The sequence below is a fragment of the Streptomyces sp. SKN60 genome (genome assembly GCF_026236535.1).
Taxonomy (GTDB): Bacteria; Actinomycetota; Actinomycetes; order Streptomycetales; family Streptomycetaceae; genus Streptomyces.
The window spans coordinates 287,514-345,184 of the sequence record NZ_JAHTMW010000007.1 but is presented as its reverse complement, the minus strand read 5'-3'; the positions used below and the strand labels follow the sequence as shown (position 1 = coordinate 345,184).

Annotated in this window: 44 protein-coding genes and 1 pseudogene (2 of these 45 cut by a window edge); 18 read left to right on the top strand and 27 right to left on the bottom strand. The window is 72.9% G+C overall.

The window, feature by feature from the left end:
* Together KV205_RS14795 and KV205_RS14790 are read right to left on the bottom strand one after the other, a co-directional pair.
* Positions 1-156: the 5' portion of a glycoside hydrolase family 6 protein gene (locus KV205_RS14795; RefSeq protein ID WP_265864791.1), read on the bottom strand. The gene continues 867 nt to the left of window position 1, outside the view; the window shows 156 of its 1,023 coding nt (coding positions 1-156); its start codon is at positions 154-156; its stop codon lies off the left edge, out of view.
* Positions 157-238: 82 nt separating this feature from the next.
* Complete coding sequence (locus KV205_RS14790) at positions 239-1,237, bottom strand: DUF5937 family protein (RefSeq protein WP_265864790.1); 999 nt, start codon at positions 1,235-1,237, stop codon at positions 239-241.
* An 80-nt stretch (positions 1,238-1,317) separates the two neighbouring features.
* On the opposite strand from KV205_RS14790, the gene KV205_RS14785 reads away from it, so the two are divergent.
* The 4 genes from KV205_RS14785 to KV205_RS14770 all read left to right on the top strand — a co-directional run bounded on the left by KV205_RS14785 (position 1,318) and on the right by KV205_RS14770 (position 5,334).
* Positions 1,318-2,607 carry an MFS transporter gene (locus KV205_RS14785; protein WP_265864789.1) on the top strand — a complete coding sequence of 430 codons (1,290 nt, stop codon included), beginning with the start codon at positions 1,318-1,320 and terminating at the stop codon, positions 2,605-2,607.
* Between the two features lie 31 nt (positions 2,608-2,638).
* Complete coding sequence (locus tag KV205_RS14780) at positions 2,639-3,148, top strand: MarR family winged helix-turn-helix transcriptional regulator (protein ID WP_265864788.1); 510 nt, start codon at positions 2,639-2,641, stop codon at positions 3,146-3,148.
* A 69-nt stretch (positions 3,149-3,217) separates the two neighbouring features.
* Positions 3,218-3,550 carry a DUF3817 domain-containing protein gene (locus tag KV205_RS14775; protein ID WP_265864787.1) on the top strand — a complete coding sequence of 111 codons (333 nt, stop codon included), beginning with the start codon at positions 3,218-3,220 and terminating at the stop codon, positions 3,548-3,550.
* Positions 3,551-3,633: 83 nt separating this feature from the next.
* Positions 3,634-5,334, top strand: a complete 1,701-nt coding sequence (locus tag KV205_RS14770) for a methylmalonyl-CoA mutase (RefSeq protein WP_265864786.1) — start codon at positions 3,634-3,636, stop codon at positions 5,332-5,334.
* Positions 5,335-5,428: 94 nt separating this feature from the next.
* On the opposite strand, the gene KV205_RS14765 is transcribed toward KV205_RS14770, so the two are convergent.
* Positions 5,429-6,058 carry a TetR/AcrR family transcriptional regulator gene (locus tag KV205_RS14765; protein ID WP_265864785.1) on the bottom strand — a complete coding sequence of 210 codons (630 nt, stop codon included), beginning with the start codon at positions 6,056-6,058 and terminating at the stop codon, positions 5,429-5,431.
* A gap of 263 nt (positions 6,059-6,321) precedes the next feature.
* Between KV205_RS14765 and KV205_RS14760 the strand changes: the two genes are divergently transcribed.
* The 4 genes from KV205_RS14760 (at position 6,322) to KV205_RS14745 (ending at position 10,596) form a co-directional block, all read left to right on the top strand.
* Entirely contained in the window at positions 6,322-7,290 is a 969-nt protein-coding gene (locus KV205_RS14760; RefSeq protein ID WP_265864784.1) for a tetratricopeptide repeat protein, read from the top strand.
* A gap of 603 nt (positions 7,291-7,893) precedes the next feature.
* The gene (locus KV205_RS14755; RefSeq protein WP_265864783.1) at positions 7,894-8,559 is read left to right on the top strand and encodes a DUF6230 family protein; all 666 of its coding nucleotides are present in this window, start codon (positions 7,894-7,896) and stop codon (positions 8,557-8,559) included.
* Positions 8,560-8,690: 131 nt separating this feature from the next.
* Positions 8,691-9,305, top strand: coding sequence for a DUF6114 domain-containing protein (locus KV205_RS14750; protein WP_265864782.1), 615 nt, complete (start codon positions 8,691-8,693; stop codon positions 9,303-9,305).
* The gene (locus KV205_RS14745; protein ID WP_265864781.1) at positions 9,295-10,596 is read left to right on the top strand and encodes a hypothetical protein; all 1,302 of its coding nucleotides are present in this window, start codon (positions 9,295-9,297) and stop codon (positions 10,594-10,596) included. The genes KV205_RS14750 and KV205_RS14745 overlap by 11 nt, the downstream gene beginning before the upstream one ends.
* Positions 10,597-10,707: 111 nt before the next feature.
* Here the strand turns inward: KV205_RS14745 and pyk are convergent, their stop codons facing one another.
* From pyk to pta, 3 genes are all read right to left on the bottom strand, one after another.
* A complete protein-coding gene (pyk, locus tag KV205_RS14740; RefSeq protein WP_265864780.1) occupies positions 10,708-12,138 on the bottom strand; it encodes a pyruvate kinase in 1,431 nt (476 codons plus the stop codon).
* An 82-nt stretch (positions 12,139-12,220) separates the two neighbouring features.
* The gene (locus KV205_RS14735) at positions 12,221-13,444 is read right to left on the bottom strand and encodes an acetate kinase (protein ID WP_265864779.1); all 1,224 of its coding nucleotides are present in this window, start codon (positions 13,442-13,444) and stop codon (positions 12,221-12,223) included.
* The gene (gene pta / locus KV205_RS14730) at positions 13,441-15,528 is read right to left on the bottom strand and encodes a phosphate acetyltransferase (RefSeq protein ID WP_265864778.1); all 2,088 of its coding nucleotides are present in this window, start codon (positions 15,526-15,528) and stop codon (positions 13,441-13,443) included. The genes KV205_RS14735 and pta overlap by 4 nt, the downstream gene beginning before the upstream one ends.
* Before the next feature lie 280 nt (positions 15,529-15,808).
* Here pta and KV205_RS14725 point away from each other — a divergent pair, with 280 nt between their 5' ends.
* Positions 15,809-16,834, top strand: coding sequence for an ATP-dependent 6-phosphofructokinase (locus tag KV205_RS14725; protein ID WP_265864777.1), 1,026 nt, complete (start codon positions 15,809-15,811; stop codon positions 16,832-16,834).
* Between the two features lie 168 nt (positions 16,835-17,002).
* Positions 17,003-18,040, top strand: a complete 1,038-nt coding sequence (locus KV205_RS14720; protein WP_265864776.1) for an RICIN domain-containing protein — start codon at positions 17,003-17,005, stop codon at positions 18,038-18,040.
* On the opposite strand, the gene KV205_RS14715 is transcribed toward KV205_RS14720, so the two are convergent.
* From KV205_RS14715 to KV205_RS14700, 4 genes are all read right to left on the bottom strand, one after another.
* The gene (locus KV205_RS14715; protein WP_265864775.1) at positions 18,037-18,789 is read right to left on the bottom strand and encodes a tyrosine-protein phosphatase; all 753 of its coding nucleotides are present in this window, start codon (positions 18,787-18,789) and stop codon (positions 18,037-18,039) included. The two genes, KV205_RS14720 and KV205_RS14715, sit on opposite strands and share 4 nt — an antisense overlap.
* Before the next feature lie 4 nt (positions 18,790-18,793).
* Positions 18,794-19,408: a helix-turn-helix domain-containing protein gene (locus KV205_RS14710; protein ID WP_265864823.1), complete on the bottom strand. Its 615-nt coding sequence runs from the start codon at positions 19,406-19,408 to the stop codon at positions 18,794-18,796.
* Between the two features lie 258 nt (positions 19,409-19,666).
* On the bottom strand, positions 19,667-20,359 hold the full coding sequence (locus KV205_RS14705) for a response regulator (protein WP_265864774.1): 693 nt from the start codon (positions 20,357-20,359) through the stop codon (positions 19,667-19,669).
* Positions 20,356-22,029 carry an ATP-binding protein gene (locus KV205_RS14700; RefSeq protein WP_265864773.1) on the bottom strand — a complete coding sequence of 558 codons (1,674 nt, stop codon included), beginning with the start codon at positions 22,027-22,029 and terminating at the stop codon, positions 20,356-20,358. Before KV205_RS14700 ends, KV205_RS14705 begins: the two co-directional genes overlap by 4 nt.
* A 185-nt stretch (positions 22,030-22,214) precedes the next feature.
* Between KV205_RS14700 and KV205_RS14695 the strand changes: the two genes are divergently transcribed.
* Positions 22,215-23,567 carry a cation:dicarboxylate symporter family transporter gene (locus KV205_RS14695; RefSeq protein WP_265864772.1) on the top strand — a complete coding sequence of 451 codons (1,353 nt, stop codon included), beginning with the start codon at positions 22,215-22,217 and terminating at the stop codon, positions 23,565-23,567.
* 151 nt (positions 23,568-23,718) lie between these two features.
* On the opposite strand, the gene KV205_RS14690 is transcribed toward KV205_RS14695, so the two are convergent.
* The 3 genes from KV205_RS14690 to KV205_RS14680 form a co-directional block, all read right to left on the bottom strand.
* Positions 23,719-24,303, bottom strand: coding sequence for an SUKH-4 family immunity protein (locus tag KV205_RS14690; RefSeq protein ID WP_265864771.1), 585 nt, complete (start codon positions 24,301-24,303; stop codon positions 23,719-23,721).
* A gap of 87 nt (positions 24,304-24,390) precedes the next feature.
* Positions 24,391-25,293, bottom strand: coding sequence for an aldo/keto reductase (locus tag KV205_RS14685; protein ID WP_265864770.1), 903 nt, complete (start codon positions 25,291-25,293; stop codon positions 24,391-24,393).
* The gene (locus tag KV205_RS14680; protein ID WP_265864769.1) at positions 25,293-26,228 is read right to left on the bottom strand and encodes an NAD-dependent epimerase/dehydratase family protein; all 936 of its coding nucleotides are present in this window, start codon (positions 26,226-26,228) and stop codon (positions 25,293-25,295) included. The genes KV205_RS14685 and KV205_RS14680 overlap by 1 nt, the downstream gene beginning before the upstream one ends.
* Positions 26,229-26,267: 39 nt before the next feature.
* On the opposite strand from KV205_RS14680, the gene KV205_RS14675 reads away from it, so the two are divergent.
* Genes KV205_RS14675 through KV205_RS14665 form a run of 3 tightly spaced genes read left to right on the top strand, consistent with a single transcriptional unit; the run spans position 26,268 to position 28,393 of the window.
* Positions 26,268-26,795, top strand: coding sequence for an Lrp/AsnC family transcriptional regulator (locus KV205_RS14675; RefSeq protein ID WP_265864768.1), 528 nt, complete (start codon positions 26,268-26,270; stop codon positions 26,793-26,795).
* 54 nt (positions 26,796-26,849) lie between these two features.
* Complete coding sequence (locus tag KV205_RS14670) at positions 26,850-27,440, top strand: hypothetical protein (protein WP_265864767.1); 591 nt, start codon at positions 26,850-26,852, stop codon at positions 27,438-27,440.
* Positions 27,437-28,393 carry a nucleotidyl transferase AbiEii/AbiGii toxin family protein gene (locus tag KV205_RS14665; RefSeq protein WP_265864766.1) on the top strand — a complete coding sequence of 319 codons (957 nt, stop codon included), beginning with the start codon at positions 27,437-27,439 and terminating at the stop codon, positions 28,391-28,393. The genes KV205_RS14670 and KV205_RS14665 overlap by 4 nt, the downstream gene beginning before the upstream one ends.
* Here KV205_RS14665 and thrS read toward each other — a convergent pair.
* The gene (gene thrS, locus KV205_RS14660) at positions 28,390-29,652 is read right to left on the bottom strand and encodes a threonine--tRNA ligase (RefSeq protein ID WP_265864765.1); all 1,263 of its coding nucleotides are present in this window, start codon (positions 29,650-29,652) and stop codon (positions 28,390-28,392) included. The genes KV205_RS14665 and thrS overlap by 4 nt on opposite strands.
* 350 nt (positions 29,653-30,002) lie before the next feature.
* Here thrS and KV205_RS14655 point away from each other — a divergent pair, with 350 nt between their 5' ends.
* On the top strand, positions 30,003-32,243 hold the full coding sequence (locus KV205_RS14655) for a UvrD-helicase domain-containing protein (protein WP_265864764.1): 2,241 nt from the start codon (positions 30,003-30,005) through the stop codon (positions 32,241-32,243).
* Here the strand turns inward: KV205_RS14655 and glgB are convergent, their stop codons facing one another.
* The 5 genes from glgB to KV205_RS14630 all read right to left on the bottom strand — a co-directional run bounded on the left by glgB (position 32,244) and on the right by KV205_RS14630 (position 41,290).
* Positions 32,244-34,535 (bottom strand): 1,4-alpha-glucan branching enzyme, encoded by a 2,292-nt coding sequence (glgB, locus tag KV205_RS14650; protein ID WP_265864763.1) that lies wholly within the window; start codon positions 34,533-34,535, stop codon positions 32,244-32,246.
* 559 nt (positions 34,536-35,094) lie between these two features.
* Positions 35,095-36,444 (bottom strand): maltokinase, encoded by a 1,350-nt coding sequence (locus tag KV205_RS14645; protein WP_265864762.1) that lies wholly within the window; start codon positions 36,442-36,444, stop codon positions 35,095-35,097.
* Positions 36,445-36,656: 212 nt separating this feature from the next.
* The gene (gene treS, locus KV205_RS14640) at positions 36,657-38,351 is read right to left on the bottom strand and encodes a maltose alpha-D-glucosyltransferase (protein WP_265864761.1); all 1,695 of its coding nucleotides are present in this window, start codon (positions 38,349-38,351) and stop codon (positions 36,657-36,659) included.
* Positions 38,348-40,342: an alpha-1,4-glucan--maltose-1-phosphate maltosyltransferase gene (locus KV205_RS14635; RefSeq protein WP_265864760.1), complete on the bottom strand. Its 1,995-nt coding sequence runs from the start codon at positions 40,340-40,342 to the stop codon at positions 38,348-38,350. Before KV205_RS14635 ends, treS begins: the two co-directional genes overlap by 4 nt.
* A 297-nt stretch (positions 40,343-40,639) precedes the next feature.
* Entirely contained in the window at positions 40,640-41,290 is a 651-nt protein-coding gene (locus KV205_RS14630) for a dihydrofolate reductase family protein (RefSeq protein WP_265864759.1), read from the bottom strand.
* 210 nt (positions 41,291-41,500) lie between these two features.
* Between KV205_RS14630 and glgP the strand changes: the two genes are divergently transcribed.
* Positions 41,501-44,068, top strand: coding sequence for an alpha-glucan family phosphorylase (gene glgP / locus KV205_RS14625; protein WP_265864758.1), 2,568 nt, complete (start codon positions 41,501-41,503; stop codon positions 44,066-44,068).
* Between the two features lie 9 nt (positions 44,069-44,077).
* Here the strand turns inward: glgP and KV205_RS14620 are convergent, their stop codons facing one another.
* The 6 genes and pseudogenes from KV205_RS14620 to KV205_RS36420 form a co-directional block, all read right to left on the bottom strand.
* Positions 44,078-45,190 (bottom strand): sensor histidine kinase, encoded by a 1,113-nt coding sequence (locus tag KV205_RS14620; RefSeq protein WP_265864757.1) that lies wholly within the window; start codon positions 45,188-45,190, stop codon positions 44,078-44,080.
* 383 nt (positions 45,191-45,573) lie between these two features.
* Complete coding sequence (locus KV205_RS14615; protein WP_265864822.1) at positions 45,574-46,269, bottom strand: response regulator transcription factor; 696 nt, start codon at positions 46,267-46,269, stop codon at positions 45,574-45,576.
* 801 nt (positions 46,270-47,070) lie between these two features.
* Positions 47,071-47,418, bottom strand: a pseudogene (locus KV205_RS36430) (protein kinase); the annotation flags it as partial.
* The gene (locus KV205_RS36425; RefSeq protein WP_265864827.1) at positions 47,415-47,840 is read right to left on the bottom strand and encodes a hypothetical protein; all 426 of its coding nucleotides are present in this window, start codon (positions 47,838-47,840) and stop codon (positions 47,415-47,417) included. The pseudogene KV205_RS36430 and the gene KV205_RS36425, both read right to left, overlap by 4 nt.
* Positions 47,841-47,951: 111 nt before the next feature.
* Positions 47,952-49,979, bottom strand: coding sequence for a M4 family metallopeptidase (locus KV205_RS14600; RefSeq protein WP_265864756.1), 2,028 nt, complete (start codon positions 49,977-49,979; stop codon positions 47,952-47,954).
* A gap of 203 nt (positions 49,980-50,182) precedes the next feature.
* Positions 50,183-51,088, bottom strand: a complete 906-nt coding sequence (locus KV205_RS36420) for a TetR/AcrR family transcriptional regulator C-terminal domain-containing protein (protein ID WP_265864755.1) — start codon at positions 51,086-51,088, stop codon at positions 50,183-50,185.
* A 230-nt stretch (positions 51,089-51,318) separates the two neighbouring features.
* Between KV205_RS36420 and KV205_RS14590 the strand changes: the two genes are divergently transcribed.
* Complete coding sequence (locus tag KV205_RS14590; RefSeq protein WP_265864821.1) at positions 51,319-52,734, top strand: MFS transporter; 1,416 nt, start codon at positions 51,319-51,321, stop codon at positions 52,732-52,734.
* Between the two features lie 14 nt (positions 52,735-52,748).
* On the opposite strand, the gene KV205_RS14585 is transcribed toward KV205_RS14590, so the two are convergent.
* Positions 52,749-54,599, bottom strand: coding sequence for an ABC transporter ATP-binding protein (locus KV205_RS14585; RefSeq protein ID WP_265864754.1), 1,851 nt, complete (start codon positions 54,597-54,599; stop codon positions 52,749-52,751).
* Positions 54,596-56,398 (bottom strand): ABC transporter ATP-binding protein, encoded by a 1,803-nt coding sequence (locus KV205_RS14580; RefSeq protein WP_265864753.1) that lies wholly within the window; start codon positions 56,396-56,398, stop codon positions 54,596-54,598. The genes KV205_RS14585 and KV205_RS14580 overlap by 4 nt, the downstream gene beginning before the upstream one ends.
* A 112-nt stretch (positions 56,399-56,510) precedes the next feature.
* Here KV205_RS14580 and KV205_RS14575 point away from each other — a divergent pair, with 112 nt between their 5' ends.
* Positions 56,511-57,671, top strand: the 5' portion of a protein-coding gene (locus tag KV205_RS14575) for a hypothetical protein (protein ID WP_265864752.1). It continues 87 nt past the right edge of the window; only the first 1,161 of its 1,248 coding nucleotides appear in the window; the start codon lies at positions 56,511-56,513; the stop codon falls past the right edge of the window.

Sequence of the window (57,671 nt, the reverse complement as noted above, 5' to 3'; positions counted from 1 at the left end):
GAAGGGCGAGCCGCCGGTCGGCGGCGCCGCCTCGCCGCGCGCCGAGGGCGGCCCGACGGGGGAGTCCGGACCGTCGTCGCCCGTGCCGCAGCCGGTGAGCAGGAGGGCGGTGACGAGGGCGAGAGCGGCGGTGGTGACGTGACGGCGGCGGAGCATCCGGCCCCCAGGGTCGGGTCGGGTTACAGGACGACGAGACGTGACGTGTCGGGCCACATGTCGGGCCATCGTGACATACCGGTCAGTCTGTGTCGGGTTGCGACACCGCGAGCGCGATCCCGAGCGCCGTCCGCTCGTAGAGCACCTGATGCCCGTACCGCCGCGAGGTGAGCAGTCCCGCCGCCCGCAGCACCGACAGATGCGCCGACACCGAGGAGAGCGCGAGGCCGAGCCGGTGCGCGAGCGCCGAGGTGCCCGCCGGCTCGTCGAGCGCGCACAGCACGTCCGCCCGCGCCCGGCCGAGGAGCCGGGCCAGCGCCTCCGGGGTGCGCTCGCCCGGCTCCGTCCACAGGCCGCCGATCCCGCGCGCCGGGTAGGCGATGGTCGGCTGCCACGGAGGGTCGAAGCCGCTCACGACCTCCGGCCAGACGAACACCGACGGGAGCAGGACCAGGCCTTGGCCGTCCAGGGCGCGGACGTGCTTCCCGCGGTACTCCACGGTGAGCGTCGCCGTCTCCTCCGACCAGGCGAAGGCCGGGTGCAGCTCGCCGAGCAGCCGCTCCAGACCGCCGTCGGCCAGCCGCCGCGAGTGATACGCGACATCCGCTTCGAGCAGCGCCCGCAGCCGGGGCCACTCGGGCGCCACCAGGGCCTCCCAGGCCTGTTCGACGAGGTCCGCGAGCCAGCGCACGGCGTCGGCCGGATCGGCCAGCATCCGCCGCCCGGCCGGCGTGTCCGCCGCGCCCGGCGTCTCGGCGAGCGCCCGCGCGAGGTCGTCCGCGGCGACCGCCGGATCCGTTCCGCGCACGGCCGCGATCTCCTCCTCGAAGGTGGCGGCGGGCCCGATCGGCGGCGGATAGAGAAAGTCCGGGTTGTGCCCCCGCTCCGGCATCAGCAGATGCAGCGGCCCGAGGTCCACCCCACGCGCGGCCTCGGCGATCCGCCGCAACCACGGCAGGTGATACCCCTGCTGCCGCGGCCGCGCGAGCACCCGCACCGCGCCCTGCGTCTCCCACAGCGGCGAGATCGCGAACCGGATGCGCAGCGGATCGGCCTCGCCGAAGTGCAGGTGGTACGGCACGGGGCCTCCAGGGAGCCGCAGACTTTCGGCTGGGGCCGAAAGTCTAGGGCGGGACACCGACACACCCGCACGCTGCGGGCATGCCCACGAACGACCTCAAGCCGCCGGGGGAGCCCCCGGCGCCCGCCGGCACCCGCCCGTCCGTCGCCCCGCAGCCCGGCTACCGCGCCGTCTTCGCCGTCCGCGAGTTCCGTTACGTGTTCGCCGCGCACCTCTGCTCGCTGCTCGGCGTCGTCGTCAGCGAGCTCGCGCTCACCGTGCTCGTGTACGAGCTCACCCGCTCGCCGCTGCTCTCCTCGCTCACCTTCGCGCTCGGCTTCCTGCCGTACCTCTTCGGCGGCACCGTGCTCGCCGGGCTCGCCGACCGGGTCCCGCCGCGCCGGCTCCTCGTCGTCTGCGACGTGATCTGTGCCGCGTGCGTCGCGCTGATGACCGTGCCGCTCACGCCCGTCGCCGGGCTGCTCGCGCTGCGCTGCGCCGTCGCCGTCGTCGCGCCCGTGTTCCAGGGCACCCGGACGGCGACCCTCGCCGACATCCTGGGCGAGGGGGAGCTGTTCGTGCTCGGGCGGTCGCTGCTGCGGATCGTGTCGCAGAGCGCGCTGCTCACCGGCTTCGCCGTCGGCGGCGTGCTGCTCACCGCCGTGCCGCCGCGCGGCGCGCTGGGCATCACCGCCGGCACCTTCCTGGGCTCCGCGCTGCTGCTCCGGCTCGGCACCGCCCGCCGCCCGGCCCGCGGCGCCGGGGAGCGGGAGGGGCTGCGGGCCACCTGGGGCGTGCTGCGGGACCGCCGGGTGCGGGCGCTGATGCTGATGTTCTGGGTGCCGCCGATGTTCGCCGTGGTGCCCGAGGCGCTGGCCGCGCCGTTCGCGGACGCGGCCGGGGCGTCCACCGCCGCGCTCGGGCTGCTGATGTGCGCGCTGCCGGTCGGCACGGTGCTCGGCGAGCTGCTCGCCGGCTCGCTGCTCTCCGCCGCCGCCCGGGCCCGGATCGTGCTTCCGCTGGCCGCGACCGGGTTGCTGCCCTTCCTCCTGTACGCGGCCGGGCCGGGCGTCGGGCTCGCCGCGGCCGCGCTCTTCCTGGCCGGCGCCACCGGGGCGTACACCCTCGGTCTGGACGCCTGGTTCGTGGCGGCCGTCCCGGAGGAGCGGCGGGGCCGGGCGATGACCCTGATGAGCGCCGGGATGATGACCACCCAGGGTCTCGGCATGGCCGCGGCGGGGGTGGCCGCCGAGTTCGCCGCCGTGCACACCGTGGTCGCGGGCGCCGGGATCCTCGGCACCGGGTGCGTGGCTCTGCTCGTACGCGAGGTCCGGACGGTCCGGAACGGTCCTGAGGACGACGGGATCGACCGAAAGGCGAGACGGGGCTGACCGCCATATGACCAGTCGGTAAGGTCGACGCGTGCCGAAGCCGCTCAGTCTCCCCTTCGACCCCATCGCCCGCGCCGACGAACTCTGGCAGAAGCGCTGGGGCCCGGTCCCCTCGATGGCCGCGATCACCTCGATCATGCGCGCCCACCAGATCCTCCTGGCCGAGGTGGACGCCGTGGTCAAGCCGTACGGGCTGACCTTCGCCCGCTACGAGGCGCTGGTCCTGCTGACCTTCTCCAAGGCCGGCGAGCTGCCGATGTCGAAGATCGGCGAGCGGCTCATGGTCCACCCGACCTCGGTGACCAACACGGTCGACCGCCTGGTGAAGTCCGGCCTGGTCGCCAAGCGCCCCAACCCGAACGACGGGCGCGGCACGCTCGCCTCGATCACCGAGAAGGGCCGCGAGGTGGTCGAGTCCGCCACCCGCGACCTGATGGAGATGGACTTCGGTCTGGGCGCGTACGACGCCGAGGAGTGCGCCGAGATCTTCGCGATGCTGCGACCGCTGCGGGTCGCGGCGCACGACTTCGACGAGGGCTGACCGTAAGGCGGACCCGCTAACCCGGCCCCCGCGAAGATCGCCCCGGAACGGGTGGTTACGCTCGATGCCATGAAATCCAGCGTGCTGACCCGCTACCGCGTCATGGCGTACGTGACCGCCGTCATGCTGCTCATCCTCTGCGCGTGCATGGTCGCCAAGTACGGCTTCGGCGTCGGCGAGGACCTGACCTTCGCGGTCTCCCAGGCCCACGGCGTCCTGTACATCATCTACCTGATCTTCGCCTTCGACCTGGGCTCCAAGGCCAAGTGGCCGTTCGGCAAGCTGCTGTGGGTGCTGGTCTCCGGCACGATTCCGACGGCCGCCTTCTTCGTCGAGCGCAAGGTCGTCGCCGAGACGCTTCCGCTGGTCAGCGGCGCGCAGCCGGCTCCCGCCAAGGCCTGACCCAGGCCCCCGGCCGCACCCCCGCACGCATGTGCGGGGGTTTGCCATCGACATTTACTAGGACGTCCTAGTAAATTCGAAGCATGGACGCTGACGCCATCGAGGAAGGCCGCCGTCGCTGGCAGGCCCGTTACGACAAGGCCCGCAAGCGCGACGCCGACTTCACCACGCTCTCCGGGGACCCGGTCGAGCCGGTCTACGGCCCGCGCCCCGGGGACAGCTACGAGGGGTTCGAGCGCATCGGCTGGCCCGGTGAGTACCCCTTCACCCGCGGTCTGCACCCGACCGGCTACCGGGGCCGCACCTGGACCATCCGCCAGTTCGCCGGCTTCGGCAACGCCGAGCAGACGAACGAGCGCTACAAGATGATCCTGGCCGCCGGCGGCGGCGGGCTCTCGGTCGCCTTCGACATGCCCACCCTGATGGGCCGCGACTCCGACGACCCGCGCTCGCTCGGCGAGGTCGGGCACTGCGGTGTCGCCATCGACTCCGCCGCCGACATGGAGGTCCTCTTCAAGGACATCCCGCTCGGCGACGTCACCACCTCGATGACGATCTCCGGCCCCGCCGTCCCCGTCTTCTGCATGTACCTGGTCGCCGCCGAGCGCCAGGGCGTCGACCCGGCCGTCCTCAACGGCACGCTGCAGACGGACATCTTCAAGGAGTACATCGCGCAGAAGGAGTGGCTCTTCCCGCCCGAGCCGCACCTGCGCCTGATCGGCGACCTGATGGAGCACTGCGCGCAGGGCATCCCCGCGTACAAGCCGCTCTCGGTCTCCGGCTACCACATCCGCGAGGCCGGCGCGACGGCCGCGCAGGAGCTCGCGTACACCCTCGCCGACGGCTTCGGCTACGTGGAGCTCGGCCTCTCCCGCGGCCTCGACGTCGACGTCTTCGCGCCCGGCCTCTCCTTCTTCTTCGACGCGCACCTCGACTTCTTCGAGGAGATCGCCAAGTTCCGCGCCGCGCGCCGGATCTGGGCCCGCTGGATGAAGGAGGTCTACGGCGCCAAGACCGACAAGGCGCAGTGGCTCCGCTTCCACACCCAGACCGCCGGTGTCTCGCTCACCGCGCAGCAGCCGTACAACAACGTCGTGCGCACCGCGGTCGAGGCCCTCTCCGCGGTCCTCGGCGGCACCAACTCGCTGCACACCAACGCCCTCGACGAGACCCTCGCGCTCCCCAGCGAGCAGGCCGCCGAGATCGCGCTGCGCACCCAGCAGGTGCTGATGGAGGAGACCGGCGTCGCCAACGTGGCGGACCCGCTGGGCGGTTCCTGGTACGTGGAGCAGCTCACCGACCGCATCGAGGCCGACGCCGAGAAGATCTTCGAGCAGATCAAGGAGCGCGGTCTGCGCGCCCACCCGGACGGCAAGCACCCGATCGGGCCGATCACCTCCGGCATCCTGCGCGGCATCGAGGACGGCTGGTTCACCGGCGAGATCGCCGAGTCCGCCTTCCGCTACCAGCAGGCCCTGGAGAAGGGCGAGAAGCGGGTCGTCGGCGTCAACGTGCACCACGGCTCGGTCACCGGCGACCTGGAGATCCTGCGGGTCAGCCACGAGGTCGAGTGGGAGCAGGTCCGCGTCCTCGGCGACCGCAAGGGCAAGCGGGACGAGGCCAAGGTGCGCGCCGCCCTCGAAGCGATGCTGGCGGCGGCCCGCGACGGGAACAACATGATCCCGCCGATGCTCGACGCCGTACGGGCCGAGGCCACGCTCGGCGAGATCTGCGACGTGCTCCGCGAGGAGTGGGGCGTCTACACGGAGCCGGCCGGCTTCTAGGACCTCCGCCGTCAGGCACGAGGGGCGGTACGGGAGTTCCCGTACCGCCCCTTCGTCGTACGGCCCCGGCCGCCGGCGTCGCTTTTCGGCCGTCCTAGCGGGCCTCGTCCACCGCGCCCAGGCCGCCGATGAGCAGTGCGGACAGGCGCCGCACCCACGCCCGGTCGACCGGTTCGGCGCTCACCAGGGCGCGGTGGACCACGGCGCCGGCCACCACGTCGAAGATCAGGTCGTCGCCGGCCGCGATGGTCTCCGGGTCGCGCTCGGCGGGCAGCTCGCCGCGTTCCTGGGCGCGCTGGCGGCCCTCCAGGACCAGCCGCTTCTGGCGGTCCACGATGGAGTCGCGGATCCGCTCGCGGAGCGGTTCGTCGCGGGTGGACTCGGCGACCACCGCCATCAGGGCGGTCTTGGTCTCGGGGCGTTCGAGCAGCGCGGCGAACTGCAGGACGACGTTTTCGATGTCGGCGCGCAGGGAACCCAGATCAGGCAGTTCGAGTTCGTCGAACAGGACGGCGACGGCGTCCACGACGAGTTCGTTCTTGTTGGCCCAGCGCCGGTAGAGCGTGGTCTTGGCGACGCCGGCCCGGGTCGCGACATCGCCCATGGAGAGCTTGGACCAGCCCAGTTCCACGAGGGCCGCCCGGGTCGCCTCCAGGATGGCCGTGTCGGCCTCCACGGAGCGCGGGCGTCCGGTTCGGCTTCGGGAACGGGTGCGGCTACACATGGACGCGACCATACCCGTCAGTAGGTATTGCGCCAGGGGTGGGCGATGTGAGCCAGTTCACCACCGGCCCCGCCCCACACCGGCGGTCGCTGCCATTACGCTACGACCCGTAGCGAAAGGCTTGAACAGCCTCAGCGACAACCACCGCGCCGGGTGGGGACCCGGCGCACACCCGCACACACCGAACCGCATCGTCCCACCCCGGACGGCGCGGTTCAGCCATGGCTTTCCGGTTACGCGCGCGGAGGGGGGAGGATGTAGCCATGCAGCCCCGAAACATGTCCATGAGCGGCGTCGTCGACCTCGCCGCGGTGAAGGCGGCCGGCGAGGCCAAGGCGAAGGCCGAGGCGGCGCGCGCCGAGGCCGCGCGGCACGGCGGCACGGCCGCCGTCGCCCCCTCCGCCCTGGTGATCGACGTCGACGAGGCCGGCTTCGAGCGCGATGTGCTCCAGCGGTCCGCCGAGGTCCCGGTCGTCATCGACTTCTGGGCCGAGTGGTGCGAGCCCTGCAAGCAGCTCGGCCCCCTCCTGGAGCGCCTGGCCGTCGAGTACAACGGACGCTTCCTGCTCGCCAAGGTCGACGTCGACGCCAACCAGATGCTGATGCAGCAGTTCGGCATCCAGGGAATTCCGGCCGTTTTCGCGGTGGTCGCCGGTCAGGCGCTGCCGCTCTTCCAGGGTGCCGCCCCCGAGGCGCAGATCCGCCAGACCCTCGACCAGCTGGTCCAGGTCGCCGAGGAGCGCTTCGGCCTCACCGGCATCCAGGTCGACCCCGACGCGACCGGCGACGAGAGCGCCGCGCCCGCGCCGGCCGGCCCGTACGACGCGCTGCTCGAGGCGGCCATGTCCGCGCTCGACGCGGGCGACCTGGCCGGCGCCGTCCAGGCGTACAAGAACGTGCTCGCCGACGACCCCGGTCACCCGGAGGCCAAGCTGGGGCTCGCCCAGGCCGAACTGCTCTCCCGGGTGCAGGGCGTGGACCCGCAGCAGGTGCGCAAGAACGCGGCGGACAACCCGGCCGACGTGGCCGCGCAGATCGCCGCCGCCGACCTGGACCTGGTGGGCGGGCACGTGCAGGACGCCTTCGGGCGGCTCATCGACGCCGTGCGCCGCACGGCCGGTGAGGACCGGGACGCGGCGCGGCTGCGGCTCCTGGAGCTCTTCGAGGTGATCGGCGCCGACGACCCGCGGGTGACGGCGGCCCGGCAGGCCCTGGCGAGCGCCCTGTTCTGAGCCCTCGTCCGGCCCTCGCCCGCGCTCCACAACGGGACGATTTGGCGACACAGTGACATTCGGCGGCCGCGCTTTACCAAAACTTGGTAATCGCGGCCGCTGTTACTTGCAGTAAATCGAACCCGAAAATCTGTCCGGTTTTCTCCGTCCTCATCCTCCTTTGTCGTGTCACACGGAGGCACCCTGTGTGGCCGTCCGATGTCGGCCTGTCGTGTCGTGGTTATCAGGCCGTTACTAGCGAGTAACGAACCCCCTTGTGCGGGCGCCCGTAATGGACCACGATCGGCGACGCTCGGTCCGACACCGCACCAGCCCGGCTCCCCGCCGACTGCGCGCGGCGAAGGGTCCCCACCGAGCGGGCCGGCGGCGACGTCGCCGGCCGTGGACAGGGGGGTTCCTGCTCTGACCGGCAGGGCCTGTCCGATCCGGCCGCGCACCGCGCGGCCAGTGGTTGTCGCTCGGGGGTGATCGCCGGTGATTAGGACGCGCGTCGTGCCGCCTGAGCCCTCGGCGCTCTCCTTCCCGAGGACGTAGCACTTCTCCCATCCCAGGACGGGCCCCTGGGCCCATCCGGAGATGTACGTCCGAGAAGGAGGAATTCTCATGAAGTCCCAGGTTCGTGGCGGGACCAGATGGAAGCGGTTCGCCGTCGTCATGGTGCCGAGCGTGGCCGCGACGGCCGCGATCGGTGTCGGCCTGGCCCAGGGCGCGCTCGCCGCGTCGTTCAGCATCTCCGGCCAGGAGTTCAAGGTCAGCACCGACAGCCTCGTCGGCAATGACTTCGTGCAGTACGGCAGCGTGGACGCGGGCAAGGACCTCGAGGGCAAGGACTTCGCCGCTCCGGTGGCGGTCTCCGGCTTCTCCGAGGCCTGGATCACCAACATGTGCCAGTCCGTCGTGACGCCGAACATCCCGTTCGTCGGCGATGTGACGCTGCAGCTGAAGGCCGGCACCGGCGGCGCCAACGACGCCTCCAAGAAGGTCTACGCGAAGAACATCTACCTGGATGTCTCCTCGCTCAAGACCGACGCCGAGTTCGAGAACATCGACATCGGCGTGGCGGCGGGCAACCTCGCCAAGGCGCCGGGCAAGCCGGGCATCCAGCCGAACACCAAGGCCAACCCGTACGGCTTCGGCCAGCGCGCGGACGTGGCCCGGCTGTCCAACGTGCAGCAGACGGCGTGGGCGACCACCGCCGGCACCTTCAAGCTGCCCGACCTCGACCTGTCGCTGAAGCGCGGCAAGGGCGCCGGGGTCGAGTGCTTCTGAGGCAGACGTCCACCTCGGACTGAAGCCCGGGGGTGTGGGGCCGCCTCGCGCGGCCCCGCATCCGCACACCACGGGCACCTGCCCGCTCTTCCCTCTTTTCTCAGTACCACCGCTTTCAGGGAGCTGTTTCCATGAGCGCCGAGTCCACTGCTTCCAGCGGAGTCCCCCAGGAGAACCGGTTCCGTGTCTGGCGGCAGACCCGGCCCTTCTGGGCGGGCCTGTTCACGATGCTGGGCGGCGTCCCGATCGCGTACCTCCCGTACGGGGACATGCGCCTCGGCAACGTCACCCTCGCCATGGCGACGACCGCCGGAGCAGGTGCGCTGATCATCGGCGTGCTGCTGATCACCCTCGGGCTCACCATGTGGTTCCAGCCCGCCGTCCGGGTCTTCGCGGGCGTGGCGGCCATCGTGCTCGGACTCATCTCCATCCCCGTGTCGAACTTCGGCGGCCTGGTCGTCGGCTTCCTCCTCGCCCTCGTCGGCGGCGGCATGTCCGCGGCGTGGGCCCCGGCCCCGCCGGCGGAGGAGTCCGCGGAGGAGCCGGAGCGGGCCGAGCAGTCGGAGTGGGCCGAGCGGGCGGAGTCGGACGAGCGGACGGAGGCGGCGCCGGCCGCCCCGGGCGAGCACCACGAGCACGACGGCACGACCGGTACGACGCAGCCGCTGATCCCCCAGCAGGGTGCCGAGGCCCCGGTGGCCGAGACCACGACCGAAGCCAACGGCGGGAGTAACAGTGCGGGGTGACGAAACACAGTCGGCCGGGACGGAGAGAGGACCGCGCCACGCGGCCCCCCGCAAGTCCTTCCTGAACAAGCTCCACGCGCCGGTCGGCAAGGCGATGGCCCTCGCGGCCATGCCCACCGCGGTGATCGTGGGCATGGGCCTGGCACCCCGGCTCGCCCTCGCCGACGACAGCAAGGACATCCCCTTCGCGCCCGGCCCGTGCGTGACCCGCTCGGACGAGCCGACGGCCGACCCGTCCGCCACGCCGGACACGACGGAGAGCCCGAAGCCGACCGCGAGCGCCACCGCGACCGCGCAGCCGACCGAGGAGCCCGCCCCGGACACCTCGGCGAGCACGGAGCCCAAGCCGACGGCGACCTCCGACGCGACCGCGCAGCCGAACACGGGCACCACCCAGGCGCCCGCGCCCAAGACCACCACGGCGCCCGCGCCCACCCCGACGCCCACCAAGTCGGTCAACCCGCTCGACCCGCTGGGCCTCGGCGACGCGCTCAAGGACCTGTTCGACGGGCCCGACGCGACGACCGCACCCGCGCCCACTTCGACGGCCACCCCGACGAAGGCGCCCACCACGACCGCGGCCCCCACGAAGGCGCCCACCGCGCCGACCGGCACGACCGCGGACAAGCCCGCCGGGAAGACGGAGACGACCGACACGGTCGACAAGACCGTCGACAAGACGAAGGCCGCCATCCAGGACGCCGCCGACAAGGCCGGAGCCACCACCGAGGAGCTCGACGAATCGGCGAAGGGCCTCGAACCGACGACGGACGAGGACATACCCGACGGCGCCAAGCCGCGCTTCCCGTGCCCCGAGCCCGACCCGGAGGCGCTCGCCGCCGCGGAGCTGGAGACCGGCATGCCGCTGCTCCCGGACGCGCCGTGGCGCCTGGAGACCAGCACCCTGGAGCTGCGCGGTCTCAAGTACCACGGCATCGTCGAGGTGAAGACGGGCAGCGGTCAGATCAAGAAGGTCCTCAAGTTCACCGCGGACGAGGTGGACATCTGGAACCTGCACCAGCTGACCGAGCACTCCCAAGGCCTGACCGGACACGTCCGCTCCAACCCGGGCTCGAAGTCCACCATCCGCAACGGCACGGTGACCATGTACACGGAGGAGCTGAAGGGCAATCTCTTCGGCCTCATCCCGGTCACCTTCAGCCCGCAGTCCCCGCCGCCGCTCGACGTCCCGTGGGCCGTCTTCACCAACTGCACGGTGAAGCAGGCCGGCCAGTTCGGCGGCACGCTCAAGGTCCCGGGCCTGCGCAACACGATCGAGCCCAACGCGTAACAGAACCCACCGCGCAACAGAACCCGCAGACCCTTCCGGGAGCCGCACACGACGGAGCCCCCGCCCCTCCGAGGAGGGACGGGGGCTCCGTCATGAGCCGAGGCGGACGCGTTACGCGTTCGCGGCGCCGCCCAGGTGGTGCACCCGGACCATGTTGGTGGTGCCGGGGACGCCGGGGGGCGAGCCGGCGGTGATGATCATGGTGTCGCCGGCGTTGTAGCGCTGCAGCTTCAGGAGCTCGGCGTCGACCAGGTCCACCATGGCGTCGGTGTTGGTCACGAACGGCACCAGGAAGGACTCCACGCCCCAGCTCAGGGTGAGCTGGTTGCGGGTGCCCTCGTCGGTGGTGAAGGCCAGGATCGGCTGGGCCGCGCGGTAGCGGGAGAGCCGGCGGGCCGTGTCGCCGGACTGGGTGAAGGCGATCAGCGCCTTGCCGCCCAGGAAGTCGGCGATCTCGCAGGCCGCGCGGGCGACCGAACCGCCCTGGGTGCGCGGCTTCTTGCCCGGCACCAGCGGCTGCAGGCCCTTGGAGAGCAGCTCCTCCTCGGCCGCGGCGACGATCTTCGACATCGTCTTCACGGTCTCGATCGGGTAGGCGCCCACGCTCGACTCGGCGGAGAGCATGACCGCGTCCGCGCCGTCCAGGATCGCGTTGGCGACGTCGCTCGCCTCGGCGCGGGTCGGCCGCGAGTTGGTGATCATCGACTCCATCATCTGGGTGGCGACGATGACCGGCTTGGCGTTGCGGCGGCACATCTCGACGAGCCGCTTCTGCACCATCGGGACCCGCTCGAGGGGGTACTCGACGGCGAGGTCGCCACGGGCCACCATGACGGCGTCGAAGGCGGCGACGACCTCGGCCATGTTCTCGACGGCCTGCGGCTTCTCCACCTTGGCGATGACCGGGACCCGGCGGCCCTCCTCGTCCATCACCTTGTGGACGTCCTTGACGTCGGCGGCGTCGCGGACGAAGGACAGCGCGACCATGTCGCAGCCCATGCGCAGCGCGAAGCGGAGGTCCTCGACGTCCTTCTCGGACAGGGCCGGGACGTTGACCGCGGCGCCGGGCAGGTTGATGCCCTTGTGGTCGGAGATGACCCCGCCCTCGACGACGATGGTCTTCACCCGCGGGCCCTCGACCTCGACCACGCGCAGCTCGACGTTGCCGTCGTTGATCAGGACCTGGTCGCCCTTGGACACGTCGCCGGGCAGGCCCTTGTACGTGGTGCCGCAGATGGCCTTGTCGCCGGGGACGTCCTCGGTGGTGATGGTGAACTCGTCACCGCGCACCAGCTCGACGGGGCCCTCGGCGAAGGTCTCCAGACGGATCTTGGGGCCCTGGAGGTCGGCGAGCACGCCGACGGCGCGGCCGGTGTCGGCGGCGGCCCTGCGGAGGCGGTCGTACCGCTCCTGGTGCTCTGCCTGGGTCCCGTGGCTCATGTTGAATCGGGCCACGTTCATGCCGGCCTCGATGAGAGCCTTCAGCTGCTCATAGGAGTCGACGGCGGGGCCCAGCGTGCAGACGATTTTGGAACGGCGCATACGGCGGATCCTATCGGTTTGTTTCACTGCGGAATATTCCGTCTGGTGGAAAGTACAAATGGGCGCGGGGTCGCTCAGGCGTTCACTCGTTCGAGCCCGCCCCGTCCAGAACGAGCGCGTAGCTCTGCCGTGCGATCTCCAGCTCCTCGTCCGTCGGCACCACCGCGACCGCCACCCGCGCGTACACCGGCGAGATGATCCGGGCCTCGTCGGAACGTACGGAGTTGAGGTCCGCGTCCACCGCGAGCCCCAGCTCCTCCAGGCCCGCGATCGCAGCCTCCCGCACCGGCGCCGCGTTCTCGCCGACCCCCGCCGTGAACGCCACCGCGTCCACCCGGCCGAGCACCGCGTAATAGGCGCCGATGTACTTCTTCAGGCGGTGCACGTAGATGTCGAAGGCCAGCGCCGCCCGCTCGTCGCCCTCGTCGATCCGGCGCCGGATCTCCCGCATGTCGTTGTCGCCGCAGAGCCCGACGAGCCCCGACTTCTTGTTCAGCAGCACGTCGATCTCGTCCGCCGACATGCCCGCCACCCGCTTCAGATGGAACGTCACCGCCGGGTCGATGTCGCCCGAGCGGGTGCCCATGACCAGGCCCTCGAGCGGGGTCAGGCCCATCGAGGTGTCCACGCACCGGCCGCCGCGCACCGCCGAGGCGGAGGCCCCGTTGCCCAGGTGCAGCACGATCACGTTGACCTCCGCCGGCTCCTTGCCGAGGAGCTTCGCCGTCTCCCGGGAGACGTACGCGTGGGAGGTGCCGTGGAAGCCGTAGCGGCGGATCCGGTACGCGTCCGCGGTCTCCACGTCGATCGCGTACCGCGCCGCCGACTCCGGCATGGTGGTGTGGAAGGCGGTGTCGAAGACCGCGACCTGCGGCAGGTCCGGGCGCATCGCCATCGCCGTACGGATGCCGACCAGGTTCGCCGGATTGTGCAGCGGCGCCACCGGTACGAGGCGCTCGATCTCCGCGAGCACCTCGTCGTCGATGACGGTCGGCTCGGTGAACCGCAGCCCGCCGTGCACCACCCGGTGCCCGATCGCCGCCAGCTCGGGGGAGTCCATCCCCAGGCCGTCCGCCGCCAGCTCCTCGGCGACCGCCTTCAGGGCGGCCGCGTGGTCGGCGATGGGGCCGTTCTTCTCGCGCTTCTCGCCTCCCTGGAGCGGGGTGTGCACGATCCGCGAGGTCTCCTCGCCGATCCGCTCCACGAGTCCCTGGGCCAGCCGGCGGTCGTCGCGCATGTCGAGCAGCTGGTACTTCACCGACGAGGAACCGGAGTTGAGGACCAGTACGCGGGTGGGAGGGGTCATGCCGGGAGCTCCTGGGACTGGGGCTGGGACTGGATCGCCGTGATGGCGACGGTGTTGACGATGTCGCTGACGAGCGCGCCGCGCGAGAGGTCGTTCACGGGCTTGCGCAGACCCTGCAGCACCGGGCCGACGGCGACCGCGCCGGCCGAGCGCTGCACGGCCTTGTAGGTGTTGTTGCCGGTGTTGAGGTCCGGGAAGATCAGCACGGTGGCCTGGCCCGCCACCTCCGAGCCGGGCAGCTTGGTGGCCGCGACGGACGGCTCGACGGCCGCGTCGTACTGGATCGGCCCCTCGATCCGCAGCTCCGGCCGGCTCTCGCGGACCAGCTTGGTCGCCTCCCGCACCTTGTCGACGTCGGCGCCGGAGCCGGAGGTGCCGGTGGAGTACGACAGCATCGCGATCCGCGGCTCCACGCCGAAACGGGCGGCGGTGGCCGCCGACTGCACGGCGATGTCGGCCAGTTGCTCGGCGTTCGGGTCCGGGTTGACCGCGCAGTCGCCGTACACGAGGACCTTGTCGGCCAGGCACATGAAGAAGACCGACGACACGATCGAGGCTTCCGGCTTGGTCTTGATGATCTCGAAGGCCGGGCGGATCGTCGCGGCCGTCGAGTGCACCGAACCGGACACCATCCCGTCGGCCAGGCCCTCCTCGACCATCAGGGTGCCGAAGTAGTTCACGTCCGAGACGACGTCGTACGCGAGCTCCACCGTGACGCCCTTGTGGGCGCGCAGCTGCGCGTACTTCTCCGCGAAGGAGTCCCGCAGCTCCGAGGTCTGCGGGTCGATCAGCTGGCTGTCGCCGAGGTCCATGCCCAGGTCGGCGGCCTTCTTGCGGATCGTCTCGACGTCGCCGAGCAGGGTCAGGTCGCACACGTCGCGGCGCAGCAGCACGTCGGCGGCGCGCAGCACCCGCTCCTCGGTGCCCTCGGGAAGGACCACCCGGCGCCGGTCGGCCCGGGCCTGCTCCAGGAGATCGTGCTCGAACATCATCGGGGTGACCCGGCCGCTGCGGGCCACCGAGACCCGGCGCAGCAGGTCGGCGGTGTCGACGTGGCGCTCGAAGAGACCGAGCGCGGTCTCCGCCTTGCGGGGCGTCGCCGCGTTCAACTTGCCTTCGAGGGCGAAGAGTTCGGTGGCGGTGGGGAAGCTGGTGCCGGGCACCGAGATGACCGGGGTGCCGGGCGCGAGCCGGGCGGCCAGGGTGAGGATCGCGTCGCTGGGCCGCTCGTCGAGGGTGAGCAGCACGCCCGCGATCGGCGGGGTGCCGGCCGAGTGCGCGGCCAGCGCGCCGATCACCAGGTCGGCCCGGTCGCCGGGGGTGACGACGAGACAGCCCGGGGTCAGCGCCTTGAGGAAGTTCGGCAGCATCGCGCCGCCGAAGACGAAGTCGAGGGCGTCGCGGGCGAATCCCGCGTCGTCGCCGAGCACCACGGTGGCGCCGAGCGCGTGGGTGATCTGGGAGACCGTCGGCGCGGCGAGCGCCGGCTCGTCCGGGAGGACGTAGCAGGGCACGGGCAGCCGGGCGGTCAGCCGCTCCGCTATCGCCGCCCGGTCCTCGGCCGCCACCCGGTTGACCACCATCGCGAGCACGTCGCAGCCGAGCCCGTCGTACGCGCGGAAGGCGTTGCGCGCCTCGGCCCGCACCGACTCCGCGGGCTGGCCCTTGCCGCCGACCACCGGGATCACCGAGGCGCCGAACTCGTTGGCGAGCCGCGCGTTCAGGGCCAGCTCGTCGGGCAGCTGGGTGGCGGCGAAGTCGGTGCCGAGGACCAGGACGACCTCGTAGTCGCGGGCCACCGCGTGGAACCGGTCCACCAGCTGGGACACCAGCTCGTCGGTGCCCCGCTCGGCCTGCAGCGCGGACGCCTCGTGGTAGTCCATGCCGTACACGGTGGTGGGGTCCTGGGTCAGCCGGTAGCGGCTGCGCAGCAGGTCGAACAGCCGGTCCGGGCGGTGGTGCACCAGCGGCCGGAACACCCCCACCCGGTCCACCTGGCGGGTGAGGAGCTCCATGACTCCCAGCTCGACGACCTGGCGGCCGTCTCCGCGGTCGATCCCGGTCACGTACACGCTGCGCGTCACGCCGTGGTCTCCTGTCCGAATCCGAGCGGCTTACTTGTCAGCCTGGTGGATGTAAAAACCACCGATAGGGCGGCAATGCCCTCTTGACAATACCCCTGCGGCTCGATACGACGCCCGCTGGACGAAGGGCCCGGACCGCCGGGACCAAAGGCCCCACAAGGCCCCGGAGGGCCCGGCCGCGGCGGGTGCGCGGAGCAGCAGCGAGCGCCTTCGCACCGCCGACCGTGTGAGAATCGACAACGGCTCACCCGTACCACTACCGAGCAGGAGAGACAGCACGATGCGCATCGGAGTACTGACAGCGGGCGGCGACTGCCCCGGTCTGAACGCGGTGATCCGGTCCGTCGTGCACCGGGCCGTGACGCATTACGGCGACGAGGTCATCGGCTTCGAGGACGGCTACGCGGGCCTGCTCGACGGCCGCTACCGCACTCTCGACCTCAACGCCGTCAGCGGCATCCTCGCCCGCGGCGGCACCATCCTCGGCTCCTCCCGCCTGGAGCGCGCCCGCTTCGCCGCGGCCTGCGCCAACGCCAAGGAGCTCATCGAGAAGAGCGGCTTCGACGCGCTCGTCCCGATCGGCGGCGAGGGCACCCTCACCGCCGCCCGGATGCTGTCCGAGGCCGGCGTCCCGGTCGTCGGCGTGCCGAAGACCATCGACAACGACATCTCCTCCACCGACCGGACCTTCGGCTTCGACACCGCCGTCGGCGTCGCCACCGAGGCGATGGACCGGCTCAAGACCACCGCCGAGTCCCACCAGCGCGTCATGGTCGTCGAGGTGATGGGCCGGCACGCCGGCTGGATCGCCCTGGAGTCCGGCATGGCCGGCGGCGCCCACGGCATCTGCCTGCCCGAGCGGCCCTTCGACCCGGCCGACCTGGTCAAGATGGTCGAGGAACGCTTCGCCCGCGGCAAGAAGTTCGCCGTCATCTGCGTCGCCGAGGGCGCGCACCCCGCCGAGGGCACGATGGACTACGGCAAGGGCGAGATCGACCAGTTCGGCCACGAGCGCTTCCAGGGCATCGGCACGGCCCTCGCGTACGAGCTGGAGCGCCGCCTCGGCAAGGAGGCCCGGCCCGTCATCCTCGGCCACGTCCAGCGCGGCGGCACGCCGACGGCGTACGACCGGGTGCTCGCGACCCGCTTCGGCTGGCACGCGGTGGAGGCCGTGCACAGCGGGGAGTTCGGCAAGATGACGGCGCTGCGCGGCACGAACGTCGAGATGGTGCCGCTCGCGGAGGCGGTCACGCAGCTGAAGACGGTGCCCGAGGACCGGATGCGGGAGGCCGAGTCGGTCTTCTGACCGGTCGCCCAACGCTTGGACCGTCCCGGCCCCGATCCTCCCCCCCGTGTGGAGGATCGGGGCCGAATCCATGCTTGAGCCCGGCGCCGCGATCAACAAGGCTTGGGCCCGTCCCGGACATGTCCCAACCCCCGTCCGGCCCGGACCCGACGCGAGGGAGCGGCACGCATGACCACGGGCGCCCAGGCCCCCGACCCCCGGTCGGCCCGCACCCCCGCCGACTTCGTCGCCCACCTCCGCCGCCTCAAGACCCGCTCCGGCCTCACCTACCGCGAACTCTCGGCCCGCGCCACCGCCCTCGGCGAGGTCCTGCCGCGCTCGACCGTCGCCAACATGCTGTCGCGGGCCACCCTGCCCAGGGAGGAACTGCTCGCGGTGTTCGTACGGGCCTGCGGCGCGGGGGCCGAGGAGGCGGCGGAGTGGGAGGCGGTACGGAGAGAGCTGGCGGTGGGGGCCGGGGAGGCGGGCGAGGAGGAGGCCCGGGCCGAGGCCCCGGGGGCCGAGGCCCCGGTCTGGCCGGGCGGCGCCGAGCCGGAGGAGGGCCGGGAGGCGGGTCCCGAGGCGGATCTGGGCCCGGAGCTGGAGTCGGAGTCGGAGCCGGAGCGGGAGTCGGAGCTGGAGCCGGGCCCGGGCGGGCGGCGACGCCTCGGTCTGGTGGGCGTGATCGGGGTGGCCGGTCTGGTCCTGGCCGCCGTCAGCGTGGTCGCCCTGGTCCGCGACGGCACCCCGGCGCACGGCGGCGGCCCGCCCGAGGGTCCGGTGACGATCCGCGCGGTGGACTCCGGCCTCTGCCTCGGCGAACGGCGTGGCGACCGCTCCGGCCAGGTCCGCCAGCTCGCCTGCGCGGACGCCGGCGTGCCCCGCTACTCGCTGAAACGTCTCGCCGACGCCCACTGGCGCCTCGTCACCGCCCACCCCGACTACGGCCCCGGCTGCTCCGGCCTCCCCTCCGGCGGCCGGATACCCGACGCCGCCCTCGAAGACTCCGAGTGCGGCGACCCCACCCGTATCGAATCCTTCACCCTGACCCCTCACGGGACCGGCTACCGCATAGCCCCGGCCGACTCCGCCACCCCCGACACCTGCATCACGGTGACCGACGCCCCCGGAGGCGAGGGCGCCCCGCTGACGCAGGCGCCGTGCAGGGCGGACGCGAAGGGGCAACTGTTCGCGTTCGAGCAGGCGAAGCAGGGACCGGCCGTCTAGCCCGCCGCCCGTTCCACCAGCCGTTCCCGCAGCGCCCCGATCACCTCCGGGTCCAGGCCCACGTGGCCCGTGGCGTACTCCCGCACCGAGCCGTACTCCGCGCGCAGGTCCGCGAGGAACAGGTGCATGACGACGGCGGGGGCGCGGCCGAAGCCGTTCCAGCGGAGTCGGCCGTCGGGGTGGGCGGACTTCCAGTCGGCGACGAACCGGGCGGTGGCGAGTTCGGTGAGGGCGAAGTCCGACACGACGTGCTCGTCGGGGACGTCGAGGAGGGCGAGGACGAGGGCGGCGAGGAGGCCCGTGCGGTCCTTGCCGGCGGCGCAGTGGAAGACCAGGGGGCCCTCGGTGGTGGCGATGATCTCCAGGGCGCGGCGGATCTCGGCGGCGCCGTCGAGGGCGACCTCGGCGAAGCGGTCGGCGAGGAAGCGCCAGGGGTCGGGGTCCGGGGCGCGGTCGACCTGGTCGTAGGGGCGGTGCTCGATGCTCAGGTTGTGCCAGGTCTGCGGCTCGCTCTCGGGATGGCGGCCGCGTCGCGCGATCTCCGACGGGTAGCGCAGGTCGATCACGGCCTCGATGCCCAGCTCCCGGAAGCGCTCCAGATCGGAGGCGCGCGCGTCGGGGCCGGCGAGCTTGCCGAGGGAGTCGGAACGGTAGAGGGTCGCCCACCGCACGCTCCCTCCGTCGGCGGTCGGATAGCCGCCCAGGTCACGGAAGTTGTGGAGCCGTTCGAACGTTATGTGTCGTCTCACACGGTCACCCTAGAGGCGCGACCGTCTCCCAGAAATGGTCCATGATCTCGTCCAGGTACGCCCGGCCCTCGTCGCCCGTCGCACCCGACGCGCCCCAGCTGCTCGTCGCCGCCATCCGCGCGTGGTAGTCGGTGTGCAGCCGCTGCAGCGCCTGCTCGACCGCCCGCCGCGGCAGCGGCAACAGTTTGCCGACCGGTTTCACGTACGCCTGCCAGCGCGTCGTCGCCGCGTCCCGCAGCAGGTCGGACAGCTTCGCGTCGCCGCCGGTCGCGGTCAGCAGCGCGCGCGGGCCGAGGCCGAGGACCTCGGCGAGGGCGGCGGTCTGCCGTTCGTTGCCGCGCCAGCCGCCGGTCTCCTCCATGCGCAGATACGCGGCGGGGTCGAGCCCCACCTGCCGGGCCAGGTCCTCGGGCGCGAGGCCGCGGGCGATCCGGTGCTCGCGCAGGGTGGTGGCGGCCATCAGGAGCTCGGCCGGGGAGCACCACAGCACGCCGGCGAGGGCGGTGAGCTCCTGCGCGGTGGGCGCGGCGCGGCCGCGCTCCCAGGCGATGACGGTCTCGGGGGTGACGAACAGGCCGTACTGGGCGCGGAGCCCGTAGGCGACGTGTCCGGGGGCCATGCCGAGGCCCTCGCGCAGTCGGCGCGCGGCGAGGGCGTTGAAGGGTGGTGAGGGATGGTGCACCCGGCCACGGTAGGGGCGGGGGGTGACTGCTGGCTACGGTGCGTTCACCCAACGCTTTCGCTTGTGGGAACGTGGGAACCGATGAGTAACCACCTGATCAACTCTCCGTGATCACGGGCCGGTGGCGCGGTCGGCGACAGCGGTCACTGATCCCGGCCACTGACCCCGGCCACTCACCCCGGTCAGTGGCCCCGGTCAGTGACCGCGCGCCTCCAGCCACCGGTACTGCAGCTCCGGCCGCCCGATCTGACCGTACTGCGGCGCCCGCGCCGCCCGCCCCGCCGTCACCAGATGTTCCAGATAGCGGCGCGCCGTGATCCGCGAGATGCCCACGGCCGTGCCCGCCTCCGCCGCCGTGAGCCCGTCCGGCGCGGCCCGCAGCGAACGGGTCACCGCCTCCAGGGTGGGGCCGCTCAGGCCCTTGGGCAGCGCCGCCGGCTGCGGGGCGCGCAGCGTCGCGAGCGCCCGGTCCACCTCGTCCTGGCCGGAGGCCTCGCCGGCCGCCGCCCGGAACTCCGCGTAGCGTGCGAGCCGGTCCCGCAGCGTCGCGAAGGCGAAGGGCTTCAGGACGTACTGCACGACCCCGAGCGACACCCCCTCCCGCACGATCGCCAGGTCCCGCGCCGAGGTCACCGCGATCACGTCCGCCGCGTGGCCGGCCGCGCGCAGCGCCCGGAGCAGCTGGAGCCCGTGCCCGTCCGGCAGGTACAGATCGAGCAGCAGCAGATCCACCCGGGTCCGGTCGAGGATCCGTACCGCCTCGGCCCGCGAATGTGCCACGCCCACCACCGTGAAGCCGGGCACCCGGCCCGCGTACAGGGCGTGCGCGTCGGCGGCCACGGGGTCGTCCTCGACCACGAGCACCCGGATACCAGCACTCCGGTTCATCCGCCCACCTCCGCCGTGATCCGGCCGACGACGGGCGCACCCAGCGGCAGCCGTACGGTGAACTCCGCGCCGCCCAGCGGGGATTCGGCGATCGTCAGGGTGCCCGAGGCGCGGCGCACGGCCTGCTGGACCAGGGCCAGGCCGAGACCCCGGCCCGGACCGCGGGTCGACCAGCCGCGGTCGAGCACGTCGGCGCGGTCCTCGGGGCGCACCCCGGGCCCGCTGTCCCCGACCCGCAGCAGCAGCTCACCGTCCCCGCCGTCCTCGCCCGCCGCGGCGAGCGCGGTGACGGTGACCCGCCCGCTCCGTACGCACTCGGGGAGTCCGGCGGCCTCGACCGCGTTGTCGATCAGATTGCCCAGGATGGTGACCAGATCGCGGGCGGGCAGCGAGGCCGGAAGCAGCCCGTCGTCGATCTGGCTGTCCTCGGTGAGCACCAGCTCCACGCCCCGCTCGTTGGCCTGTGCCGCCTTGCCGAGCAGCAGCGCGGCGAGCACCGGCTCGCCGACCGCCGTCACCACCCGGTCGGTGAGTGCCTGCGCCAGCTCCAGTTCGGCCGTGGCGAAGCCCACCGCCTCCTCGACCCGGCCCAGCTCGATCAGCGAGACCACGGTGTGCAGCCGGTTGGCCGCCTCGTGCGCCTGGGAGCGCAGCGCCTCCGTGAAGCCCCGCTCCGAGTCCAGCTCGCCCGAGAGCGACTGGAGCTCGGTGCGGTCCCGCAGGGTGACCACGGTGCCGCGGCGCTCCCCGCCGACCACCGGCCGGGTGCTCAGGACGAGCACCCGCTCGTCGGTCAGATGCAGCTCGTCCACCCGCGGCTCGGCCGAGAGCAGCGCCCCGGTCAGCGGCGCGGGCAGCCCGAGCTCCGCCGGCGAGCGGCCCACCACGTCGGCCCCGCAGAGCCCGAGCAGCTCCCGCGCCCCGTCGTTGATCAGCGCGATCCTGCGCTGCCCGTCCAGCATCACCAGACCCTCGCGCACCGCGTGCAGCGCGGCCTCGTGGTAGTCGTGCATCCGGCTCAGCTGGGTCGCGTTCATGCCCTTGGTGCTGCGGCGCAGGCGCGCGTTGATGACGTACGTGCCGGCGCCGCCGAGCGCGAGCGCCGCGCCCGCCATCCCGAGCAGCGCGGCGACCTGCTCCCGTACCTGCTGGCTGATCCGCTCGATGGTGATGCCCGAGCTGACCAGGGCGATCACCCGGCGGTGCGCCGGGTCGCGGGCGTCGAAGACCGGCGCGACCGTGCGCACCGAGAGGCCGAGGACGCCCATGTGGGTCTCGGAGAAGGTCTCGCCGCGCACCGCCCGGTCGATGTGCCCGAGGTAGGTGCGCCCGATCTGCTCGGGCTCCGGGTGGGTCCAGCGGGTGCCGTCCGGGGCCATGACCACCACATAGCTGACGCCCGCGTCGCGCCGTACGGCCTCCGCGTACGGCTGGAGCAGCGCGGTCGGATCCGTGCGGTCCGCGGCCCGGGCCGCCGCCACCACGGCCGGGGAGGCCGCGACCGCCGTCGCCGTCGCCGTGGACTGCCGGCGCGCGGTCTCCTCCGCCTGGGCGCGGTCCGTCACGTATGCGAACACGGCGCAGCCCGCGACGACGGCCGCCACCAGCACGACCTGCATGGCGAAGAGCTGGCCGGCCAGGCTGCGGGGGCGGGGGAGGCGGAGACGCATGTCAGCAAGTGTGCCCCGGTCACACGCGACCGCGGTACCGCGGACCGGCGTGACGTACGAGTGACGTACGAGTGACGTACTTCGGCCATGAACGAAACGTACGCAAGGGTGACCCCGGTCACAGGGCTGATGGATAGTCCTGGGGATCCACCGGGACGTGGACACCTGAGGACGAGGAGAACCCCGTGGCCGCAAGACGGGACCGCACCCACTACCTGTACCTGGCCGTGATCGGCGCCGTCGTGCTCGGCATCGCCGTGGGCTTCCTGGCGCCGGACTTCGCCGTCGAGCTCAAGCCGCTCGGCACCGGCTTCGTCAACCTGATCAAGATGATGATCTCGCCGATCATCTTCTGCACGATCGTGCTCGGCGTCGGTTCCGTACGCAAAGCCGCCAAGGTCGGCGCGGTCGGCGGCCTCGCCCTCGGCTACTTCCTCGTGATGTCGACCGTCGCCCTCGGCATCGGTCTGGTCGTCGGCAACATCCTGGAGCCCGGCTCCAGCCTGCACCTCACCAAGGACATCGCCGAGGCCGGCGCCAAGCAGGCGGCGGGCGCGAGCGAGGGCACCGCCGACTTCCTCCTCGGCATCATTCCCAAGACCATCGTCTCCGCCTTCACCGAGGGCGAGGTGCTGCAGACCCTGCTCGTCGCGCTCCTCGCGGGCTTCGCGCTCCAGGCGATGGGCTCCGCCGGCGAGCCGGTGCTCCGCGGCATCGGGCACATCCAGCGGCTGGTCTTCCGCATCCTCGCGATGATCATGTGGGCCGCGCCGGTCGGTGCGTTCGGCGCGATGGCCGCCGTCGTCGGCGCCACCGGCGTCGACGCCCTGAAGTCGCTCGCCGTCATCATGATCGGCTTCTACATCACCTGCGCGCTCTTCGTCTTCGTGGTGCTCGGCACGCTGCTCCGGCTGGTCGCCGGCGTCAACATCCTGTCGCTCCTGAAGTACCTGGGCCGCGAGTTCCTGCTCATCCTGTCCACCTCCTCCTCCGAGTCGGCGCTGCCCCGCCTGATCGCGAAGATGGAGCACCTGGGCGTCTCCAAGCCGGTGGTCGGCATCACCGTCCCGACCGGCTACTCCTTCAACCTCGACGGCACCGCGATCTATCTGACGATGGCCTCGCTCTTCGTCGCCGAGGCGATGGGCGACCCGCTGTCGATCGGCGAGCAGATCTCCCTCCTCGTCTTCATGATCATCGCCTCCAAGGGCGCGGCGGGCGTCACCGGCGCGGGACTCGCCACCCTGGCCGGCGGCCTCCAGTCGCACCGCCCCGAACTCGTCGACGGCGTCGGCCTGATCGTCGGCATCGACCGCTTCATGAGCGAGGCCCGCGCCCTCACCAACTTCGCGGGCAACGCCGTCGCCACCGTCCTGGTCGGCACCTGGACCAAGGAGATCGACAAGGCCCGGGTCACCGAGGTCCTCGCCGGCCGCGCCCCCTTCGACGAGACCACCCTCGTCGACGACCACGCCCCCGCCGACGTACCGGACCAGCGCACCGACGAGGGCGAGGAGAAGGCCCGCGCCGGCGTCTGAGCCCGAGCCCGAGCCCGAGCCCGAGCCTGAGCCTGAGCCGTCACGTCCACGAGCCCCCGGGCCCCGGGCCTTGAGCCGGATCCGGGTCCCGGACGCGGAACGCCCCCGTCGCACCCGCGGCGGGGGCGTTCCGTACGTCCCCGGGGCGCCGCTACAGCAGGCTCTCGAAGACCTCGTCCCAGAACTCGGAGTCGCCGACGTTCACGTCGACGCCCGTCAGCCGCTCCCGCAGCGCGGTCACCGCGGCCTCCCGGGCGTCGTCGTCCTCCTCCGCCTCCAGGGCCTCGCTCGCCTCGGCGATCAGACCGAGCAGCACGGCGAGCCGCGGCAGCGAGTCGGCCGCCGGGCCCTTCCAGCCGGCCGCGTGGTCCCAGCCGTTGGGGTCGTAGTGGGTGATGCCGCCGTCCGCGTCGAGCATCAGGTTCTGGTCGCCCCAGGAAGCTATGAAGAACGTGAAGTTGGTCGGCGGGGAGTCGTCGTCGGGGTAGCGCTCGCCGTACAGCTCGTCCGCGTCGAACGGCTCCATGCTGTGCTCGCCGCGCAGGTCCCGGGTGTCGAGCCCGGCGGGTTCCAGCGCGACCGCCGGGAACCCGACGGTGCTCAGGAACGCGCGCGCCTCGGCGTCCGTCAGCTCGGCCGGCAGCGCGGCCTCGTCGGGCCGCCAGAGCGAGCCCGCGCCGAGCCGCGCCTCCAGCCACTCCGCGTCCGGCGTCAGCGGAATCTCGTCGCTCAGCACGGCGGCTCCCCCAGGTGGTGCGTGATGCGTGGTCCGTTCGTACGACCCTCGTGGCCGATGATCAAAGAGTACGGGCGGGGTCTGACATCACTGTTCCGGTACGGCGTCCAGCTCGGCCAGCTCCCCCTCGGTGAGGGTCAGTTCCGCGGCCCGCGCCGAGTCCCGCGCCGTCTCCGGCCGGCTCGCGCCCGGGATCGGCAGGACGTGACCGCCGGGCCGGGCGAGCAGCCAGGCGAGCGCGACGCGCTGCGGCGACACGCCCCGCGCCCGGGCCACCCGGTGGAAGGCGCCGAACCGGGGGTCCGCCTCCGCCAGGACCGAGGACCCGTCGAGCGAGCTGCGCGAGATGCCGCCCAGCGGACTCCACGGCAGGAAGGCGAGCCCCAGCTCGGCGCAGAGCCGCAGCTCGGGCTCGCTGTCCCGGACGGCGGGGGAGTACCGGTTCTGCACCGACACGAGCCGGTCGCCCAGGATCTCCCGGGCCAGCAGGATCTGCTCCCGGTCCACGTTCGAGACTCCGGCGAGCCGGACCGTGCCCGCGTCAAGCAACTCCCGTACCGCGCCCAGCGATTCGGCGTACGGCACCGCCGGGTCCGGCTTGTGCAGCTGGTACAGCCCGATCGCGTCCGCCCCCAGGCGCCGCGCCGAGCCCTCGGCCGCCCGCCGCAGGTGCTCCGGGCGCCCGTCGACCGTCCAGCCGCCGTCGGCGCTCCGGCCGCGCCCGCCCTTCGTGGCGACGAGCACGGCGTCGCGGTCCCCGCCGTACGCGGCCAGCGCACGCGCCACGAGCCGCTCGTTGGCCCCGGTCTCCCCGCCCGGCGGGTGGTAGGAGTCGGCCGTGTCGAGCAGGGTCACGCCCGCGTCCAGGGCGGCGTGGACGGTGGCGATCGCCCGGGCCTCGTCCGGGTGCCCCTCGATGGACAGCGGCATCGCGCCGAGTCCGACGGCGCCGACGGTGCGGTCGCCGAGAGTGCGGTGCGGAGTCGGCATCAGCCCTCCTGAACGACGGTGGCGGCGGAAAGGGTCTCGGAGACGGCCTTGTGGAGCCATTCCGAGGAATGCGAGAAGCGGAAACCGAGCGCCTCCGCGCGGGAATTGTCCATGCCGTACGAGCGGGCGAAGGAGAACGGCGAGACCTCCCCGACCTCCACCTCCCGGAACACGGTCCGGCCCCCGCCCAGGACCGTCTCGATCGCCGCGCAGATCGCCGCGCAGATCTCCGCCGTCGTCAGCGGCCCGTGGGAGTGCGCGTTCACCGGCCCGGTGAATTCCGTCTCCGTCGCGGCCCACGCCAGGAAGGCCGCGATCTCCTCCACGTACACATAGGTCGCGGGACGGTTCACCGGCGGTACGGCGATCGGCTCGCCCGCCCGGATGCGCTCCGCGTAGTGCGCGAGCCGCCCGGTGAAGTCGTCCGCGCCGCCCAGCACGTGCGCGACCCGCACCGACGCCCACGGGAACTCCGCGCCGGCCGCGAACACCGCCTCCGCCTGCCGCTTCCCCTCCCCGTAGTGCGCGTCCAGGAATTCCGGCTCCTCCCACGGCAGGCCGAGGTCGACCGCGACGGTCGCCGGGTCGACGGCGCCCTCGGCGACCGGGACCGCCGAGTCCTCGTACTCGTACACCTCGACCGTAGACGTCATCACATACCGCCGGGTGCGTCCCGCGAAGACGCGGGTGGCGATGGCGGCCTGGCGCGGGGTGTAGCAGACCTGGTCGACGACGACGTCGAAGGTCCGCCCCGCGAGGACGCTTTCCAGCGCCCTTTCGTCATTGCGGTCGGCGCGCAGTTCCGTCACCCCTTCCGGCGCCGGGGAGGAACCACGGTTGAGGACCGAGACGCGATGTCCGGCGTCGAGCAGGCGCGTGATCAGCCGCTTTCCGAAATAGCGGGTACCGCCGATGACCAAGATCTCCCTGTCCACCAGTGTTACGTTGTGGCCTCGCCGACTGAAGGGGGAAACATGGGAGTCCGGGCCGTCCCGCCGAAGGAACCACGGTCGCCGCGGCTCGCCGCCGTTGAAACGACGGCGGCCGCTTTCGACGCCGTGGACCGCCGGATCCTGGACCTGCTGCAGAGCGACGGACGCATCAAACTGAGCGAGCTCGGCCGCCGGGTCCGGCTCAGCCCCGCCGCCGTCACCGAGCGGGTCCGCCGCCTTGAGGCCTGCGGCGCGATCACCGGTTACGGCGCGCAGGTCGCCCCCGCCCGCCTCGGCTACGGCATCCAGGCCTTCGTCCGGGTCAACCCGCACGGCGGCTACACCCTCAAGCACCCCCGCACCCTCGAACTCCTCGCCCGTCCCGAGATCCGCGAGGCGCACCACGTGGTCGGCGAGGACTGCTGGATCCTCAAGGTCGCCGTCACCGACACCGTGCACCTGGAGGAGGTCCTGGAACTGACCTCCGCCCTCGGCCGCACCACCACCTCCATCGTCCTCACCTCCCCGGTGGAGCGAAAGCCGCTGCTCCCGGCCGGGGAACCGGCCTGACCGGGTGGGAAATGGGGGTGAGCGGGGGCCTTTCCGGCTGACACAATCGCCCGGGTGTACGAGACGCATGTGACGGTCCGTTGCCGCACCGAGGACCAGCGGGACCGGCTCGCCGCATGGGCGGCCGACCGGGGCCTGAAGCTGACCACCATCGTCCTGGCGCGCGGCCGCACCCCGGTCCAGCCGATGCTGACCCTGCCCGACCGCACCGGCCACCCGGCGCTCGTGGCGGGGCTGCGCGCGGCCGGTTTCGAGCCGGTGCGGGTCAAGGTGGAGACGGTGCCGTGGAGCGCGGAAGTCGCGGGCCCGGGCGGCGGCTACTTCGAGCACCACCTCAAGCTGGCGCTCCCCGCCGGCCACGACCGGGCCGCGCTCGAAGCCCTCGTCGTGCCGCACGGCGCCCATGTCTCGTGGAACGCCCGCCGGGTGCTGCCCGGCCCGGGCGGCCGGCACGAGCGTTTCGTGACCCAGCGGCACCCGGGACCCGCCGACGCGGCGGGCCGGGCGTGCGACGCGCTGCGGGCCGCGCTGGTCGGAGCCGGGTACGAACTCCTCTCGGAGGAGCGGGAGTTCGTCCTGTCCGACAGTGACCTGTCGCTCGACGAGGGCTGGCTGGACGAGACCGTACGAGAGGAGACCCCGTGACCGACCCCGACTTCGACCCCCGCTCCGACCCCTACTCCGACTATGTCCGATACCGGGACCAGGTGCCCCGCACCCTGACCGCCGGGATCGGCGCCGCGGCGGTCCGCCACCGCGCCTTCGACCCGGCCCTCAAGCAGTTCGACCAGGCCTTCGCCCCCACGGACACCGTGGTCGCGGACCCGGAGCTCCGCGCCCGCTGGCAAGACGCCCGCCGCTCCGCCCTCGGCCTGGTCCTCGCGGCCGTCGCCGGCTCGCCGTGGGCGGACTCCCTGGTGCTGCGCGGCAGCATGCTGATGTCGGCCTGGTTCGGCGAGGCCGCCCGCGCGCCCAAGGACATCGACTTCGTCGTGGTCCCCGACACCTGGCGCATCGAGGAGCCGCGCACCCGCGCGATGCTCGACGGCATCGCCGAGGCGGCCGAGCGGCACGCCCGTACGGTCGGGGCCGAGGTCGAGTTCTCCGCCGCCGGGGCCGTGACGGAGGAGATCTGGACGTACGAGCGGGTGCCCGGCCACCGTCTGGTGATCCCCTGGACGGCGCCGGGCCTGCCCGGCGGTCAGGTCCAGCTCGACTTCGTCTTCAACGAGCCCCTTCCGCTGCCGGCCGAGCCGGCCGAGGTCGCGGGCGTGCGCGTGACGGCCGCGGGCCGCGAACTCTCCCTCGCCTGGAAGCTCATGTGGCTGCTCAGCGACATGTACCCGCAGGGCAAGGACCTGTACGACGCGGTGCTCCTGGCCGAGAGCTGCCCGCCGCCGCTCGCGCTCGTGGAGCGGCTGCTGCGGGACGCGGACGAGTGGCCGGGGTACGCGAACGAGTCGCTGACCCCGGCGATGTTCGAGTCCGCGCTCGGCAAGGTCGACTGGGACGGCTTCGCCGACCCGCACGCCGACACCGAGGAGGCGCGCCGTGAGCTCGGCGCGCGCCTCCTCGCGGCCGTGGCCCCGCTCCTCTAGGCGGGCTCGTCCCACAGATCCACCGCGTGCGCGGCCACCAACCCCCGTACCCGTTCGACGAGTTCGGCCGCCGGCAGCGGGTCGAGGCGGCGCCCGTCCCGGAGCCGTACCGACGCCAGGCCGTCGGCGGCCTCCTTCGAGCCGATGACGAGCTGGTACGGGACGAGGCGGGCCGAGCGGACGCGGGCGCCGAGGGTGCCGTGGTGCGGGCCCACGACCTCGGCGCGCAGGCCGAGTTCGGCGCAGCGGTCGGCGAGTGCGGCGGCGGCCTCGTACTCATCGTCGGAGACCGGCAGGACGGCGAGCTGGACCGGGGCGAGCCAGGCGGGGAAGGCGCCGGCGTGGTGCTCGACGAGATGCGCGACGGCGCGTTCGACGCTGCCGACGACGGAACGGTGGACCATCACGGGGCGGTGCTTGGCGCCGTCGGCGCCGATGTAGTGGAGGTCGAACTGCTCGGGCTGGTGGAAGTCGATCTGGACGGTGGAGAGGGTGGACTCGCGGCCGGCCGGGTCGGCGACCTGCACGTCGATCTTCGGCCCGTAGAAGGCGGCCTCTCCCTCGGCCTCCTCGTAGCGGAGCCCGGAGGCGACCAGGACCTCGCGGAGGAGCGCGGTGGCACGCGCCCACTTCTCGGGCGCGTCCACGTACTTGCCGCCCGGCCCGGCGAGCGAGAGCCGGTAGCGGGCCGCCTCGATGCCCATGGCGGCGTACGCCTCGCGGATCAGGCGCAGCGCGGCGGCGGCCTCCTCGGCGACCTGGTCGAGGGTGCAGAAGACATGCGCGTCGTTGAGCCCGATGGCCCGCACCCGGGTCAGCCCGCCGAGCACGCCGGACATCTCGGACCGGAACATGCCGCCCAACTCGGCCATCCGCAGGGGTAGTTCCCGGTAGCTGTGCGCGCGGGAGCGGAACATCACGGCGTGGTGCGGGCAGAGGCTGGGCCGCAGCACGAACTGCTCCCCGCCGACGTCCATGGGCGGGAACATGTCGTCCTGGTAGTGCGCCCAGTGCCCGGAGATCTCGTACAGCTCGCGCTTGCCGAGCACGGGTGAGTACACATGCCGGTACCCGGCCCGCCGCTCGGCCTCCCGTACGTACTCCTCAAGCGCGTGCCGCACGACGGCCCCGTCCGGCAGCCAGTACGGCAGCCCGGCCCCGATCAGCGGATCGGTGTCGAACAGCTCAAGCTCGCGCCCCAGCCTGCGGTGGTCGACACCCTTCTCGACTCCCTTTTCGGCACCCTGGTCGATGCTCATGGTCACTCCTCGTTCTTCACGGGGGAGCGAGCACCCGGACGCGACGACGACGAAGCCCCGGGGCACTCGCCCCGGGGCTTCGGACAAACTCAGCTGTCAGCGCGCCGGGACACTCTCCGGCGTCGTCGTCTGGAACGCGGCACGCTGCTTCATACGGCAGACGCTAGCAGGGGCCCGCCGTCCCGCGCGCGGGATTTTCGCGGCTCTCGGGGTTCTCAGGGCACAAAAAATCCCCGGACTTAGAATTGCAGTCAGGGGTGCGTCTCACGTATATTCATGGATTCCGTGTCCGCGCACAGCAAGCACACGGGCGGATTCACTAAACGCACTGTATCGCGCCGGGAGTCGAATTGTCAACCGAAGAATTTCGGAACGAGCAGAAATTCATCACCGAGCTCTACGCACGACTCGACGACCTGAGGGACCAGGCCGAGGCCGGCGTCGCCCGGGCGCTCGCCACGCCCGGCGAGGGCAGCGCGCAGGCGCGTCTGGAGCGGGACGTGCTGGTGGCCGAGCAGTCCGGGCTGCTCACCGCGCTGAACGCGGGGGAGAGCGGGCTGTGCTTCGGGCGGCTCGTGTTCCGGGACGGGCGCGACCACCACATCGGGCGGATCGGGATCCGCGAGGACGACCCGAACCGCACCCCCCTCGTCGTCGACTGGCGCGCCGACGTCGCCCGGCCCTTCTACCTGGCCACCGGCTACGAGCCGATGGGCCTCCGGCGTCGCCGCCACATCACCACCCACGGCCGCGACGTGGTGTCCCTCCACGACGAGGTGCTCGACCTGCGGGACGCGACCCGCACCGGGCACGAGAACCGCGACGCCGACGAGGTCCTGCTCGCCGCGCTCGACGCCGCCCGCACCGGCCGCATGCACGACATCGTGCAGACCATCCAGGCCGAGCAGGACGCCATCATCCGCTCCCCGCACCGCGGCGTCCTCGTCGTCGAGGGCGGCCCCGGCACCGGCAAGACCGCCGTCGCCCTGCACCGCGCCGCGTACCTCCTCTACGCCCACCGCGAGCAGCTCGCCAAGCGCGCCGTCCTCATCGTCGGCCCCAACCCCGCCTTCCTCGGCTACATCGGCAATGTCCTGCCCTCCCTCGGTGAGACCGGCGTCCTGCTCGCCACCCCCGGCGAGCTCTACCCCGGCGTCCACGCCACCGGTACGGACACCCCGCGCGCCGCCGCCGTCAAGGGCTCCGCCCGGATGGCCGAGGCCCTGGCGCAGGCCGTACGCGACCGCCAGCAGGTCCCCGAGCGCGGCGCGCCGCTGGTCGTCCCGCACGAGGACGGCGACCTGATCGTCGACTGGGACATGGCCCTCGAAGCCCGGCACAAGGCCCGCGAGACCTTCCTGCCGCACAACCTGGCCCGCCCCTACTTCGTCTTCGCGATCCTCGACGCGCTCGCCGAACAGCTCGCCGACCGCATCGGCGCCGACCCCTACGGCGGCCCCAACTTCCTCGGCCCCGACGACCGCGCCCTGCTCGCCAAGGGCGTCGCCGCCAACCCCGAGGTGCACGCCGCCCTCGACACCCTGTGGCCGGCCCTCACCCCCGAGACCTTCCTCGCCGACTACCTCGCCGAGCCCACCCACCTGGACGACGAGGCCGACCTCGACGCGATCCGCCGGGACGGCGGCCCGTGGACGCCGGCCGACGTCCCCCTCCTCGACGAGGCCGCCGAACTCCTCGGCGAGGACGACTCCGCCGCCCGCGCCGCCGAGGAGGCCGAACGGCAGAAGCAGATCGCCTACGCGCAGGGCGTCCTCGACGTCTCCTTCGCCTCCCGCACGTACGAGTTCGAGGACAAGACCGAACTCGACGCCGACGCCTCCGAGGTGCTGTCCGCGCACGACATCATCGACGCCGAACGCTTCGCCGAGCGCCACGAGGAGGCCGACCACCGCAGCGCCGCCGAACGCGCCGCCGCCGACCGCACCTGGGCCTTCGGCCACATCATCGTCGACGAGGCGCAGGAGCTGTCCGCGATGCTGTGGCGGCTGCTCATGCGGCGCAGCCCCACCCGCTCCATGACCCTGGTCGGCGACCCGGCGCAGACCGGCGACCCGGCCGGCGTCGGCTCCTGGCAGGAGATCCTCGCGCCGTACGTGGAGGACCGCTGGGAGCTCGTCCGGCTCGGCGTCAACTACCGCACCCCGGCCGAGATCATGGAGGTCGCCGCCGAGGTCCGGCGCGCCGCCGACCCGGGCTTCGAGCCGCCGCGCTCGGTGCGCTCCACGGGCGTCGCGCCCTGGGACCGTACGGTCGAGGACCCGGTGAAGGAGACCGCCGACGCGGTCGCGGCGGAGCTCCGGCCCGAGGGCCGGCTCGCCGTCATCGCCCCGGCCGCCCTCCACCCCGACCTGATCGCCGCCCTGCCCGACGCCGCGTACGGGCCGAAGCCCGATCTGACGCGCCCGGTCGTGCTGCTCGACCCGCGCCAGGCGAAGGGCCTCGAGTTCGACACGGTGCTCGTCGTCGACCCCGAGGCCATCCGATCCGCCGCTCCGCACGGCATCAACGACCTGTACGTGGCGCTGACCCGGGCCACCCAGCGGATGGGCGTGATCAGGCGGGCGGGCTGATCAGGCAGGCCTGAGCCAGACCGTCGCGAGCGGCGGCAGCGTCATCCGGACGCTCGCCGCCCGCCCGTGCCACGGCACCGACTCCGTCTTCACCGGGTCGGTGCCCACCACGTCGCCGCCGCCGTAGCGCGCCGCGTCCGTGTTCAGGACCTCCGCCCAGGCGGCGAAGGTGTCCGGCACGCCGAGGCGGTAGTCGTGCCGGACCACGGGGGAGAAGTTGGCGACCGCGAGCAGCGGGGAGCCGATCGCGTCGAAGCGGAGGAAGGCGAAGACGTTGTCCTCCGCGGCGTCGCCGACGATCCACTGGAAGCCCTCGGGAGAGGTGTCCCGCTCCCACAGCGAGGGCGTCGCCGTGTACACCGTGTTCAGGTCGCGCACCAGGTCCCGTACGCCGCGGTGGTCGCCGGCCGAGGCGTACGTCTCGTCCATCAGCCACCACTCGGGCCCGTGCTCCGCCGACCACTCCGCGCCCTGGGCGAACTCCTGGCCCATGAAGAGGAGTTGCTTGCCCGGGTGGGACCACATGAAGCCCAGATAGGCCCGGTGGTTGGCGCGCCGCTGCCACCAGTCGCCGGGCATCTTCGACACCAGGCTGCGCTTGCCGTGCACGACCTCGTCGTGGGAGATCGGCAGGATGTAGTTCTCGCTGTACGCGTACACCATCGAGAAGGTCATCTCGTGGTGGTGGTACTTGCGGTGCACCGGCTCCTTGCCGATGTAGCCGAGCGAGTCGTGCATCCAGCCCATGTTCCACTTCATGCCGAAGCCGAGCCCGCCGAAGCCGCCCGGGCCGACCTGGTCGGTCGGCCGGGTCACCCCGTCCCAGGCCGTGGACTCCTCGGCGAAGGTGATGATGCCCGGGCAGCGCTTGTAGACGGTGGCGTTCATCTCCTGGAGGAAGGCCACCGCGTCCAGGTTCTCCCGCCCGCCGAACTCGTTCGGCAGCCAGTCGCCGCCCTCGCGCGAGTAGTCGAGGTAGAGCATCGAGGCGACCGCGTCCACGCGCAGCCCGTCGAGGTGGAACTGCTCGCACCAGTACACCGCGTTGGCGACCAGGAAGTTGCGCACCTCGGTGCGCCCGTAGTCGAACTCCAGGGTGCCCCAGTCGGGGTGCGCCGAGCGGCGCGGGTCCTCGTGCTCGTACAGCGGGCGCCCGTCGAACTCGGCCAGGGCCCAGTCGTCGCGCGGGAAGTGCGCCGGCACCCAGTCCATCAGGACCCCGATGCCGGCCTGGTGCAGCGCGTCGACGAGGTGGCGGAAGTCGTCGGGGGTGCCCATGCGGGCGGTCGGCGCGTAGAAACCGGTGACCTGGTAGCCCCACGAGCCGTGGAAGGGGTGCTCGGCGACCGCCATGAACTCCACGTGCGTGAAGCCGAGATCGCGGACGTAGGCGGGGAGCTGCTCGGCGAGCTGACGGTACGTCAGGCCCGGGCGCCAGGAGGGGAGATGCAGCTCGTAGACGGAGATCGGCGCCTCGTGGTGCGGGCGGGAGCCGCGCCGCGCCATCCACTCCTCGTCCTGCCACGCATGGTGGTCGGCGGTCACGATCGAGGCGGTGTTCGGCGGGCACTCGGTGCGGCGGGCCATCGGGTCGGCGCGCAGGGTGTGGCTGCCGTCGGGGCGGGTGATGTCGAACTTGTACGCCGCGCCCTCGCCGACGCCCGGCACGAACAGCTCCCACACGCCGGACGAGCCGAGCGAGCGCATCGGCAGCGCGCTGCCGTCCCAGTACGTCCAGTCGCCGGTCACCCGGACCCCGCGGGCGTTGGGCGCCCAGACGGTGAACCGGGTGCCGGTCACGCCCTGGTGGGTCATGACGCGGGCGCCGAGCGCCGTCCACAGCTCCTCGTGCCGGCCCTCGCCGATCAGGTGCAGGTCGAGGTCGCCGAGGGCGGGCAGGAAGCGGTACGGGTCGTGGAGCGCGAGCTCGTCGGCGGCGGCGTCGGTGTAGCGGACGCGGAGCTCGTACTCCGGCACCTTGCGGAGCCGCGGGACCAGGACCGAGAACAGACCGTCGCCGTCCGCGTGGAGCGCGACCCGGCGCCCCTTCGGCAGCACCGCCGCCACCTCCTTCGCCCACGGCCGCAGCGCCCGGATCACCACCCCGCCCTTCACGGGGTGCGCCCCGAGCAGCCCGTGCGGATCGTGATGCTCCCCGGCGATCAGCCGGGCCCGGTCCTCGGGGTGGAGCGGGGGCGCCGCGCGTACGACGGCCAGGTCCGGCTTGGCCTCCGCCCGGGGAGCGGGCGTCTTCGGCTTGCGGGCTGTCCTGCCTGCGGATCGGGCGGTCACGGGGAGGCCTCCTGAAGTGGGTGTGGGAGTGAGTCGTGTACGGGCGGGCGCGCCCGGGCGCTTCCACGCAAGCGCAACGCCGCGGATCGCGCACCGGACACTCGGCCGAACGGGCGGTCTGGGCTGCGCCCCGTGCCCCGTTCGTTGTGGGCATACGTCCCGCAGGGGCTGGGGGTCCCCCCAGGGCGAAGCCCTAGGGGGAGGGTGGGCACAGCGGGCGGCGCCCCTTGCCGGGCCTGGGCTTCCGGGCCTGTGCCCGCACCACGGGGGCGTCGCGCTGGTGGTGCGGGTAGGCCCGGGTGCGGAGCGCGCCCGCATGGGCGCCGTCCCGTGTGCCCACCCGTCCCGCCCTGCGGGACGAATGCCCACAACGGGAAACGGCGACGCGACGCCCGTGCGGGTGGGACCCGCCCCTGCGGGGTGAATGCCCACAACGGAGCGGCGAGCCGCCCACACGGGGTGGGACCCGCCCCTGCGGGGCGAGCCCACAACGAACGGGGCAGGCCCGCGCCGCCCCGCGCGGGTGGGCACCGGCCTGTAGGGCGGCGGGCCGGCGACGTCACGTTCCTCCCGCCAGGCGTTCGATCGCCGCCATCGGGACCGGGAGCCAGTCCGGGCGGTGGCGGGCCTCGTAGACGACCTCGTAGACGGCTTTGTCGGTCTCGTAGGCGCGGAGGAGGGCGGGGTGGGCGCGGGGGTCGGTGCCGGAGGCCTCCGCGTAGCCCGTGCAGTAGGCGGCGCGGCAGCGGGCCGCCCAGTCGGCGTTCCAGGGGCGGTGGGTGCGGGCCGCGTAGTCGAAGGAGCGGAGCATGCCGGCGATGTCGCGGACCGGGGGCTGCGGGCTGCGGCGCTCGTCGAGCGGCTTGGCGGGCTCGCCCTCGAAGTCGATCACCGCCCACGCGCCGTCCGAGCCGCGCAGCGTCTGGCCGAGGTGCAGGTCGCCGTGGATGCGCTGGAGCGGTCCGGCGCCGCCCGCGTCGCCGGCGGCGGCGAACACGGCCCGCAGCCCGGGGACGTACGGCAGGAGCGCCGGCACCGCCTGCGCGGCGGCGTGCAGCCGGGCGTCCATCGCGGCGGCCAGGTGCGCCGCCCGGTCGCGCCGGAGGCGCTCGGTGGGCAGGGCGGTCGCCAGGGCGAGGTGCACCTCGGCGGTGGCCCGGCCGAGCGCGCGCGCCTCCGTGGTGAACTCCCGCCCGTCGGCGAGCGCGTCGAGGGCGAGCCGCCAGCCGTCCCGCGACTCGCGCAGGAAGGGCTGAAGGACACCCAGGGTGGCGTGCTCGGTCTCGAACCAGGCGACCGGCTCCGGCACCCGCGCGCAGCCCGCCCGCGCGAGGGCGAGCGGCAGCTCCAGGTCCGGGTTGGCGCCCGGGCTGACCCGCCGGAAGATCTTCAGGATGAACGAATCCCCGTAGACCAGCGACGAGTTGGACTGCTCGGCGTCGAGCACCCGCGGGGCGAGCGCGGGCGGCAGCGGGGCGGTGGTGTGGAAGCGCAGCGGGCCGATCCGGCCCGGCGCGCGCAGCCGTTCGTAGAGCAGTCCGGCGAGCCGCGGGTCGCGCAGCCCCTCGTAGACGGCCCGGCCCGCCAGCGGGCCCTGGCGGATCCGCCCGATCAGGGCGGGGGCGAGGCGCGGCGGCAGCTGGGGCCGCACCCCGAGGAGCAATTGGTAGCAGTCGGCGGGCGTTCCGGCCGGCCGGCCGGGTTGCTCGACCCGTACGAGCAGATGGAGGAGACCGGGTCCGGTGCCGTCCAGCGGCAGCAGCTCGGTGGCCGCGTCCAGAGCGAATCCGGTGACCCGGCGGCCCTTGCCGGCGAACCAGCGCTGCCGGGGCAGCCAGGTGTGCAGCAGGGGCGTGAGTGACGGAAGGAGGGCGTCCGGGGCCCGGGTGGTGGATGCGGTCTCCGGCATGGCATCGCGTCCTTTCCCCGGGGTGCGCACGGTGGGTTCGTATGCGTTCAAATGCGCAGATTGTCCCGGATGGCGGCTTCGGCTGTCCGGCTGTGCGGGACGTGTCGGAGGGGGAAGATCCGTACGGGTCCGGCAAGAAGGCCCGTACGGACCCTCCCGGTATGAGGCGGTGGAAACCGCCTCACACGGGACAGAACTGAAATGACGGTACTTCAGGATCGCTTGAGGCGGAACCAGTAGAACCCGTGCCCCGCGAGGGTCAGCAGATACGGCCACTGCCCGATCGCCGGGAACTCCACCCCGCCGATCAGCTCCACCGGCTTCACGCCGTCGAAGCGGCGCAGGTCGAGCTCGGTCGGCTGCGCGAAGCGGGAGAAGTTGTTCACGCAGAGGACGAGGTCGTCGCCGCTCTCACGGAGGAAGGCGAGCACCGCCGGGTTCGTCGACGGCAGTTCCGTGTACGAGCCGAGCCCGAAGGCACGGTTCTGCTTACGGATCTCGATCATCCGCTTCGTCCAGTGCAGCAACGAGGACGGCGAGGCCATCCCCGCCTCCACATTGGTCACCTGGTAGCCGTGCACCGGGTCCATGATGGCCGGGAGGTAGAGCCGGCCCGGATCGCAGGACGAGAAGCCCGCGTTGCGGTCCGGCGTCCACTGCATCGGGGTACGCACCCCGTCCCGGTCGCCCAGCCAGATGTTGTCGCCCATGCCGATCTCGTCGCCGTAGTAGAGCACCGGCGAGCCCGGCAGCGAGAACAGCAGCGCGGTGAACAGCTCCATCTGCTTGCGGTCGTTGTCGAGCAGCGGGGCGAGCCGCCGCCGGATGCCGATGTTGGCCCGCATCCGCGGGTCCTTGGCGTACTCGGCGTACATGTAGTCGCGCTCTTCGTCCGTGACCATCTCGAGGGTCAGCTCGTCGTGGTTGCGCAGGAAGATGCCCCACTGGCAGCCGGACGGGATCGCCGGGGTCTTCGCCAGGATCTCGGAGACCGGGGTGCGCGACTCGCGCCGTACCGCCATGAAGATCCGCGGCATGACCGGGAAGTGGAACGCCATGTGGCACTCGTCGCCGCCGGAGCGGAAGTCGCCGAAGTAGTCGACCACGTCCTCCGGCCACTGGTTGGCCTCGGCGAGCAGCACCCGGTCCGGGTAGTGCTCGTCGATCTCCTTGCGGACCGCCCGGAGGAAGGCGTGGGTGGCGGGCAGGTTCTCGCAGTTGGTGCCCTCCTCCTGGTAGAGGTACGGCACCGCGTCGAGCCGGAAGCCGTCGATGCCCAGGTCGAGCCAGAAGCGCAGCGCGGACAGGATCTCCTCCTGGACCCGCGGGTTCTCGTAGTTGAGGTCCGGCTGGTGGGAGAAGAAGCGGTGCCAGTAGTACTGCTTGCGGACCGGGTCGAAGGTCCAGTTGGACGTCTCCGTGTCCACGAAGATGATCCGGGCGTCCGGGTACTGCTTGTCGTCGTCCGCCCAGACGTAGTAGTCCCCGTAGGGGCCGTCCGGGTCGCTGCGCGACTCCTGGAACCACGGGTGCGCGTCGCTCGTGTGGTTCATCACGAAGTCGATGATCACGCGCATCCCGCGGGCGTGCGCCGCGTCCACGAACTCCACGAAGTCGGCGAGATCGCCGAACTCCGGGAGCACCGAGGTGTAGTCGGCGACGTCGTAGCCGCCGTCGCGCAGCGGCGACTTGAAGAACGGGGGCAGCCAGAGGCAGTCCACCCCCAGCCACTGCAGATAGTCGAGACGCGACGTGATGCCCTTCAGGTCGCCGACTCCGTCGCCGTTGCTGTCCTGGAAGGAGCGGACCAGGACCTCGTAGAAGACCGCCCGCTTGAACCAGTCGGGATCGCGGTCCCTGGCGGGGGTGTCCTCGAAGGTGTCGGGGACGGGTTCGTTGACTGTCATGATGTGGGTGACCCTCCGGTCTGCGGGGACGGTCGCAGGACGAGCACGTGCGCGGGCGTGACACCCGGTTCCAGACGCACGTAGTTGGCCCTGCCCCAGTGATAGGTCTCGCCGGTGAGCTCGTCGCGCACCGGCACGGTCTCGTGCCAGGCGAGGCCGAGTTCCGGCATGTTCAACGAGACCGTGGCCTCCTGGGTGTGGTGGGGGTCGAGGTTGGCGACCACCAGAACGGTGTTCGGACCCGAACGCTTGGCGTACGCGATGACGGCGTCGTTGTCCGTCGCGTGGAAGGTCAGGTTCCGCAGCCGCCGCAGCGCCGGGTTGCGGCGCCTGATCCGGTTCAGGCTGGTGATCAGCGGGGCGATCGAGGCGCCCGAGCGCTCCGCCGACTCCCAGTCGCGCGGCCGCAGTTGGTACTTCTCCGAGTCCAGGTACTCCTCGCAGCCCTCGCGCAGCGGCGTGCCCTCGCACAGCTCGTAGCCCGCGTACATGCCCCAGGTCGGGGAGAGGGTCGCGGCGAGCACCGCCCGCGTCTCGAAGGCCGGCCGGCCGCCGTGCTGCAGATAGGCGTGCAGGATGTCCGGGGTGTTCACGAAGAGGTTCGGGCGCATGTGCGCGGCCGCGTCCCCGGACAGCTCCGTCAGGTACTCGGTCAGCTCCGCCTTGGTGTTGCGCCACGTGAAGTACGTGTACGACTGCTGGAAGCCGACCGCGCCGAGCGTGCGCATCATCGCGGGGCGCGTGAACGCCTCCGCCAGGAAGATGACATCCGGGTCCTGGCCGTTGATCTCGCCGATCACCCGCTCCCAGAACACCACCGGCTTGGTGTGCGGGTTGTCCACCCGGAAGATCCGCACCCCGTGGTCCATCCAGTGCCGCAGCACCCGCACCGTCTCCGCGACGATCCCGGCCATGTCGTCGCCGGCGCCGTCGAAGTCGATCGGATAGATGTCCTGGTACTTCTTCGGCGGGTTCTCCGCGTACGCGATCGAGCCGTCGGGCCGGCGCCTGAACCACTCCGGGTGCTTCTCCACCCACGGATGGTCCGGCGAACACTGCAGCGCGAAGTCCAGCGCGATCTCGAGCCGCAGCTCGCGCGCCCGCGCCACGAACGCGTCGAAGTCCTCGATCGTGCCCAGGTCCGGATGGACCGCGTCGTGCCCGCCCTCCGGCGAGCCGATCGCCCACGGCACGCCCACGTCCTCCGGGCTCGCCGACAGCGAGTTGTTCGGGCCCTTGCGATGGGTCACGCCGATCGGGTGGATCGGCGGCAGGTACACCACGTCGAAGCCCATCGCGGCGATGGCCGGAAGCCGCTCCGCGGCGGTGCGGAAGGTGCCCGGTTTCGTCCGCCCGCGGACCGTGCGCACCCCCTCGGAGCGCGGGAAGAACTCGTACCACGAGCCGAAAAGGGCCCGCTCCCGCTCGACACGGAGCGGCAACGCGGGGGACTGGGAGACCAGTTCGCGCAGCGGATGCCGGTCCAGGGACTCCACCACCCGGGGCGCGAGCGCCGCCGCGAGGCGCACCGCCGCCGGCCGGGACTCGTCGCGCAGGGTGTCCGCGACCGCGAGCACCGCCTCCCGGCCGCCGCCCTTCTTCGGCACGCCCTTCGCGGCCCGCTCGTGCAGCTCCGCGCCCTCGGCGAGGACCAGCTCGGAGTCGATCCCGGCCGGGATCTTGATCCGCGCGGTGTGCCGCCAGGTCGCGAGCGGATCGCTCCACGCCTCGACGGTGTACGTCCACAGGCCCTCGGCGTCCGGGGTGACCTCGGCGCCCCACCGGTCGGTGCCCGGCGCCAGCTCCCGCATCGGGGTCCAGGGCCCGGGCCGCCCGGACGGGCCGCGCAGCACGACATTGGCGGCGACGGCGTCGTGCCCCTCGCGGAAGACGGTGGCCGTGACCTCGAAGGTCTCGCCCACCACCGCCTTCGCGGGGCGGCGGCCGCAATCGACCAGAGGGCTGACGTCCAGGACGGGAATGCGTCCCATGAGCGGGTTCACGGCATCACCTGACGGTTCGCGAGGGTGCGGGTGGTGTGCGCTCTTTCTAGCTCCGTCGACGGCCGGGGAGTTGAGGGCATGGCCACTCCCGTGCGCGTTCACTCGGATGGCGGGTCTCGGAGGAGTACAGCGGGGTACGAGGAGGAGCCTTCCCCCGGATTTCGGGTGGGCAATCCGGCTGTTTGTTAACTACTAGGGCGTAGGGGCGCGAACGACAAGAACAGCTCCCGGACAAGCAACCGGCTCCGTCCCTGTGGGACGGAGCCGGTTCCGGGAGGGGGGCGGTCACTTCCGCCAGAACAGGTGGTGGGTGACCCCGCTGGGGCTCGGCACCACATCGAGGTGGTAGCGGTCGGTCAGCTCCTCGGGCGACTCCCACAGCCGCAGGCCGGAACCCGCCTTCACGGGCGAGACGGCGATGTGCAGGGTGTCGATCAGGTCGGCGTCCAGGAACTCGCGGACCGTGGTGACCCCGCCGCCGAGCCGCACGTCCTTCCCCTCCGCCGCCTCCTTCGCCATCTCCAGGGCGGTGACCGGATCGGCGTCCACGAAGTGGAAGGTGGTGTCGGAGAGCGTGAACGAGGGCCGCGGATGGTGGGTCAGCACGAACACCGGCGTGTGGAACGGCGGCTCGTCGCCCCACCAGCCCTGCCACTCCAGGTCCTGCCACGGGCCGCGCTGCGGACCGAACTTGTTGCGGCCCATGATCTCGGCGCCGATGTTGTGCGAGAAGTCCCGCACCAGGAAGTCGTCCAGACCCCGGGTGCCGCCCTCCTCGGTGCGCGTCGGCCAGCTCGCCGTCGCCCCGCACCAGGCGAACATCTTCTGCGGATCGATCGCGTGCCCGAAGGGGCGCTCAAGGGTCTGGTCCTCGCCGGCGGCGACGCCGTCGAGCGAGACGTTGAAGTTCTGGACCTTGAGGAGTTGCCGTGCCATGAGGTGGTGTTCCTTCCGAGCCGGGCCAGGGATGTCGTGTCGATGATGGGACTCCCCGGGACCCGAGAACTCATCGCCGCGCCGCCGCGGATCCTCCGCGCGCCGTGGCGCGCGCCGCCCCGCGTGCCCTAGCGTCCCGTCACGGAACACGGCGGACGCACAGCGTGGTGCTTCCGCCCCGCTCCGTCACCTCCTGCGAAGGTGGAACACGTGAAGGCAATCCGTCGATTCACCGTGCGTCCCGTCCTCCCCGACACCCTTCGACCGCTCGCCGACCTGGCGTGCAACCTGCGCTGGTCCTGGCACGAGCCGACCCGCGCCCTCTTCGAGACCGTGGACCCCGAAGGGGTCCGCGCCGCCGACGGCGACCCCGTCCGCGCGCTCGGCGCCATCGACGCCGGGCGGCTCGCCGCGCTCGCCGCCGACCCCGACTTCCAGGACCGGCTGCGGGCGGCGGCCGAGGACCTCGACCGCTATCTGACCGAACCCCGCTGGTACCAGCGGCAGCCCGGCGACCTGCCCGCCGCGATCGGCTACTTCTCGCCCGAGTTCGGCGTCACCGCCGCCCTCCCGCAGTACTCCGGCGGCCTCGGCATCCTGGCCGGCGACCACCTCAAGGCCGCCAGCGACCTCGGCGTGCCGCTGATCGCCGTCGGACTGCTCTACCGGCACGGCTACTTCCGGCAGTCGCTCTCCCGCGACGGCTGGCAGCAGGAGCACTACCCGGTGCTCGACCCGGGCGAACTCCCGCTCTCCCTGCTGCGCGAGCCCGACGGCACCCCCGCCCGGGTCACCCTCGCCCTGCCCGGCGGGCGCTCGCTGCACGCCCACATCTGGATCGCCCGGGTCGGCCGGGTCCCGCTCCTCATGCTCGACTCGGACGTCGAGGAGAACGCCCCCGGCGAACGCGAGGTCACCGACCGGCTCTACGGCGGCGGCAGCGAGCACCGGCTGCTCCAGGAGATGCTCCTCGGCATCGGCGGCGTCCGCGCGCTTCGTACGTACGCCAGGCTCACCGGCACCCCCGCGCCCGAGGTCTTCCACACCAACGAGGGCCACGCGGGCTTCCTCGGCCTCGAACGCATCCGCGAGCTCGCCGAACCGGCGGCGGACGGGCGGCCCGGGCTCGACTTCGACGCGGCCCTGGAGGCCGTCCGCGCCGGGACCGTGTTCACCACCCACACCCCCGTCCCGGCCGGCATCGACCGCTTCGACCGCACCCTGGTCGCCCGCCACCTCGGCGAGGACGGCGCGCTGCCCGGCGTCGACACCGGCCGGATCCTCGCCCTCGGCGACGAGACCCCGCTCGGCGGCGACCCCGGCGTCTTCAACATGGCCGCCATGGGCCTGCGGCTCGCCCGCCGCGCCAACGGCGTGTCCACCCTGCACGGCGCCGTCAGCCGCGCCATGTTCGCCGGACTCTGGCCCGGCTTCGACGCCGAAGAGGTCCCGCTCACCTCCGTCACCAACGGCGTGCACGCCCCCACCTGGACCGCCCCCGAGGTCGCCGGGCTCGCCCCCGACGCCACCGACGGCGAGCTGTGGGAGCTGCGCCGCACCCTGCGCGAACGGCTCGTCCTCGACGTACGGCAGCGGCTGCGGGCCTCCTGGCGGCAGCGCGGCGCGGCCGCCGCCGAACTCGGCTGGACCGACTCCGTCCTCGACCCCGACGTCCTCACCATCGGCTTCGCCCGCCGGGTCCCCTCGTACAAGCGGCTCACCCTGATGCTGCGCGACAAGGACCGGCTGCGGTCGCTGCTCCTGCACCCCGAGCGGCCGGTGCAGCTGGTCGTCGCGGGCAAGGCGCACCCGGCCGACGACGGCGGCAAGAAGCTGGTGCAGGAGCTGGTGCGGTTCGCCGACGACCCGCGGGTCCGGCACCGGATCGTCTTCCTGCCCGACTACGGCATGGGCATGGCCCGCGGCCTCTACCCCGGCTGCGACGTGTGGCTGAACAACCCGCTGCGCCCGCTTGAGGCGTGCGGCACCAGCGGGATGAAGGCCGCGCTCAACGGCTGCCTCAACCTCTCCGTCCTGGACGGCTGGTGGGACGAGTGGTTCGAGTCCGACTTCGGCTGGGCCATCCCCACCGCCGACGGCGCCGCCGCGCTCGACGAGGAGCGGCGCGACGACCTGGAGGCCGCCGCGCTCTACGAGCTGATCGAGCGGCGCGTCGCGCCCCGCTTCTACGACCGGGGCGCCGACGGGGTGCCCGCCGGCTGGACCGCGATGGTCCGCCGCACCCTCGCCGACCTCGGCCCCAAGGTGCTCGCCGACCGCATGGTCCAGGAGTACGTGGAGCGGCTCTACGTCCCCGCCGCCGACGCCCACCGGGCCCTCGGGCCCGACGCGGCCCGCGAACTCGCCGCCTGGAAGGCCCGGGTGCGCGCCGCATGGCCCAAGGTCTCGGTCGACCACGTCGAGGTCGGCGACGACCTCCGCGACGCGGAACTCGGCGCCACCCCGGCGGTCCGGGTCCGCGTGTCCCTCGGCGAGCTCGGCCCCGACGACGTCGAGGTCCAGGTCGTCACCGGCCGCGTCGACGCCGACGACCTCCTCCTCTCCCCCCGCACCGCCGTCCTCAAGCCCGCGGGCGGCCCGGACCTGGAGGGCCGCCTCCCCTACGCGGGCGCCCTCTCCCTCGACCGCACGGGCCCCTTCGGCTGCACGGTCCGCGTCCTCCCCGCCCACCCCCTCCTCACCCACCCGGCCGAACTCGGCCTGGCGGCCCTCCCGCCGGAGGCGACGGGGGAGGGGGCGGGGGTGCTGCTGCGCTGAGGGCCCGCCTCAGCCCAGCCGGTCCTTCGAGACCAGCCGGCCGTCGGCGAAGCAGAGCCGGTACACCGGGACCGCCGCGAAGACGGTGGAGCGGTAGTACCGGCACTCGTCGGTGGACGGCGGCTCGGGCGGGAGGCCGGGTGGGGCGGCGGGGAGGGGGTGGTCGGGGAGGTCGTCGGACAGGTCGGCGTAGGTCCGGCCGACGAGGAGGCGCGCGTAGTTGTCGGGCTCCAGGTAGGAGCGGGACGGGGTCCAGAGGGCGACCGCGCCCACCAGCGCGGTCAGGGCGACGAGCAGCGCGATCGGGATCCAGATCGCCCGGACCAGGTCGCGCCGCACCTCCCGGCGGGCCCGGTCCAGTTCGCGCGCCGAGGTCGGGGCGGCGGCCGGCGGCGCCACCGGTGCCTGCCGCGGCACCGTGGCCGTCAGGACGAAGCCCCCGTCCGGCGACGGCCCGTGGTCGAGCGAACCACCCGCGAGCCGCACCCGCTCGTCCAGGCCCACGAGCCCCGTACCGCCGGCGGTCCCGCGCGAGGCGTCGCCGCCGGGGCCGTTGGCCACCCGTACCCGGACCGTGTCGCCGGGGTCCGCCGCCCCCACCGTCACCGTGATCGGGGCGCCCGGTGCGTGTTTGGCCGCGTTCGTCAGGGCCTCCTGGACGACCCGGTGGAGGGCGCGGCCCGGCATGCCCGGCAGGGACGGCACCGGGTCACCGGTGAGGGTGATCGGGAGGCCGGAGGCGTGGGCGCGGGCGAGCAGTTCGGGGAGGGTTTCGTCGGGTGGGGTGGTCGGGGGTGCCGTGTGGTCCTCCCGGAGGACGCCGATCACGTCCCGCAGGCGCTCGGTCGCGTCCGCCGCCGCCCGGCGGAGTTCGCCCGCCGCGTGCTGCTGCTTGGGGCCGAGGGCCGGGTCGACCTCCAGGGCGCCCGCGCGGACCGCGATGAGTGCCAGGTCGTGGCCGAGGGAGTCGTGCATGTCGCCCGCGATGCGGGACCGTTCGCGCAGCCGCTCCCGGTCCGCGACCGCCGCCTGCTCGCGCTCCATCCGGTCCGCCAGCTCCCAGCCGCTGCGTACGAGCCGGTCGTACTGTCGTACGTAACGCCCGATCAGCCACGGCGCCACGATGGCGAGCGCGAGCGAGCAGCAGCGTGAACCACGGCCCGAGCGAGGTCCCGGTGAACCGGGTGAGCACCAGGCCCACCGCCGCCACCGCGCCGAACAGCCACCACGCGCCCCGGCTCTGCTCCTGCCGCCGCCCGGCGAGATACCCGAAGGCGACCAGGGCCAGGCTGTACGAGGGGGTGAACAGCTCCAGGGTGGCGGGCAGGCTGACCGCGACCGTGACGGCGAGCGGCAGCAGCGGCCACCGCCGGCTGACCGCGACGCACCCGCCGAGGACGGCCACACCCACCGCGACCTGGGTCCACGAGCCGCCGTCCGCGGGGTCGGAGCGCAGCAGCACCGGGACGCAGAGCAGCAGCCACAGGCCGAGGTCGAAGAGGCGCTCACGCATCCGACGCGTCCGTGCCCGCGTCCGCGTCCGCGTCCGTGCCCGGGACCAGGCCCGCCTCGTACGCGAGGACCGCGAGCTGCACCCGGTTGCGCAGGCCCAGGCGCCCGAGGACGGCGCTCACATGCGCCTTGACCGTCGCCTCCACCACGTGGAGCCGCTCGGCGATCTGCTGGTTCGACAGGCCGGCCGCGAGCAGCGCCACCACCTCCCGTTCGCGGCCGGTGAGCGGCGCGAGCCGGTCCCGGGCGTCGGCGACCCGGCCGAGCCGCTCGCCGCCGAGGGTGTCGATGACCCGCCGGGCGACGACGGGCGAGAGCGCCGCCCCGCCGGCCGCGACCGCCCGCACCCCGGCGATCAGCTCGCGCGGATCCCCGGACTTCAGCAGGAAGCCGCTCGCGCCGCTGCCCAGGGCCCGTTCGATGTACGCGTCCTCCGAGAAGGTGGTGAGCACCACGACCGCCGTCCCGGGCGCCGCCCGCCGCAGCTCCTCCGCCGCGCCGAGCCCGTCGAGCCGGGGCATCCGGATGTCGAGCAGGGCCACGTCGGGGCGGTGCAGCCGGGCGAGTTCGACCGCCTGGTGCCCGTCCCCGGCCTCGGCGACCACCTCGATCCCGGGGTCGGTGGCGAGGATCGCCCGTACCCCGGCCCGGATCATCGTCTCGTCGTCGGCAAGCAGCACCCTGATCATCCGCCCAGCGTACGGGCGGGGGCGCGGCCCACGGCGGGTCAGAGGTAGTCGACGTGGACGTGCGGGGCGCAGCGGGCGACGGCCTCGCGCAGCCGGCCCCGCAGGGTGGTGGTCGTGGTGCCGATCGGGCGGGGTGGTGGTCGTGGTGCCGATCGGGCGGGGCACGGTGACGGTGACCCAGTCGGGCTGGCGGGGCTCGACGCCCTGGCGGGGGAGCGGCAGCGGGGCGCCCCAGCGCAGCCTGAGGAGCAGCTGCACGTTCGGGCCCTTGGTGACCGGTGGGCGGCTGACGGCGACGACGTCCGTCCACGGGATGGTGACGAGCGGGTCGTCCTTGTGGGTGCCGCGGCGGCTGCGGACGGTGAGTCCGGGCGCCTCGACGGTGACGGTGTGGGGGCGGGCCAGGGCGGCGGCGATGCGCAGCGCGAACGCGGCGAGCGCCACCGGCGCCCAGAGCCGCAGGCTCTCCCCGGAGTCGTACTCCGCGTAGTCGGTCTGCCAGGCGCCGAGCGTGACCAGGCCCGCGAACAGCGCGCCGGCCAGGCTCCAGACGAGTCCGGCGAGCTTGCGGCCCGGGGTCGCCTCGAAGACCACGGGGGCGGGCGGGGCGACGGCGGTGGGCGGCACCGGCACCGGCACCGGGGCCGGGGAGGCGGGCGGCGCGGCCACCGGCCTCGGGACCGCATCGGGGGCCGCGACCGGGGCCGCGACCGGCACCACCGGCGCGTGGACGCGCACTTCGGCGAGGAGGCCCGGCGCGGTGGGCCGGTCCGCCGGGTCCTTGGCGAGGCAGGAGCAGACCAAGGCGCGCAGTGCCTCCGGCACCGCCGACAGGTCCGGTTCGCCGTGCACGGCCCGGTAGAGCAGGCTCATCGGCGGGCCCTCGCCGAAGGCGCTGCCGCCCGCGGCGTGCACCAGGACCGCGCCGAGCGCGAACACGTCGCAGGCGGGCCCGACCGTGCCCTGCTCGATCTGCTCGGGCGCGAGGAACCCGGCCGTGCCGATCACGCTTCCGGTGTGGGTGAGCCGGGTGTCGTGGAGGGCGCGGGCGATGCCGAAGTCGAGGACCCGGGGCCCGTCGTCGGACATGATGACGTTGCCCGGCTTGAGGTCGCGGTGCACCACCCCGCAGGCGTGGATCGCGGTCAGCGCCTCGGCGAGCGCCGCGCCCAGGGCGTACAGCGCGCTCTCGTCGAACGGCCCGTCCTCGGCGACGTCCCCCAGAGCCTTCGGCCTGGGAGGTACCCCCAGTCGAGGTCGCGGCCGGCCACGAAGGCGGTGACCATCCAGGGCGGGGTGGCGTCCGGGTCCGCGTCGACGACCTGCGCGGTGTGGAAGCCGCCGACCTGCCGAGCGGCGGAGATCTCGCTGCGGAACCGGGCGCGGAAGCCCTCGTCCGCGGCGAGTTCGGCGCGGGCCACCTTGACGGCGACCAGCCGGCCGCCGGGGGAGCGGCCCTGGTAGACCCGGCCCATGCCACCCTCGCCGAGCTTGCCGGTGATCTCGTACTCCCCGACCTGCCGCGGGTCCTCCGGACCCAGCTCCTGTCGTCCTCGTCCTGACGCGTGCACGGACACACCCCCGAAATGCCGTCGACGGTCCCCGGGGCGAATTCGCCCCGAGGACCGTCATTTTGACGCACTGTCAGCGCGATCGGCGCAATGGTGCCGGCGCCGGTTCCCTTACGGGAAGGTCAGCTTGAAGCTGTTGATGTAGCCGGTGTCGGCCGAGGCCTTGTCCTGGACGCGGAGCTTCCAGGTGCCGTTGGCGACCTCCGAGGAGGCGTTCACGGTGTAGGTCTGCTGGATGTTGTCCGCGCTGCTGCCGGTCCGGTTGTGCAGGTTGTAGACCGTGCCGTCGGGGGCGATCAGGTCGACGACCAGGTCACCGATCCAGGTGTGGACGATGTCCACGCCGACGGAGAGGTTGCTGGGCGCGTTGCCCGTGATGCCCGTGACGCTGACCGAGGAGGTCACCGCGGCGCCGGGGGAGTCCGGGATGGCGACGTCGGTGTCGTTGGTGAACACCTTGCCGCCGGGGGTGCCGCCGCCGGGGCGGGAGCCGACGTTGATGGCGGCCCAGGCGTTCTCGACCGCCGTGACCTCGGCGCTGCCGGCACCGTAGAGCTCGGTGGCCGCGGCGACCGTGCCGGTGCGGGCACCGGCGTAGTTGGTGTTCGAGGTGAACTTGGTGGTGAGCGCCTTGAACCAGATCAGGCGGGCCTTGTCGATGCCTATGCCGGTGACCGGCAGGCCGTCGGAGGTCGGCGAGTCGTAGTTCACGCCGTTGACGGTCTTGGCGCCGCTGCCCTCGGAGAGCAGGTAGAAGAAGTGGTTCGCCGGGCCCGAGGAGTAGTGGACGTCGATGGAGCCGATGCCCGAGTACCACGAGTCCTTGGACGAGCCGTCCTTGCTCGGCTTGTCCATGTAGCGCAGCGGGGTGCCGTTGCCGCGGATGTCGATCTTCTCGCCGACGAGGTAGTCGCCCTTGTCGTTGGCGTTGTTGGCGTAGAACTCGACGGCCGCCGCCATGATGTCCGAGGTGGCCTCGTTGAGGCCGCCGGACTCACCGCTGTAGACCAGGCCCGCGGTGTTGGAGGTGACGCCGTGCGTCATCTCGTGCGCGGCCACGTCGATGGACGTCAGCGGCTTGGTGTTGTTGGTGCCGTCGCCGTACGTCATGCAGAAGCACGAGTCGGACCAGAAGGCGTTGACGTACGCGTTGCCGTAGTGGACCCGGGAGTACGCGCCGACGCCGTCGCCGCGGATGCCGGAGCGGCCGTGCACGTTCTTGTAGTAGTCCCAGGTGAGCGCGGCGCCGTAGTGGGCGTCGGCGCCGGCCGTCTCCTTGTTGGAGGGCAGGCCGTTGCCCCAGGTGTCGGTGCTGTTGGTGAACAGCGTGCCGGTGCCCGACGTACCGCCGTTGAGGTTGTACGTCTTGTGGTTGCCGCGCGTGGTGTCGGTCAGCGAGTACGAGGGCGCGGTGCCGAGGGTCACCTGGCCGCTGTACATCGTGTTGCCGATGCCGGTCTCGATGGCCTGCCACTCGAAGAGCTTGGCACCGGACGTGGCGTCCGTGATGACGTGCAGCTCGTTCGGGGTGCCGTCGTGCTGGAGGCCGCCGACGACGGTCTCGTACGCGAGGACGGGGGTGCCGTTCGCGGCCCAGACGACCTTGCGCGGGGCGCGGTTCGCCTTGGTGGACTTGGCGCCCTCGGCGTTGGCGCGGCCGACGGCCTGCTTCTCGGCGGCGGCCGGGGCGACGGTCGCGGCGGCGACGTCGACCTTGGTGATGTCCGCGCGGGTGGCCTTGGTGACCGAGGTGGTCGCGCCGGCCTTGGTGGCCGCGACGACGAGGTCGCCGCCGAGCACCGGGAGGCCCTGGAAGGTGCGCTCGTAGCGCGTGTAGGTCGAGCCGTCACGGCTCTGGACCACGTCGCGGACGACCAGCTTCTCCTGGGCGCCGAGGCCGAGCCGCTGGGCGGTGGCGGCCGAGTCGGCCTGGGCGGCCTTGATCAGCGCGGCCCGCTGGGCCGGGGAGAGGTCGGCGGGCAGCTTGCCGGGGTCGGCCTTGCCGGCGGACTGCGCCTGGGGCGCGGCGCCGAGCTGGTCGGCGGTGGCGGTGCCGGTCTGGACGCCGACGGCGATCATGGCGGCGGCAGCGATCAGGGCGCCGGTCGCGGTGGCGCGACGGCTGGGCGTGGATCTCACGCAGACTCCTTTTGCGAGGGGGGTACCGGCCGGCTGGGTGGGGACGGCCGGGCAGAGCAAACAGAGCTGTGGAGCACATGCGGGTGAACGGCTGAACGTGTTTGCGAAGAGCCGGGGAGAGAGTGGCAGGTATGGACACCTGCTGTCAGGAGCGCGTCAACAAGTTGGCCGGAATTCGTCCGATGGCCGAAGGGGACTGTTCGTTAAGCGGACGTTTCACCGATCATGACGGCGATGCCGTCCAGCGTTCTCCGGAGGCCGAATTCGAAGAGCGACTCCAGGTCGAGCACGAACCCGCCCTCCTCCGTCAGGGCATTCAGGAGAGGGTAGGAACCGGCCGACTGGATCGCGTCGAACCGTGGCTCGTTCTTTTCCATCCACTCGTCGCCCGACAAGCCCGTCTCCTGCCGCGCCTGCTCCTCCAAGTCGTCGGCCATTCCCACCCCTTGGACATACGCGAAGATCGTCAGATGGCTGTGCAGCTTCTGCCCCGCCGTCATCGGCGTGGACCGCAGCACCGCGAGCACCCACTCCGTGTACGCCATCGCGTGCGGGGCGGCGACCGGCCGCATGAACCCCGCCATGGCGTGCGCCATCCACCGGTGCCGCGTGTACACCCCGCGCAGCCAGCGCGCGCCGCGCTCCAGACCCGTACGCCAGTTCGCCGGCACCGGCCCCAGCGGGAGCTCCGCGCACACCGCGTCCGTCATCAGGCGCACCAGCTCGCCCTTGCCGGGCACATGGCGGTACAGCGCCGTCGTCGAGACCGACAGGACCGTCGCGAGCCGCCGCATCGTCAGCGCGCCGAGCCCCTCCGCGTCGGCCAGTTCGATCGCCGCCGCGACGATCCGCTCCCGCGTCAGATGCGCGGCCTCCGCGGAACGGTCCGCGGGCGGTGCCGCGACCACCGTCCCGACGCCCGGCTCCGGCCGCACCAGACCCTGCCGGCGCAGCGCCGCGAGCGCCTTCGTCGCCGTCGCCATCGCGACCCCCCACTCCCGGGTGATGGCCCGCGTCGACGGCACCCGGTCACCCGGGACGAGCGCGCCGGACCGGATCCGGCGGGCGATCTCGGCGGCGATGGCGAGGTAGGGCGGCTGAGGCGTCACGGCGCGCGAGTGTACTAGTGCGACCGGCACGCCGTACACGGGTGTGACCTGCGATTTTCCGGCCGCGGGGGTGGGGTGCACTAGGGCGGGGTTGGCGGGGTGCGGGACGCCGCTGCTTCCCTCCGGGCATGACGCTCTCCTCACCACGGCGCGCCGACCGCGCCGACCGCGCGGACCGCGACGACTCCGAGCGCGCCGGGCGGCGCGAATGGACCGCTCTCGGTGTCCTGATGCTGCCGCTGCTGCTCGTCTCCATGGACGTCTCCGTCCTCTACTTCGCGATCCCGTCGATCGCCGCCGAACTCCACCCCGGCGTCAACGCCCAGCTGTGGATCCTCGACATCTACGGCTTCGTGCTCGCCGGACTCCTCGTCACCATGGGCGCGCTCGGCGACCGGATCGGCCGGCGCCGGGTCCTGCTGGGCGGGGCGGCCCTGTTCGGCGCCGCGTCCGTCGCCGCCGCGCTCGCCGGGAGCGCGGGCGGGCTCATCGGGGCCCGCGCGCTCCTCGGCGTCGGCGGTGCCTGCCTGATGCCGTCCACGCTCGCGATGATCCGCACGCTGTTCCGCGACGAGGCGCAGCGCGCCAGGGCCGTCACCGTCTGGACCGCCGTCATGGCGAGCGGCATCTCGCTCGGCCCGATCCTCAGCGGCGCGCTCCTCGAACACTTCTGGTGGGGCTCGGTCTTCCTCGTCAACCTTCCCGCCATGGCACTGCTGCTGCTCCTCGGCCCGTTCCTGCTGCCCGCCTCGCGCGGCGCGGGAGCGGCGGCCGGGCGCTTCGACCGGCTCAGCGCGGTGCTTTCGCTGGGCGCGATGCTGCCGGTCGTGTACGGGGTGAAGGAGTTCGCCAAGGACGGCTGGTCGGGCGGGGCGGCGCTCGCCGTCGCCGCCGGGCTCGGCGTCGGCGCGGTCTTCGTACGCCGCCAGTCCCGCGCCGCGCACCCCATGGTCGACCTCTCGCTGCTGCGCCTCCCGGCGTACGGCGGCTCGCTCCTGGTCAACATGCTCGCCATGTGCGTCACGGTCGGCTTCGCGGTCTTCCTCACCCAGCACCTCCAGTCCGTCCTGGGCCAGAGCCCGCTGGAGGCCGCGCTGTGGAGCCTGGTGCCGAGCGCCGGCGTCATGGTCGCCGCCCCGACCGCCGCGGCGCTCGCCGGGCGGATCGACCGGGCGTACGTGATGGCCGGCGGGTTCGTCGTCGCCGCGGCCGGCTTCGGGTGGCTCGGCCTCGTCGACCTCGACACCCCGCTGTGGGCCGTCCTCACCGCCTGCGTCGGCTACGTGGCCGGCCTCGTCTCCGCGATGACCCTCGCCAACGAACTCGCCCTGGGCGCCGCCCCCACCGACCGCGCCGGCGCCGCGGCCGCCGTCCTCGAATCCGGCCAGGAACTCGGCGGCGCCCTCGGCATGGGCCTCCTCGGCGCCCTCGGCGCCGCCGTCTACACCGCCTCGATGCCCCCTTGGACCCCGCCCCCGGCCCGCGACTCCCTCGCCGCCGCCCTCCCCTCGCCCGGCCCGGTCCTGGACGCGGCCCGCGCCGCCTTCACCGAGGCCGTCGGCGCGGCGGCCCTGGGCGCGGCCGCGGTCTCGCTCCTGGCGGCGGCCCTGTCGTACGGGCTGCTGAGGAAGCGGACGGGTGCCTGACCCGAGCGCGGCCGTCAGCCGACCAGGCTGTCCCGCCACGCCCGGTGCAGGCCCGCGTAGTGCCCGTCGCCGTGGACCAGGGCGGCCGGGGTGCCGTCCTCGGCGATGTGGCCGGAGTCCATGACGAGGACGCGGTCGGCGACCTCGACCGTGGAGAGGCGGTGGGCGATGACGACGGCGGTGCGGCCGGCGAGGACGGTGTCCATGGCGCGCTGGACGGCGCGTTCGCCGGGGACGTCGAGGGAGCTGGTCGCCTCGTCGAGGATGAGGACGGCCGGGTCGGCGAGGAGCGCGCGGGCGAAGGCCACCAGCTGGCGCTGGCCGGCCGAGATGCGGCCGCCGCGCTTGCGGACGTCCGTGTCGTAGCCGTTCGGCAGCCCCGCGATGAAGTCGTGCGCGCCGATCGCCTTCGCCGCCTGCTCGATCTCCGCGCGGCTCGCGTCCGGCCGCCCGATCGCGATGTTCTCCGCGACCGTCCCGGAGAACAGGAACGCCTCCTGCGTCACCATCACCACCCCGCGCCGCAGTTCCGGCGTCGCCAGGTCCCGCAGGTCGACCCCGTCGAGCAGGACCCGCCCGTCCGTCGGGTCGTAGAAGCGGGCGAGGAGCTTCGCGAGCGTCGACTTGCCCGCGCCGGTCGCGCCGACCACCGCGACCGTCTGCCCGGCCGGGATCGTCAGGTCGAAGCGCGGCAGCACCTCGCCGCCCGTCCGGTACGCGAAGCGGACGCCCTCGAAGACGACCTCCCGCCCCGGCGCCGCCCCGGTCCGCTCCGGCAGCGGGCGCGGCGTCGCCGTCTCCGGGACGCCCGGCTCCTGCGCGAGCAGGCCCGCGATCTTGGCGAGCGAGGCCGCCGCCGACTCGTACGAGTTGAGGAACATCCCGAGCCGGTCGATCGGGTCGTACAGCCGCCGGATGTACAGCACCGCGGCTGCAAGGACACCCAGTTCGAGGGAACCGTCCACGACCCGCAGGGCGCCCCACAGACACATGCCGGCCACCGCCGTGTTGGCGACGAGCCGCGAGCCGACGACATAGCGCGCCATCTCCAGGATCGCGTCGCCGTTGCTGCGCTCGTGCCGGTCGTTCAGGGCGCCGAACTCCACGTCGTTGGCCCGCTCCCGGCGGAACGCCCGTACCGGCCGGATCCCGTTCATCGTCTCCGCGAACTTCACGATCACCCCGGCGATCGCCGTCGACCGCTTCGCGAACACCACCGCCGTACGCCGCCGGTAGAGCCGGACGAGCAGATACAGCGGCCCGAACGAGGCCACCGCCACCGCACCGATGCCCAGATCCAGCCAGAGCAGCATCAGCGAGATCGAGACGAACGACAGGACGACGCCGATGAGTTCCTGCAACCCCTCGGAGAGCAGCTCGCGCAGCGACTCGACGTCCGTGGTCGACCGGGAGATCAGCCGGCCGGAGGTGTAGCGCTCGTGGAAGTCCACGCTGAGCACCTGCGCGTGCCGGAAGATCCGCCCGCGCAGATCGAGCAGCACGTCCTGGTTGATCCGGGCCGCCGCGCGCACGAACGCGTACTGCAGCAGCCCGCTGCCCGCCGCACAGGCCAGATAGCCGAGCGCCACCGCGATCAGCGGGGCGTGGTTGCCGTCCTGGAAGGCCGGTACGCCCCGGTCGATCGCGTACGCCACGAGCAGCGGGCCCGCCTGCAGCGCGGCCTGCTGCACGAGCAGCACCAGGGCCGCGACCACCACCCGCGTCCGGTGCGCGGCGAGCAGCGAGCGCAGCAGCCGGCCGGTCGCGCCCGGCGCGGTGGGCAGGTCGTCCTGGTCGAAGGGGTCGGGGGCGGCCCCGGTGACGACCTTCTCGGCCTCCGCGGCCGCCGGTTCGGTGTCCGTCATCGTGTCCCCTCGTACTCGTCCTGCGCATCGCCCGCACCGGACATCAGCCAGGCGTACTCCGCGCTCTCCCGCAGCAGTTCCTGATGCGTGCCCACCGCCGTGATCCGGCCGCCGGACAGCAGCGCCACCCGGTCGGCGAGCAGCACCGTCGACGGGCGGTGCGCCACCACCAGGGCGGTGGTGTCGCGCAGCACCTCCCGCAGCGCCGCCTCGACCCGGGCCTCGGTGTGCACGTCGAGCGCGGAGAGCGGGTCGTCCAGGACCAGGAACCGCGGGCGGCCGACCACCGCGCGGGCGAGCGCGAGCCGCTGGCGCTGGCCGCCGGACAGGCTCAGGCCCTGCTCGCCGACCTCGGTGGCGGTGCCGTCGGGCAGCCGGTCCACGAAGCCCTCGGCCTGGGCGACGGCGAGGGCGCGCCGCAGCTCCGGCTCGCCCGCGTCCGGTCCCGCGCCCATCAGGACGTTCTCGCCGATGCTCGCCGAGAAGAGGGTGGGGTCCTCGAAGGCCACCGACACCAGCGACCGCAGCCGCTCGCGCGGCATGCGGGTGATGTCCGCGCCGTCGAGCAGGATCCGCCCGCCGGAAAGCTCCTGCAGGCGCGGTACGAGCGCGGTGAGCGTGGTCTTGCCGCAGCCGGTGCCGCCGACGAGCGCCATCGTCTCGCCGGGCCGGACGTGCAGGTCGATCCCGTCGAGCACGGGCGGCGCGTCCGCCGGCGCGTCGGGAAAGCGGAACGTGACGTTCTCGAACCGCACCCCGTCCCGCACCCCATCGGCACGTCCCTCAGTGCCGGCCCCCGCATCCGACTCCTCCGCCGCGTCCATCACCTCGAAGTACCGTTCCGTCGCCGTCGCCGCCTCCTGGCTCATCGCAAGCAGGAAGCCGATCGACTCCACCGGCCAGCGCAGCGCGAGCGCCGTCGACAGGAAGGCCACCAGGGTGCCGGCCGACAGCTCGTCGTCGGCGACCTGCACGGTGCCGAGCACAAGCGCCGAACCGACCGCCAGCTCCGGCAGGAAGGTGATGAGCGCCCAGATCCCGGCGAGCAGCCGGGCCTTGACCAGTTCCGTGCCCCGCAGCCGCTCGGCCAGGTTCCGGAAGGCCTCCGCCTGGCTGCGGTGGCGGCCGAAGCCCTTGACGATGCGGATGCCGAGGACGCTCTCCTCGACCACCGTCGTCAGATCGCCCACCTGGTCCTGCGCCCGCCGCGCCACCACCGCGTACCTCCGCTCGAAGACCGAGCAGAGGATCACCATCGGCGCCACCGGGGTGAGCAGCACCAGGCCGAGCGTCCAGTCCTGGGCGAGCAGCACCGCGTAACCGACCAGGATCGTCACCGCGTTGACCAGCAGGAAGGTCAGCGGGAAGGCCAGGAACATGCGGACCAGCATCAGGTCCGTGGTGCCGCGCGACAGGAGCTGGCCGGAGGCCCAGCGGTCGTGGAAGGCGATCGGGAGGCGCTGCAGCCGCTGGTAGAGCGCGGCCCGCATGCGCGCCTCGACGCCGGCCAGCGGCCGGGCCACCAGCCACCGCCGCAGGCCGAAGAGGAGTGCCTCGGCGATGCCGAGCAGCAGCAGATAGAGGGCGCCGAACCACACGCCGGTCGTGTCCCGGTCCGTGACCGGCCCGTCCACCAGCCATTTCAGGACCAGCGGAATGACCAGCGACAGACAGGAGGCGACGATCGCGACGAACGCGGCGGTGAACAGCCGGGCGCGCACGGGCCGTACGTACGGCCAGAGGCGCAGCAGCGAGCGGACGGCGGACCGGTCCTTGGTGGGGGCATGTTTTTCTGGCATCAGGTCCGAGCCTAGGGTTCACCTCTGACATCGCTCATGTGGTTTTCCGGCCACCGGCCCCTGCCGGCGGGATCACGTACGATCGCCGCTCGACGATCAAGGGGTGGGGACCATGAGAAACGCGCCGGTCGGATGGGCGGCCCTGCCGCTGCTGCTCGCGGCCCTGGCGGGCTGCCAGTCCGGCGGCGGCGGTGCGGCCACGGACGCGAAGGCGCCGAAGCCGACGGGCACGCCGGTGTACGAGGTCCGGCTCGACGACCAGCTGTCGGCCGCCTCCCGGGCCACCACGGCGGCCGGTTCGTCCGCCTTCACGTGGACGCTCAGCTACGGCTCCGCCAAGGGCACCGCCGTGGACCGCACGACCGGCACGCAGGACTACGCGAAGGACACCGCCCGCGCCGAGCGCGTCCTGGACATCCCACGTCGCTTCCCCGAGGACGCCGCCGCCGACCTCGGCGGCCGCTCCGGTGCGAAGCCCGTGCCCGAGGTGTACGAGGTCAAGGGCAACCAGGTCGACTACCGCACCCGGCAGGGGGGCTGGCTGCGCTACTCCTCGCAGGCGTCCATGGACGTGGTCGACCTCTTCGGCAGCATCCTGGTGAGGGCCGGTGACGCCGCTCCGTTCGGCGGGACCCTCGCCGAGGTGGTGCGCAACGCCGACGCCGAGAAGCAGCCGACCAAGGGCGCCGACGGCAGCCGCACGTACGAGCTGAGCGTCCCGTGGCAGACGGCCTACGACGCGCTGCCGGCGAGCCTCGTCGAACCGGCCATGTTCAGCGACCGCGGCGGGCTCGTCTCGCTGACGGTCGTCCTCGACGGGCAGGGCCGGCTCACCCGCACGAGCGCCGACTACACGTCCCTCCTGAAGTGGATGCACGAGGGTGGTGTCCTCAAGGGCGTCACCTCCCTCAAGGCGGAATACACCCTCACCGGCCACGGGAGCACCGCCGTCCCCGCCCCCGTTGCGGCGAAGAGCGGCAGGATGGAGGACGCCGAGAAGGCCCTCACCCCGCTCGCCAAGCTGAAGCCCGGCGCCTGCGGCTCCGCCGACACCGGTCTCGGCGTCAGCCTCGCCCTGGTGCGTACCGTCCCTTGCGGGAAGGACGCCGACCTGAGGGTCTTCGGCCAGGTGAAGATCAAGGAGACCATCCAGCGGAACCCGACCGGCGTCGCCGACAAGAAGGCCGGGGAGCGCTGCCGCAGTGCGTTCCGGACCGCGCCGGACGCCTGGGTGGCCGACGCGCGCCCGGCCGGCACGTACTTCACCTCCGGC

Excerpts from the sequence above, each read along its gene's own strand:
- KV205_RS14785 (WP_265864789.1), top strand. The coding sequence starts at position 1,318 with ATGCCCACGAACGACCTCAAGCCGCCGGGGGAGCCCCCGGCGCCCGCC.
- KV205_RS14775 (WP_265864787.1), top strand. The coding sequence starts at position 3,218 with ATGAAATCCAGCGTGCTGACCCGCTACCGCGTCATGGCGTACGTGACC.
- KV205_RS14770 (WP_265864786.1), top strand. The coding sequence starts at position 3,634 with ATGGACGCTGACGCCATCGAGGAAGGCCGCCGTCGCTGGCAGGCCCGT.
- KV205_RS14765 (WP_265864785.1), bottom strand. The coding sequence starts at position 6,058 with ATGTGTAGCCGCACCCGTTCCCGAAGCCGAACCGGACGCCCGCGCTCC.
- KV205_RS14760 (WP_265864784.1), top strand. The coding sequence starts at position 6,322 with ATGCAGCCCCGAAACATGTCCATGAGCGGCGTCGTCGACCTCGCCGCG.
- KV205_RS14755 (WP_265864783.1), top strand. The coding sequence starts at position 7,894 with ATGAAGTCCCAGGTTCGTGGCGGGACCAGATGGAAGCGGTTCGCCGTC.
- KV205_RS14750 (WP_265864782.1), top strand. The coding sequence starts at position 8,691 with ATGAGCGCCGAGTCCACTGCTTCCAGCGGAGTCCCCCAGGAGAACCGG.
- pyk (WP_265864780.1), bottom strand. The coding sequence starts at position 12,138 with ATGCGCCGTTCCAAAATCGTCTGCACGCTGGGCCCCGCCGTCGACTCC.
- KV205_RS14735 (WP_265864779.1), bottom strand. The coding sequence starts at position 13,444 with ATGACCCCTCCCACCCGCGTACTGGTCCTCAACTCCGGTTCCTCGTCG.
- KV205_RS14725 (WP_265864777.1), top strand. The coding sequence starts at position 15,809 with ATGCGCATCGGAGTACTGACAGCGGGCGGCGACTGCCCCGGTCTGAAC.
- KV205_RS14720 (WP_265864776.1), top strand. The coding sequence starts at position 17,003 with ATGACCACGGGCGCCCAGGCCCCCGACCCCCGGTCGGCCCGCACCCCC.
- KV205_RS14710 (WP_265864823.1), bottom strand. The coding sequence starts at position 19,408 with ATGGCCCCCGGACACGTCGCCTACGGGCTCCGCGCCCAGTACGGCCTG.
- KV205_RS14705 (WP_265864774.1), bottom strand. The coding sequence starts at position 20,359 with ATGAACCGGAGTGCTGGTATCCGGGTGCTCGTGGTCGAGGACGACCCC.
- KV205_RS14700 (WP_265864773.1), bottom strand. The coding sequence starts at position 22,029 with ATGCGTCTCCGCCTCCCCCGCCCCCGCAGCCTGGCCGGCCAGCTCTTC.
- KV205_RS14685 (WP_265864770.1), bottom strand. The coding sequence starts at position 25,293 with ATGCCGACTCCGCACCGCACTCTCGGCGACCGCACCGTCGGCGCCGTC.
- KV205_RS14675 (WP_265864768.1), top strand. The coding sequence starts at position 26,268 with ATGGGAGTCCGGGCCGTCCCGCCGAAGGAACCACGGTCGCCGCGGCTC.
- thrS (WP_265864765.1), bottom strand. The coding sequence starts at position 29,652 with ATGAGCATCGACCAGGGTGCCGAAAAGGGAGTCGAGAAGGGTGTCGAC.
- KV205_RS14645 (WP_265864762.1), bottom strand. The coding sequence starts at position 36,444 with ATGCCGGAGACCGCATCCACCACCCGGGCCCCGGACGCCCTCCTTCCG.
- treS (WP_265864761.1), bottom strand. The coding sequence starts at position 38,351 with ATGACAGTCAACGAACCCGTCCCCGACACCTTCGAGGACACCCCCGCC.
- KV205_RS14635 (WP_265864760.1), bottom strand. The coding sequence starts at position 40,342 with ATGGGACGCATTCCCGTCCTGGACGTCAGCCCTCTGGTCGATTGCGGC.
- KV205_RS14630 (WP_265864759.1), bottom strand. The coding sequence starts at position 41,290 with ATGGCACGGCAACTCCTCAAGGTCCAGAACTTCAACGTCTCGCTCGAC.
- KV205_RS14615 (WP_265864822.1), bottom strand. The coding sequence starts at position 46,269 with ATGATCAGGGTGCTGCTTGCCGACGACGAGACGATGATCCGGGCCGGG.
- KV205_RS14590 (WP_265864821.1), top strand. The coding sequence starts at position 51,319 with ATGCTGCCGCTGCTGCTCGTCTCCATGGACGTCTCCGTCCTCTACTTC.
- KV205_RS14585 (WP_265864754.1), bottom strand. The coding sequence starts at position 54,599 with ATGACGGACACCGAACCGGCGGCCGCGGAGGCCGAGAAGGTCGTCACC.
- KV205_RS14580 (WP_265864753.1), bottom strand. The coding sequence starts at position 56,398 with ATGCCAGAAAAACATGCCCCCACCAAGGACCGGTCCGCCGTCCGCTCG.